The sequence below is a fragment of the Oceanospirillum sp. genome (assembly GCF_982874595.1).
This window is the reverse complement of the sequence record NZ_CEYNZH010000026.1, coordinates 1-43,434: the sequence shown is the minus strand read 5'-3', so window position 1 is coordinate 43,434 and position 43,434 is coordinate 1. Positions and strand designations below refer to the sequence as shown.

45 protein-coding genes are annotated in these 43,434 nt (G+C 49.8%); 26 read left to right on the top strand and 19 right to left on the bottom strand.

What is annotated here, in order from left to right:
- Positions 1 to 394, bottom strand: a 394-nt coding sequence (locus AC4GL5_RS11955) for a DUF3047 domain-containing protein (RefSeq protein WP_490383014.1), incomplete at its 3' end; no start/stop codon positions are given.
- 313 nt (positions 395 to 707) lie between these two features.
- Here AC4GL5_RS11955 and AC4GL5_RS11950 point away from each other — a divergent pair.
- Positions 708 to 1,190 carry a GAF domain-containing protein gene (locus tag AC4GL5_RS11950; RefSeq protein WP_490383013.1) on the top strand — a complete coding sequence of 161 codons (483 nt, stop codon included), beginning with the start codon at positions 708 to 710 and terminating at the stop codon, positions 1,188 to 1,190.
- A 58-nt stretch (positions 1,191 to 1,248) separates the two neighbouring features.
- Here AC4GL5_RS11950 and AC4GL5_RS11945 read toward each other — a convergent pair whose 3' ends face one another.
- A complete protein-coding gene (locus AC4GL5_RS11945; RefSeq protein ID WP_490383012.1) occupies positions 1,249 to 2,007 on the bottom strand; it encodes a phosphatase PAP2 family protein in 759 nt (252 codons plus the stop codon).
- A 259-nt stretch (positions 2,008 to 2,266) separates the two neighbouring features.
- Here AC4GL5_RS11945 and AC4GL5_RS11940 point away from each other — a divergent pair, with 259 nt between their 5' ends.
- From AC4GL5_RS11940 to AC4GL5_RS11915, 6 genes are all read left to right on the top strand, one after another.
- Positions 2,267 to 3,013 (top strand): MipA/OmpV family protein, encoded by a 747-nt coding sequence (locus AC4GL5_RS11940; RefSeq protein ID WP_490383011.1) that lies wholly within the window; start codon positions 2,267 to 2,269, stop codon positions 3,011 to 3,013.
- Between the two features lie 9 nt (positions 3,014 to 3,022).
- On the top strand, positions 3,023 to 4,804 hold the full coding sequence (locus AC4GL5_RS11935; RefSeq protein ID WP_490383010.1) for a serine hydrolase domain-containing protein: 1,782 nt from the start codon (positions 3,023 to 3,025) through the stop codon (positions 4,802 to 4,804).
- An 18-nt stretch (positions 4,805 to 4,822) separates the two neighbouring features.
- Positions 4,823 to 5,479, top strand: a complete 657-nt coding sequence (locus tag AC4GL5_RS11930) for a hypothetical protein (protein ID WP_490383009.1) — start codon at positions 4,823 to 4,825, stop codon at positions 5,477 to 5,479.
- Between the two features lie 2 nt (positions 5,480 to 5,481).
- On the top strand, positions 5,482 to 6,561 hold the full coding sequence (locus AC4GL5_RS11925) for a sensor histidine kinase (RefSeq protein WP_490383008.1): 1,080 nt from the start codon (positions 5,482 to 5,484) through the stop codon (positions 6,559 to 6,561).
- Positions 6,558 to 7,316 carry a LytR/AlgR family response regulator transcription factor gene (locus AC4GL5_RS11920; protein ID WP_490383007.1) on the top strand — a complete coding sequence of 253 codons (759 nt, stop codon included), beginning with the start codon at positions 6,558 to 6,560 and terminating at the stop codon, positions 7,314 to 7,316. The genes AC4GL5_RS11925 and AC4GL5_RS11920 overlap by 4 nt, the downstream gene beginning before the upstream one ends.
- A 255-nt stretch (positions 7,317 to 7,571) precedes the next feature.
- Entirely contained in the window at positions 7,572 to 7,991 is a 420-nt protein-coding gene (locus AC4GL5_RS11915; protein WP_490383006.1) for an acyl-CoA thioesterase, read from the top strand.
- A 69-nt stretch (positions 7,992 to 8,060) separates the two neighbouring features.
- Here AC4GL5_RS11915 and AC4GL5_RS11910 read toward each other — a convergent pair whose 3' ends face one another.
- Entirely contained in the window at positions 8,061 to 8,960 is a 900-nt protein-coding gene (locus tag AC4GL5_RS11910) for a LysR family transcriptional regulator (RefSeq protein WP_490383005.1), read from the bottom strand.
- A gap of 147 nt (positions 8,961 to 9,107) precedes the next feature.
- Between AC4GL5_RS11910 and AC4GL5_RS11905 the strand changes: the two genes are divergently transcribed.
- Both AC4GL5_RS11905 and AC4GL5_RS11900 read left to right on the top strand, forming a co-directional pair.
- Positions 9,108 to 10,103: an NADP-dependent oxidoreductase gene (locus tag AC4GL5_RS11905; protein ID WP_490383004.1), complete on the top strand. Its 996-nt coding sequence runs from the start codon at positions 9,108 to 9,110 to the stop codon at positions 10,101 to 10,103.
- 358 nt (positions 10,104 to 10,461) lie between these two features.
- A complete protein-coding gene (locus tag AC4GL5_RS11900) occupies positions 10,462 to 11,643 on the top strand; it encodes an amino acid permease (RefSeq protein ID WP_490383003.1) in 1,182 nt (393 codons plus the stop codon).
- Between the two features lie 146 nt (positions 11,644 to 11,789).
- Here the strand turns inward: AC4GL5_RS11900 and rnk are convergent, their stop codons facing one another.
- Positions 11,790 to 12,200, bottom strand: coding sequence for a nucleoside diphosphate kinase regulator (gene rnk / locus AC4GL5_RS11895; RefSeq protein ID WP_490383002.1), 411 nt, complete (start codon positions 12,198 to 12,200; stop codon positions 11,790 to 11,792).
- A gap of 327 nt (positions 12,201 to 12,527) precedes the next feature.
- On the opposite strand from rnk, the gene AC4GL5_RS11890 reads away from it, so the two are divergent.
- Positions 12,528 to 13,253 carry a thiaminase II/PqqC family protein gene (locus AC4GL5_RS11890; protein WP_490383001.1) on the top strand — a complete coding sequence of 242 codons (726 nt, stop codon included), beginning with the start codon at positions 12,528 to 12,530 and terminating at the stop codon, positions 13,251 to 13,253.
- 66 nt (positions 13,254 to 13,319) lie between these two features.
- On the opposite strand, the gene AC4GL5_RS11885 is transcribed toward AC4GL5_RS11890, so the two are convergent.
- Complete coding sequence (locus AC4GL5_RS11885) at positions 13,320 to 14,204, bottom strand: DMT family transporter (protein ID WP_490383000.1); 885 nt, start codon at positions 14,202 to 14,204, stop codon at positions 13,320 to 13,322.
- Positions 14,205 to 14,411: 207 nt separating this feature from the next.
- Between AC4GL5_RS11885 and AC4GL5_RS11880 the strand changes: the two genes are divergently transcribed.
- The 3 genes from AC4GL5_RS11880 to AC4GL5_RS11870 all read left to right on the top strand — a co-directional run bounded on the left by AC4GL5_RS11880 (position 14,412) and on the right by AC4GL5_RS11870 (position 17,238).
- Positions 14,412 to 14,993 carry a DUF4202 domain-containing protein gene (locus tag AC4GL5_RS11880; RefSeq protein WP_490382999.1) on the top strand — a complete coding sequence of 194 codons (582 nt, stop codon included), beginning with the start codon at positions 14,412 to 14,414 and terminating at the stop codon, positions 14,991 to 14,993.
- 492 nt (positions 14,994 to 15,485) lie between these two features.
- Positions 15,486 to 16,316: an NAD(+) synthase gene (nadE, locus tag AC4GL5_RS11875; RefSeq protein ID WP_490382998.1), complete on the top strand. Its 831-nt coding sequence runs from the start codon at positions 15,486 to 15,488 to the stop codon at positions 16,314 to 16,316.
- Between the two features lie 121 nt (positions 16,317 to 16,437).
- On the top strand, positions 16,438 to 17,238 hold the full coding sequence (locus AC4GL5_RS11870) for a substrate-binding periplasmic protein (protein WP_490382997.1): 801 nt from the start codon (positions 16,438 to 16,440) through the stop codon (positions 17,236 to 17,238).
- Between the two features lie 26 nt (positions 17,239 to 17,264).
- On the opposite strand, the gene AC4GL5_RS11865 is transcribed toward AC4GL5_RS11870, so the two are convergent.
- Together AC4GL5_RS11865 and AC4GL5_RS11860 are read right to left on the bottom strand one after the other, a co-directional pair.
- On the bottom strand, positions 17,265 to 18,665 hold the full coding sequence (locus AC4GL5_RS11865) for a PepSY-associated TM helix domain-containing protein (RefSeq protein WP_490382996.1): 1,401 nt from the start codon (positions 18,663 to 18,665) through the stop codon (positions 17,265 to 17,267).
- A gap of 229 nt (positions 18,666 to 18,894) precedes the next feature.
- Positions 18,895 to 19,776, bottom strand: coding sequence for a DMT family transporter (locus AC4GL5_RS11860; RefSeq protein WP_490382995.1), 882 nt, complete (start codon positions 19,774 to 19,776; stop codon positions 18,895 to 18,897).
- A 190-nt stretch (positions 19,777 to 19,966) separates the two neighbouring features.
- Here AC4GL5_RS11860 and AC4GL5_RS11855 point away from each other — a divergent pair, with 190 nt between their 5' ends.
- From AC4GL5_RS11855 to AC4GL5_RS11835, 5 genes are all read left to right on the top strand, one after another.
- On the top strand, positions 19,967 to 20,701 hold the full coding sequence (locus AC4GL5_RS11855; protein WP_490382994.1) for an EAL domain-containing protein: 735 nt from the start codon (positions 19,967 to 19,969) through the stop codon (positions 20,699 to 20,701).
- Between the two features lie 209 nt (positions 20,702 to 20,910).
- Positions 20,911 to 22,152: a mechanosensitive ion channel family protein gene (locus AC4GL5_RS11850; protein WP_490382993.1), complete on the top strand. Its 1,242-nt coding sequence runs from the start codon at positions 20,911 to 20,913 to the stop codon at positions 22,150 to 22,152.
- Positions 22,153 to 22,424: 272 nt separating this feature from the next.
- Positions 22,425 to 24,473, top strand: coding sequence for an ABC transporter substrate-binding protein (locus tag AC4GL5_RS11845; RefSeq protein WP_490382992.1), 2,049 nt, complete (start codon positions 22,425 to 22,427; stop codon positions 24,471 to 24,473).
- A 309-nt stretch (positions 24,474 to 24,782) separates the two neighbouring features.
- Positions 24,783 to 26,414, top strand: coding sequence for a methyl-accepting chemotaxis protein (locus AC4GL5_RS11840; RefSeq protein WP_490382991.1), 1,632 nt, complete (start codon positions 24,783 to 24,785; stop codon positions 26,412 to 26,414).
- Positions 26,415 to 26,600: 186 nt separating this feature from the next.
- On the top strand, positions 26,601 to 26,822 hold the full coding sequence (locus tag AC4GL5_RS11835; protein ID WP_490382990.1) for a hypothetical protein: 222 nt from the start codon (positions 26,601 to 26,603) through the stop codon (positions 26,820 to 26,822).
- Positions 26,823 to 26,934: 112 nt separating this feature from the next.
- Here AC4GL5_RS11835 and gcvA read toward each other — a convergent pair whose 3' ends face one another.
- A complete protein-coding gene (gcvA, locus tag AC4GL5_RS11830) occupies positions 26,935 to 27,822 on the bottom strand; it encodes a transcriptional regulator GcvA (RefSeq protein WP_490383015.1) in 888 nt (295 codons plus the stop codon).
- Between the two features lie 201 nt (positions 27,823 to 28,023).
- Here gcvA and AC4GL5_RS11825 point away from each other — a divergent pair, with 201 nt between their 5' ends.
- Complete coding sequence (locus AC4GL5_RS11825) at positions 28,024 to 28,209, top strand: RSP_7527 family protein (RefSeq protein WP_490382989.1); 186 nt, start codon at positions 28,024 to 28,026, stop codon at positions 28,207 to 28,209.
- Between the two features lie 250 nt (positions 28,210 to 28,459).
- Here the strand turns inward: AC4GL5_RS11825 and AC4GL5_RS11820 are convergent, their stop codons facing one another.
- The 3 genes from AC4GL5_RS11820 to AC4GL5_RS11810 all read right to left on the bottom strand — a co-directional run bounded on the left by AC4GL5_RS11820 (position 28,460) and on the right by AC4GL5_RS11810 (position 33,011).
- On the bottom strand, positions 28,460 to 28,894 hold the full coding sequence (locus AC4GL5_RS11820) for a YqaA family protein (RefSeq protein WP_490382988.1): 435 nt from the start codon (positions 28,892 to 28,894) through the stop codon (positions 28,460 to 28,462).
- On the bottom strand, positions 28,894 to 29,928 hold the full coding sequence (locus tag AC4GL5_RS11815) for a ribonuclease Z (RefSeq protein ID WP_490382987.1): 1,035 nt from the start codon (positions 29,926 to 29,928) through the stop codon (positions 28,894 to 28,896). Before AC4GL5_RS11815 ends, AC4GL5_RS11820 begins: the two co-directional genes overlap by 1 nt.
- Positions 29,929 to 30,032: 104 nt before the next feature.
- Complete coding sequence (locus AC4GL5_RS11810; RefSeq protein WP_490382986.1) at positions 30,033 to 33,011, bottom strand: EAL domain-containing protein; 2,979 nt, start codon at positions 33,009 to 33,011, stop codon at positions 30,033 to 30,035.
- Positions 33,012 to 33,241: 230 nt separating this feature from the next.
- On the opposite strand from AC4GL5_RS11810, the gene AC4GL5_RS11805 reads away from it, so the two are divergent.
- Complete coding sequence (locus AC4GL5_RS11805; protein WP_490382985.1) at positions 33,242 to 34,642, top strand: DEAD/DEAH box helicase; 1,401 nt, start codon at positions 33,242 to 33,244, stop codon at positions 34,640 to 34,642.
- A gap of 77 nt (positions 34,643 to 34,719) precedes the next feature.
- On the opposite strand, the gene AC4GL5_RS11800 is transcribed toward AC4GL5_RS11805, so the two are convergent.
- Entirely contained in the window at positions 34,720 to 35,379 is a 660-nt protein-coding gene (locus AC4GL5_RS11800; protein WP_490382984.1) for a DUF2959 domain-containing protein, read from the bottom strand.
- 161 nt (positions 35,380 to 35,540) lie between these two features.
- Here AC4GL5_RS11800 and AC4GL5_RS11795 point away from each other — a divergent pair, with 161 nt between their 5' ends.
- From AC4GL5_RS11795 to AC4GL5_RS11785, 3 genes are all read left to right on the top strand, one after another.
- Complete coding sequence (locus AC4GL5_RS11795; RefSeq protein WP_490382983.1) at positions 35,541 to 35,822, top strand: HlyU family transcriptional regulator; 282 nt, start codon at positions 35,541 to 35,543, stop codon at positions 35,820 to 35,822.
- Positions 35,823 to 36,025: 203 nt separating this feature from the next.
- The gene (locus AC4GL5_RS11790) at positions 36,026 to 36,307 is read left to right on the top strand and encodes a hypothetical protein (RefSeq protein ID WP_490382982.1); all 282 of its coding nucleotides are present in this window, start codon (positions 36,026 to 36,028) and stop codon (positions 36,305 to 36,307) included.
- A gap of 36 nt (positions 36,308 to 36,343) precedes the next feature.
- The gene (locus AC4GL5_RS11785; protein WP_490382981.1) at positions 36,344 to 37,876 is read left to right on the top strand and encodes an FTR1 family protein; all 1,533 of its coding nucleotides are present in this window, start codon (positions 36,344 to 36,346) and stop codon (positions 37,874 to 37,876) included.
- Positions 37,877 to 38,010: 134 nt separating this feature from the next.
- Here the strand turns inward: AC4GL5_RS11785 and AC4GL5_RS11780 are convergent, their stop codons facing one another.
- Positions 38,011 to 38,433 (bottom strand): YccF domain-containing protein, encoded by a 423-nt coding sequence (locus AC4GL5_RS11780; RefSeq protein WP_490382980.1) that lies wholly within the window; start codon positions 38,431 to 38,433, stop codon positions 38,011 to 38,013.
- Positions 38,434 to 38,615: 182 nt separating this feature from the next.
- Here AC4GL5_RS11780 and pyrC point away from each other — a divergent pair, with 182 nt between their 5' ends.
- Positions 38,616 to 39,650, top strand: coding sequence for a dihydroorotase (gene pyrC, locus AC4GL5_RS11775; RefSeq protein WP_490382979.1), 1,035 nt, complete (start codon positions 38,616 to 38,618; stop codon positions 39,648 to 39,650).
- A gap of 87 nt (positions 39,651 to 39,737) precedes the next feature.
- On the opposite strand, the gene AC4GL5_RS11770 is transcribed toward pyrC, so the two are convergent.
- From AC4GL5_RS11770 to AC4GL5_RS11750, 5 genes are all read right to left on the bottom strand, one after another.
- Positions 39,738 to 40,301, bottom strand: a complete 564-nt coding sequence (locus AC4GL5_RS11770; RefSeq protein ID WP_490382978.1) for a hypothetical protein — start codon at positions 40,299 to 40,301, stop codon at positions 39,738 to 39,740.
- Positions 40,298 to 40,708, bottom strand: coding sequence for a hypothetical protein (locus AC4GL5_RS11765; RefSeq protein ID WP_490382977.1), 411 nt, complete (start codon positions 40,706 to 40,708; stop codon positions 40,298 to 40,300). Before AC4GL5_RS11765 ends, AC4GL5_RS11770 begins: the two co-directional genes overlap by 4 nt.
- A 53-nt stretch (positions 40,709 to 40,761) precedes the next feature.
- Positions 40,762 to 41,283 (bottom strand): hypothetical protein, encoded by a 522-nt coding sequence (locus tag AC4GL5_RS11760; RefSeq protein ID WP_490382976.1) that lies wholly within the window; start codon positions 41,281 to 41,283, stop codon positions 40,762 to 40,764.
- A gap of 83 nt (positions 41,284 to 41,366) precedes the next feature.
- Positions 41,367 to 41,612, bottom strand: a complete 246-nt coding sequence (locus AC4GL5_RS11755) for a DUF2164 domain-containing protein (RefSeq protein ID WP_490382975.1) — start codon at positions 41,610 to 41,612, stop codon at positions 41,367 to 41,369.
- Between the two features lie 23 nt (positions 41,613 to 41,635).
- Positions 41,636 to 41,929, bottom strand: coding sequence for a HigA family addiction module antitoxin (locus tag AC4GL5_RS11750; RefSeq protein WP_490382974.1), 294 nt, complete (start codon positions 41,927 to 41,929; stop codon positions 41,636 to 41,638).
- A 173-nt stretch (positions 41,930 to 42,102) separates the two neighbouring features.
- Between AC4GL5_RS11750 and AC4GL5_RS11745 the strand changes: the two genes are divergently transcribed.
- Together AC4GL5_RS11745 and AC4GL5_RS11740 are read left to right on the top strand one after the other, a co-directional pair.
- On the top strand, positions 42,103 to 42,345 hold the full coding sequence (locus tag AC4GL5_RS11745; protein WP_490382973.1) for a type II toxin-antitoxin system ParD family antitoxin: 243 nt from the start codon (positions 42,103 to 42,105) through the stop codon (positions 42,343 to 42,345).
- Positions 42,342 to 42,641: a type II toxin-antitoxin system RelE/ParE family toxin gene (locus AC4GL5_RS11740; protein ID WP_490382972.1), complete on the top strand. Its 300-nt coding sequence runs from the start codon at positions 42,342 to 42,344 to the stop codon at positions 42,639 to 42,641. Before AC4GL5_RS11745 ends, AC4GL5_RS11740 begins: the two co-directional genes overlap by 4 nt.
- A gap of 69 nt (positions 42,642 to 42,710) precedes the next feature.
- Here AC4GL5_RS11740 and AC4GL5_RS11735 read toward each other — a convergent pair whose 3' ends face one another.
- Positions 42,711 to 43,310 carry a hypothetical protein gene (locus AC4GL5_RS11735; protein WP_490382971.1) on the bottom strand — a complete coding sequence of 200 codons (600 nt, stop codon included), beginning with the start codon at positions 43,308 to 43,310 and terminating at the stop codon, positions 42,711 to 42,713.
- Between the last annotated feature and the right edge of the window lie 124 nt (positions 43,311 to 43,434).

Below are 43,434 nucleotides of genomic sequence, written 5' to 3'. Positions count from 1 at the left end.
GAACAGAGACCATCATGGCGCTGCTGCCAGCAAAGGGATTTGGCCACTCGTCACCAGCTTGCGATTGTGACGACCACACGTAACTGATCGCTTTGGTACTGAGAAACGTCCAGCCATCATTCACCACGATATAAACCCGGGCAGCAAAATCATCCCCTTTTTTGATGCGCTCATCCTGCAGCTCCGGTAGTCCGGTTACTTTCCAGCGCCAGCTAAGATAAGGTGTTTTATTCAGGTCGATCTCGGTTTCATAAAAGAGGCCGGATGCCGTGCCCCTGCTACTCGCTTTAATGGCTGGCTGCCGGGCATCCCGGATCAGCCGATAATCGGTAAAACCTTCAAACTCCTTGGCTTCCCAACGGATGATCTGATCCGGGGTAAAACGTAATGTCATATCAGCCAAAGCACTTTGCGGCATCAGAAACGCTATTAAACAGCTGATAAAAGCCGCCGATATTCTACGAATCCAGGCGGTAGAACCGAATACTTTGCTTATAAAATAATGACTTATCAGTCGCATAGAAGTGCCTCATTCAACCTGTGATTCGCAGAAACCTACTTGTCGATATACGCAGCAAACACTATTCTGTATTCATTTTTATCTACGACTTTAATCTTAAGACCTTAGATTAACCACCTGAAGAGCCTGATCAGGGGTCACCATACCGGTCATGAGATAAACGACTTAATTAAGGATTCAGTCGCACATGTCAGAACAGATCACTGTAATTGAGGGCAACAAAGCCCAGAAATACCAAAGCCTGCTGCCGCAAATTGAAGCACTGGTCAGCACCGAAGATGACGTGATCGCCAATCTTGCCAACATCAGCGCCGCCCTTAGACAGGCGATGGGATTTTTCTGGGTTGGGTTCTATCGGGCAGAAACGCCGGATATGCTGGTTCTTGGTCCCTTTCAGGGACCGGTAGCCTGCACCCGCATCCCCAAGGGTAAAGGGGTTTGCGGTGCGGTCTTTGAGCAACGAAAAACCCTGATCGTACCGAATGTTGATGAGTTTCCCGGCCATATCGCCTGTGCCAGTGAATCCAAATCAGAAATTGTTCTGCCGATCTTTAAGCGCGGTGAAGTCGCCTGGGTACTGGATATTGATAGCGACCAATTAGGTGACTTCGATGAAACCGATCAGCACTGGCTGGAAAAGCTGACCTCCATGGTCGGTCTGATGCTTTAATATCTGCCCAACAGATAGCCTGTCTTAATCGGCATATCTGATGAGTCACTGGTCTACATCAGTGACTCTGATGCAACAACTGATGATTCTGCTCTTTAGGCAAAATCACTTTTGCCAGCACCCAGGCGGTGAAGTAACAGATATAGCCTGAGAAGATAATATCACTCAGAAAATGCCCACCCTGAATCACTCGTACTTCTCCGACTAATAAGCCAAGAATGACACCGACTAACAACCCCAACTGCCACTCCCAGACCCAGGCCAAAGCGATAAAAGCAAAGCCCATCGCGGCATGGCCACTGGTAAAAGAGCAGTTTGTATCGCATTGATCACTGATTATCCAAGCAGGTGAAAAATGTTGTTGACCACCAAATTCCACCACATTACGGGGCCTTGCTCTATCCCAGTTATTTTTAAAGCCTGCATGAACCAGTAATCCCGGGCCAATCAGTAAAAATAACAGTAAGAAAAGCAACTTGTGCCGCTTGGTACGTAACTTTTTCGGCGCAAGCCCCAACCATGAAATCACAGTAGCAATGATCAGTGTTGGCACCAGATATAACGGCATATCTTTGAAGACGACATAGATAAACCTGACCCAGCTTTCCTGATTAGCGGGAAAGCTTCGAGTTACAGAATCAAAAAAATGACCGCTGACCAACAGATCTAATTCCGGCCAAATGAAAAAGAGTACAACCAGAAAGACAAAGCTAAGCGGTACCCAGCCCACCCCTTTTATCATAACAGGCAGGTCGATTTTAATTATCCGTAATAAGGTCTGCATCAGGTTGGCTATAACGTTGTAACAGGCCGACATAGTAATACTCCGCGAAAGCAATCGGCACAGTTTCGTCCATAAAGCTTAAGACAAACTTAACCCCCTACCTGCCCGATCAGAATTTCCAGACCTTCGAAGAGCCGCAGCAACACAAGCCAACCCATTTATCCCTGATTTCTGCCACTTGTTCGTTTTTTTAACCAATTATCGGTTAAAGAAATTCATGCTCAGATGTCATGACAAAGTGTTCCCCATCGCAGCACCTGCTGCTCTCTGTAACCGTTGATGGGACACGATTATGAATCGCAAAACAATTGCACTCTTTTTCTCCACTGCGCTGTTGGCCGTAGAGACCGGAAATACCTTCGCTGCGGAATTCAACGCTAATGTGGGTATAGGAGCCGCTCACATTCAAAGCCATGTGAAAGGTGAAGATGACAGTAACCAGCTGTTTCCTTATGCCGAGTTGCAATACGGCATGTTGACTCTGAATCCGGACGGGCTGGGCATAACAACCGCCTTAACACCAACCAGTGCACTCAGTTTTGTATTAACTCTGCGTGAGTCGAGCTTTGATGCTACGGACAACAAAGAGCTGGCCGGGTTAACCAAGCGGGACGAAACCGGCGAGCTGATGATCAACTGGGTACAGATGACACCTTGGGCTGACTTCAGTGCCTCTATCAGCGCCGATCTGATGGATAAACACGCGGGTTATGAATTGGGGTTTGGTGTTTCCCGCCAGATCCAGATGCTGGGTGGCATCTTTATTCCTCAGGCAGGTCTCCAGTATCAGTCTGAAAAATTAGTGGACTACTATTACGGTGTCAGCAAGGCCGAGGCCAGCCCCACTATTGAGGCTTACAACGCTAAGGCCAGCATAACCTCAAATCTGTCTCTGACCCATATCTATAAGCTGTCCGGTGGATGGCATACTGCTACAGCAATGGCGTTCAACAGCTTAGGCGAAGGCATCAGTGACAGCAGTATTGTCGAGCGCGACAACTACTGGATGGGCTCTGTTTCTCTTTTCTACCAGTTTTGAGGAAACCCTATGAAAACCCTACTTTTGCTGGGAATGTTGGCCATACTGAGCGGCTGCTCTGTTGCACCAGAAAAACCACAACACCTGAATAAAGGCGATTTTAGTTATCTCAATGCTTATGTGGACTGGGCATTAGCAGAAAAGCGTCGTCAGCATGATATTGCTGCTGTGTCAGTGGTTGTTCTCGATAGCAATAAGATCATCGCTTCTCACCACAGCGGAATGGCTAACCGGGAAGAAGATACCCCCGCTTCAGATAATACGCTCTACCGGATCGGCTCAGTGACTAAACTATTCACCGCAGTCAGCATATTACAATTGGTTGACTCAGGAAAAATTGCTTTGGATGCTCCACTGCAACAATACCTGCCGCAATTGAATCTGCAGTCCGATTTCGATGCGGATTCAGTCACCGTGCGACAGGTACTTAGCCATCATTCCGGGCTGCCATCGGATATATGGAACGGTTTTGCCGACAGTGAGGCATTGGACCAGTTAATTCCATTGCTGAACGAGCAGTACCTCTCATATGCACCTGGGGAAGTATTCAGTTACTCCAATGTTGGCTACGCCTTGCTGGGCCTGGTGATCGAGGAGGTATCCGGGAAAACCTACCCGGACTATCTGAAAGAGAACATTTTCACTCCACTAGGGCTTAAACATGCCATCGTGGGTGTTGACGATAAAAACCTGGCACAGGCTTACCGCAAGCTGGATGCCCACAGCTATCCACAAATTCGCGACACAGCCGCCGGAGACATTGCCATGAGCGCCCGGGATTTAGCGACATTCGCTCAGGTTATGCTGCGGGACGGTGAATATCAGGATCAAAAAGGGCAAGTTCAACGCTTAGTCTCCCCCGGTGCGTTTAATCAGATGGTGACACCTCAGAACAGTCAGTCTCACCTCTACAAAGATATGCCCATGGGACTGGCCTGGTTTCTGTTTTACCCGCGCCCTGCACTGTCCGGAAAAACAGTCCGGTGGCACGGTGGAGCCACCCACTACTTCCACTCTTCTTTGATTACCCTGCCATCAGAGGATTTAGCCGTCGTGGTATTGGCCAACTCTGCCGAAGCCTATGAAAGCGTGACTGAAATAGCAGAACAAACAACCCGGCTGGCTTATGAGGCCAAAACAGGGCAACGATGGCCGACACCAAGCCAACCCGAAGCAGAGAGAATGACCCTGTCGCCACAAAAACAGCAATACTTAAGTGGCCGCTATATTTCTCCGGCACTGGGGGAGATTCAGGTAACGGTGCAAAACGGCCAGCTCATTGCATCGAATAAAGAGGGTGAAGTTGCTTTGATCCCCTATGCAGATGGCACTTTGGGCGTTGAGTACAAGGCACTGGGTATTTTTTCCTTCGACAATAGCTTCTTTGCTCAGTTTCGCCTGATACCTATGGAATATCAGGGACAAATAGTGATCAAGGAGCAAAATGGTGGTGTGGTGGCGCAGAAATATTCACTCTCAACCTTGCCGGAACAGTGGAAAAGGAAGCTGGGCAGCTATACGCACAACAACCCGGATAAGCTGTACAAGTTCAGCGAAATTAAGCTTGAAGAGAGCCACGGGATTCTGCAGCTGACCCTTTTTAATGAGATCAATGGTTATCAGCAAATCCTTTATTTTAACCCGACCTCTAAGGACCGGGCCGTCAACATCGGTCTGACCCGAAGCAGTGGCGACAGTTTACAGGTCATACAAGACAACACTGCATCCATCAACAATAAATCGGCCAGCCTACGCTATTTAGGCATGCAATTTCAGCAGCACCTTGAATAATCCCGTTAAAGGAAACTGATGATGAACTCTTATGTCCGTAACGGTGGTATCAGCGCCATTATCGCCGCACTTACCTTTCTGTTTGGTATGGCCTACTACCTTGTACTCATGACCGATATTCAGTATGGCAATCTCAGTACAAGTGTTGAGGAGCAACTGATCTATCTGAGCCAGCATCAGGCTATGATTTATCTATGGTACTTTGTAATTTATGTTGTTTTTGGCTTCGCTTTACTGGGTCTGCAGACCGGTTTAAACAGCCTTCTGCCTAAATCCCCGTTGTCTCAGGCCACTGCTACCGTGGCGTATATCTGGGTCGGTTTAGTTATCGCTGCCGGAATGATCGCTAATGTCGGTCATGCGATGAGTATTGAGCTACATACAACAGCCCCGGAAACGGCACATCATGCCTGGGTAAGCGTACAAATTCTGGTGAATGGTTTAGGTGGCGGTAATGAGATTGTTGGGGGTGTCTGGCTGATCCTGCTTTTCTTTGCCAGTGCTAAAAACAATTGCTTGCCCGGTTCTGCACGTCTGGGAGCCTTAGCCATCGGCCTTTGCGGCCTTGCCACTGCCATCCCGGCATTAACTGAACTGGGCGCAGCCTTTGGTTTAGGCTGTATACTCTGGTTCCTTTCAACCGGACTTTTTATGCTACTGAATAAGGACGACTAGCGATGGGTAACGCCTTTCTGAGTTTCTGGCGACGACATGAACTCTTGCGGGACAGCGTTCAGACCATCGCTATCTGCTATATCATCGCTCTGGTGATCTGGTTTACCGATGCAGGCGGCTTCTGGCTGACTCTGCAAGTATCGTTAGTCTTTGGCGTATCCTGTCTATGTGCCATTCGGGTCAGTCTTCACTATTTGCGGGATAAAACCTCAATACTGATCGCGACCGTTATTGGCTACTCAATTGGCGTTATCATTGGCACCCTTCACCTGCTGTATCAGATGTATGACTCCTTCGAGCAGGTGCGTAATGCTCCGGCATCGGATCTGATTCTTAAAATCCTCTTCAGCCTGCTGGTCACCTATATTTTTTATAATTCCCACAGGGTGACCCGTAAACAACGGGAGCTGCAGGCTCAAAGGGAGCAATCCCTCAGACAGGAAAAAGAGCTGGCCGAATCCAATTATCAGATCCTGCAGTCCCAAATTGAGCCCCATTTTCTCTTTAATACTTTGGCCAACATCCGGGTATTGATTGATGTTGAACCTCAGCAGGCCAAGAAAGTACTGGATAGCCTGACCAGTTTACTGAGGGTGTCGATGACCAAGGCAGAGCGGCAGGTCATTCCTCTGGAGGAAGAACTGCAGCTGGTCGAGTCCTATCTCGCGATTCAGCAGGTACGTATGGGCTCACGGTTAACCTTCGATATCAGGGTTCAAGGAGATACAAGCCTGGCCTCTTGCCCACCGTTTACCCTTCAGCCGCTGGTTGAAAATGCGGTTATCCATGGTATTGAACCCACACTGGAAGGTGGTGATGTCATCATAACGGTGACGGTTACTCAGGATCGGTGCCAGGTCATCATAAGCGACACCGGGCCTGGGCTGGCGCATAACTACCAGAGCCTGCCCCCGAAAGGACATGGCATTGCCGTGAAAAATATCCACCAACGACTGGCCCTGCTGTATCAGGAGCAAGCTCAACTGGAGCTGGTCAACCAGACAGACAGCAATGGCCAGATCACAGGATGCATCGCAACCCTATCATGGCCAGTTGCCCCACATCCGGAGATAAAGACATGAACGTGATGGTCGTTGATGATGAACCTTTATTGAGATTCCATCTGCAAAAAATGCTACAGGAGTTATGGGAAGATCTGGATCAGGTGATTCCCCTTGGTTCAGGGGTCGAGGCTGTCAACATGATTCATGAAGTGCCGGTTCACACGGTCTTTCTGGATATTAAAATGCCCGGTATCAGTGGCCTTGAAACCGCAAAGCTACTGAGAGAAAGCGGCTATGAGGGACATATCGTATTCGTCACAGCCTATGATGAACATGCCGTAACCGCATTTGAGCATGAAGCTGTCGATTATATTCTGAAGCCTATTGAGGAAGAACGCCTGTATCAGTGTATTAAACGCATCATAAAACGGGATCAACAGGATGTTCGTTATGAACTTAATGCCGATCAGTTGCAACGGCTAATATCCTCTGAAAGCGCTAAAACTGCGCCGCTACGCTGGATCAACGCCACCCGCGGCAATCAAATCCATATTGTTCAGCTGGATGAGATCCAATGCTTTATTGCCGAAGACAAATACACCACCGTTGTCACCAATCAAGGGGAGTATCTGATCCGGAAAACCATCAAGCAGTTAACCCAGGAGCTGGATAGTACCCTCTTTTGGCGGATCCACCGAGCCGTCATCGTTCAGGTCGCCAAAATCGCGATGGCGGAGCGGGATGATCAGGGCCATTATTCGGTAACACTGCAGGATTCTGGCCGGATACTCCCTGTCAGTCGTAATAACGCCCATCTGTTCAGACAGATGTAGTCTCTTCATCACGTCCAGCAGTTATATAGGGTAGCAATGCTTTAATTGCCATCTACAGGGTTAACTCTTGACTCTGTTGCCCCATGAGTTAAGACGAGGTGGAATAGACTGGAAAACGTTGATTTTTCTGAATACCCAACTGTCTTTATTCGGTTTTTCCTATTTTCCTGAGTTACAATCAACCGATTACAAGCAAGATGCGTCTACCCAGAGATATCAGGGTTAGGGCATAGATATTAGGTTGGGGAACCTTCTATGACACAAGAAACTAAAGGTCGCTTAACGACCCGCACCATGGCGATGCCAGCGGACACCAACCCTTCCGGTGATATTTTTGGCGGTTGGGTTCTGGCTCAGATGGATATTGCAGCCGGTATCTGCGCCAGTCAGCGTGCTCAGCAGCGTGTTGTTACCGTTGCGGTAGAGGGAATGAGTTTTATCCGCCCGGTTAAAGTGGGCGATATTCTGGGGGTTTATACCGATGTTGCCGAAGTTGGCAAAACGTCGATGAAAATTCACGTTGAAGCCTGGGTGCGCCGGGGTCAGATCGGCCTGCGGGAGAAAGTCACCGAGGCGATCTTTAAGTTTGTATCACTGGATCAGGACGGAAACCCAACTCCGGTTCCGGAAAAAGACCAGTTACCGGACTACGCCGTGGAAGAGTTTACGCTGTAACGCCTCGCTAAACCGATAAACGACTCCCTCTTCATCTTTCTGAAGAGGGAGTCGTTTTTTATCTTCGAATCAGGCAGACAAACGCGCCACCAGAAAGTCCACCGCGGCTTTAATCTTGGGCACCTGGTAGCGATTCTGAGCATAGAGCAAGTAGATGCCCAGCTTTTCACTTCGGGTTACACCCACCTCCGGTGACAAGTGGATCTCCAGTAATTCACCTCTGTCCAGAGCACCTTGCAGCGCCCAGCGGGGCAGCATCAGCAACCCCTCACCACGAATCCCTTTATCGATCAGCCAGCGCCCGGCATTACTGACAGCGACTTTTCGGGGTGATACATCCTGCCACTCGCCCCCGATCTGACTGATCCAGGGCAGCATGCCCACCGGTGTCCGATAAAACAGCCCGGCATGCTCTTTCAGCTCTTGCGCATCTCCCGGCATCCCTTCCCGTTCAAGGTAGATCGGGGCAGCGGCCAGAATAAAACGATTATCCCGCAGCTTAACCGCCACCACCCGCTCATCCGGCACATAGCCACCGCGAATAGCGATATCAACATCATCACGGCCTAAGGTGGACAGGGCATCACTTAGCTCAATATCCAGCACAATGTCGGGATAGCGGGCATTAAACGCCTCCATAACAGGCAGTAGCAGGGTTTCGCCAAAACCAACCGTTGCACTGATTTTAAGATGCCCCATCGGCTTACTCTGATAACTACCCACCAGCTCATCGGTGGCCTCCAATCGGGAGAGAATATCCCGTACCTGTTGCAGATACAGCCTGCCGATCTCGGTCAGGCGTACCACGCGGGTTGATCTTTTAAGCAGCACAGCTCCCAGATGGTTTTCCAGATCGGCGACACGGCGGGACAGAGATGATGCCGGCACATCAAAATGCTGAGCAGCTCGAGTAAAGCTGCCGGTCTCAGCCACTTTTACGAAGTACCGCATCGCCTTAAGTTGATCCATCCAACCTCTCCCAACCCCTCATTATTGCTTTTTTAACAAATATCATTTCTATTTTAGCGCCTATATCATAAATATTCAGCCGATATAATCACCTCATCGATCAAGCGGCAGCAAGCCTGCCGGACTCAAAACAAAGTGAGATGACACATGACACAGAACACTCAGATCAAACTGATTGCACGCCCTCAGGGCGCACCAACGGCTGAACTTTTTCAGATAGAACACAACGACATGCCACAAGCTGCTGAAGGCCAGATTCTGATCAGACAGAGCCACATGTCTCTGGACCCTGCGATGCTGGGCTGGATGTCGGATGACCGCGAAAGCTATATCCCACCGGTTGAACTGGGCGATGTGATGCGCGCCAGCGGTTATGCTGAAGTGATTGAATCTCAGCACCCGGATTTTGCTGTAGGTGATAAGGTCACCGGGATGTTTGGTTGGCAGGAATATGCTGTCAGCAATGGTCAGGGCGTTAACAAAGTAGACCCTAACCTGCCTGCCGATATGGTGCTCTCCGTTCTGTCACTGCCCGGTCTGACAGCCACCCAGGGACTACTACGTATCGGTCAGCCTAAATCCGGTCAGACACTGGTGGTTACCGGTGCCGCGGGTTCTGTTGGTTCTATCGTCGGTCAGCTGGCCAAAGCGGAGGGCTTGCGGGTTATCGGCGTGGTTGGCAGCGACGATAAAGCCGACTGGATTGTGAACACCCTGGGTTTTGATGGTGCCATTAACTATAAAACCGACAATCTGGCGGAACGGGTGGCAGAACTGACACCTGACGGCGTCGACCTTTTCTTTGAAAACACCGGTGGCCCGATTCAGCAGCATATCTATCAGCGCATGAACGCCCATGGCCAGATCATCGTCTGCGGTATGATCGCTGACTACACGGCAGCAACACCGGCACCCGGCCCAAACTGGATGAATATCATCAAAAAACGTCTGCACATTCAGGGCTTCACCATGCCGGATCACTTTCATGAAGTACCGCAACTGCTGGAGCTTCTGGTGCCTTACGTTCAGCAAGGCAAGATCCGGTACCGCAGTCATACCCTGAAAGGCTTAACCTCAGCGGTAGGTGGTCTGAATCTGCTGTTTACCGGTGGTAATCAGGGCAAACTGATTGTCGAGCTTTAAGGATCACCGCAGGCTTAACATTTAACAAAATGTCACTTCGTAAAATTTTCTTTACGATACAAAATCGGCAGCCATAATGGCTGCCAAGTATCGCTTTAAAACACCCTCTAACCGATCAATCCGGACTGCCAAGCATCCTCCTTCAGGCCTTTAATCATAGGGCTTTGCAGGACTTCCGACCTGAATCCACTTGCTGTGAAAACAGAAAAAACCAGATGATCACCCTACAGAAAACAAGCAGACAGCATAATCAACTGCAATATTGACATACAACAAAGTACTAGCCTGAAAATAACCTTTTCGCTAGTATCGCCACCTCTTCACAACTTCATAATAAAGACAACATTGGGAGAACAACGTGGTATCCACTCGTTTCTTAGGAAGCACACTGCTGGTGGCAGGGACTGCACTGGGTGCGGGCATGCTCGCAATTCCTATGGTTCTGGCTCCACTGGGCTTTGGTCTGGGTCTCGGTCTGCTGTTTTTTGTTTGGGCGTTTACGACTCTTGCCGCCCTGTTACTGCTGGAAGTGAATGTGAATCACCACCCCGGTGAAAACATGCACGCAATGTCCGGTAAATGGCTGGGGCGCTTCGGCCAACTGATCACTAACTCCAGTATGATTTTCCTGCTGGTATTCCTGCTGATGGCTTATATTCTTGGTGCCAGCGAACTGCTGCAGGTGGCCCTGAAATATATGAGGCTGGATGTCAGTCTGGGCTTCAGCCGCACCCTGTTTACCCTGCTTGCGGGTATCACCATTGTTCTGGGTACCGGTGCTGTAGACCGTCTGAATCGCCTGTTCTTTGCGATCATGCTGGTCGCTATGGTGATTGCCCTATACTCCCTTGCCTCTCTGGCTCCGGATACCGCCCATCAGACCAGCCTAACCGCGGCGCAGGCCGGCGATACTCAGGCTCAGATCATGGCGGCGCTGCCGGTTCTGTTTACCTCTTTCGGCTTTATGGTGGTGATTCCACCGCTGGTCAGCTACACCGAAGATGGTGAAGGCAAGCACTTCAGCAACGTGGTTATCTTAGGCAGCCTGATTCCTCTGGTGTGCTACATCGCCTGGTTCTGGGCTTGCATGAATGCGGTTGCACCTGAGCAACTGGCTGGTCTGAACGGTGTAGAACAACTGGTGACGGCACTGGGTGAAAGTGGCGCGGGTCTGGGTTCTGTCCTGAAACTGTTCGCAGCGATGGCTCTGCTGACCTCTTTCCTGGGTGTGGCACTGTCTTTGTTCGGCTTTATCCGTGAGATGTGTGATCAGAAGCCTGTGGTCGACGGCAAAGTACCTGCGATCATTCTGACACTGGTTCCTGCGCTGATTATGGCATCCAGTGCACCGGGTGAGTTCCTGAAAGCACTCAGCTATGCCGGTCTGGCACTTACCGTACTGGCGATCTTTATTCCGGTGGCTATGGTATGGCGCAGTCGTCAGGAGGGTGAAATGGCCTATGTGACGCCGGGGGGCCTGACAGCGCTAGTGAGCACGCTAATGTTCGGTTTCCTGCTGGTGGGAGCTCAGTTCTACTGATCATCAGAAGCGGCTCTTGATGGGCTGTAACAGCAAAAACGAAAAAGGCGGGAGCAGAGACTTAATCTGTTGCATCCCGCCTTTTTATTGGCACTGCTTTATTGCTGTAAGTGCCCAAATCGACTTGCAGAGAGCACCCGGATCAATCAGGCCTGGACACCATCACGTTCCGGCTGATAAATAACCTCTTCTATTTCAACCTGCATCACCCCACCGGCCGGTTTAGGCCAACTGATCTGCTGTCCAACCGACAAACCCAAAAGTGCAGAGCCCATAGGTGCCAGTACCGAAACGGTATTTTCCTGACCGGCATTTTTCGGGTACACCAGCGTCATGGTAAAGCTCTTATCCGAGTTCACATCGTTAAAACGTACTCTGGAATTCATGGTGACAACATCCGCCGGAATCTGAGATGACGGCACGATAGTCGCTCGGTCCAGCTCCTTCTCAAGATTATCTTTTCCCGGAAAATCCTTTTGAGAAACCTTTGCTAACAGCTCATCCAGCTTCTCTGCATCGGATTCAGAGATAATGATGTCAGGCTGCGTGTTTTGCATGTTCATTGTCCTTAACACTGGTTGGGATACGCCCATCACAGTGATTACACCAGTTTCAGTCAATTGTCGTCGTCCCGTACGGTCATTCCGACTAACGGGGAACACTACGAATAAAAAATCGAGCCAATAAAAAACACCTGACGCCGAAAGCATCAGGTGTTGGGTTCGGATCTCATTATACAGCAGGGATTTAATAAAGTTCGCAGGATTGTTGTAACTGCTTTTTACTTGCCAGTCACAGCTTCTGGGTTTTAGTCTGGTTTAATCGATAGAGATCAGCATAAAAACTGCTGGCAAATTCTGAACCAACAGGGAAGATGTAAAGCCATGACTCACCAAACTGCAAACATCCTGGGCAACTCCCCCCGGAGCCGACTGCCGGCAAATACCTTTAAACACAAACCTGTACTACAGCAAGGCACCACCAACGGCGAAACCCTTTACGACCAGATGTGGGCGGCAACCACTCAATATCAGCAGGCAGCCCTTGCATCTGACTTTGTTCAGGGCATTGCTCATTCCAACCTGAACCCCGACCAGTACGGTCAGTTCACCGTACTGGATGCAGCCTACTGCAGCTACTCTGCCGATGACTACAGTATTGTGATCCCCAAAGCCGATGATCCGGAAGTCAGGGCTTTCTGCATCGCCCGGCAAAAAGACTATCTGGACTATAACGCTGAGGTATTTGCCGGCTGGCATATCGGTGATCCGAAAGCAGTAAAGCTGACAGAATTGGCCCAGGCCTATGCTGACTATGAGCACAGCATTGCTGAAACCCTGGACCCACTCTACTTTGTGGTTGCCATGACCCCTTGTATCTCACTCTGGACCTATATCGGTCTGTCACTGGCTCCGGACGCAACCCCGGATAATCTTTATGCATCCTGGATTGAAGCGAATCAGGTGGCCGAAGCTCCGAAGGATATGGCCGATTTTATTAACGCACACGCAGATCAGCTGGACCACCAGAAAGCGATTGAAATCTTCACTCAATGCATGCGGTTTGAGTGCAATATGTTCCGCAGCGCCTGCGGCCAGCCACCCATTTAATAACAGACGGGTGCAACAGTATGCGGCCCGTTAAGCCTGGGCTTAACGGGCATCCTTTTGCAGGTACTAACGCCCGGCTATCACCAGCAGGATACCACCCAGAATCATCAGAGACGCAACCATCAGGGTAAACGTGACAGGCTCTGCCACAAAGATCACCCCGCCTAGTGCTGCAATAACGGGCACCGAAAGCTGCAATACAGCAGCCTGAGTAGCCGTATAATAAGGTAATGTTGCATACCAGATCACATAGCCAAGACCAGACGTGATCGCTCCGGAAGCCAGCGCCAGAATGACGCCCTGCGCCTGCCAGTTGCCCCCTTGCAGAAATAACCAAAGTGTCAGTACAAGCAACCAGGGCCAGGTAAAGAGAAAGTTTCGGGCAGTATCCAGAGCCGGTGTCGCCGAGCCACGCCCAAGCAACGTGTAACAACCCCAGGCGATCCCCGCCGCAGTCATCAGCACAAAACCGGTAAAACTTGGGGTGCTGAAACCCGGTAGCACCAGATACACAAAACCGGCAAACGCCATCAGAACACCAGACCATTCGATCAGATGCAAACGCTGTCCCTGCAGCCAACCAATCAGAATCATGGTCAGCTGAACAGCACCAAACAGAATCAAAGCACCGGTACCGGTTTCCAGATCCAGATAAGCCACCGAAAATGCAATGGCATAAGCAAACAGCATAAAACCTGCTTTATAGCTGCCTCCCGATACGGGCTTTGCCAGGGACGATCGTGATCGGCTAAGTGTCAGCAGAAACATCACCAGCCAGAGCATGCCAATACCGGAAACCAATCTTAACAGGGTGAAACTCACCGGATCGATGGTTGCCACTTCAAGGCCCGTACTAACCACATCCGAAGGTGACAAGGCTAACCGACAAAGAACCGAGTTGGCCGCCAGAGCCATCAGTGAGAGCAACGTCAGAAGAATTGGCCTTATCATTAAATATTCCTTCACCTGTGATTTGAACCTGCCCTTTAAAGTAGCAGTAAAGACCCACGGACAAACCCATCCGGAAGTCCTGTTTTATCATCTTTACCTTGCACGAACGTCTATAAAAATCGGCAGGAATGGTACACTTTAACAAATATGGCGATGACTGCCTCAACGACCTTTCTCACCGTTGAGCCGCAAAATAAGGAACAAGATATGAGTGCCAAGCTTAAAGCCGTGCTGCAACTGATCGATCAGGCTAATAACGAAGATCCGAATCAGGAAGAGTGGCAGGGCCGGATTGTCGCCAAAGAGTGGCTTTACGGTCAACGCATGACCCAGTGTCTGTCTGAGTTTACACCCGATGCCTCTGAACTGCTGCAGATTGCGGCCCGTGGCCAGCATATTCAACGCTGGAGCATTCCCCGCTCCGACTATCCGGAAGGGCGCGTGGGTTACAAACACTGGCGTACTGAGCTGGGCAAGTTTCATGGCGAAAAAACCGCTGAGCTGATGCTGCAGGCCGGTTACAGTGATGAGGATGCAGATCGTGTAAAAGCATTACTGCAGAAAAAACGTCTGAAACAGGATGCCGAAGTACAGGCTCTGGAAGATGTGATCTGTTTAGTCTTTCTGGAACACTACCTGGCACCTTTCGTTGAAAAGCACAGCGAAGCCAAACTGATTACCATTATTCAGAAAACCTGGGGCAAAATGTCCGAGAAAGGTCACGCGGCCGCACTGAAAATCAACTTCGCGCCCGGGCATCTGGCGCTGATACAAAAAGCCCTGGCCTGAAATCAGCTCACACAAATAAAGGGGGCATTTCATTCTATGCCCAAAACAGAAAGGAAAACCTGAAAATGACTGCAACGTTGAAGCGCTCTGTTACTACTGGTTTCAGGTTACTGAATAAACAATTCTCCATAACGGCACTGATTTTGCTGATATGCACCTATAGTCTTTCCATTACGGGCTGCACTTATACATCAGCAACACAGGAGCTGAGCGAGCAGAGCCAAGAAACACTTCGGGAAAACCCAGCAAAACCCAGAGCTGTCATCCCCGAGGAAAAGCCTGTCAGAGTCCCTATGACGACCGAATAAAGGTACAATGACAAATCAGGCCATTCTGAAATAAAGACTGTATAATCAAACAATTAACGTCAAAACCATCTTTTTTTGACGCACTAAAACAGCGCATAAAGACAGCCCTGATTCATTTCAGGGCATATGAAGAGTTACTGAACTGTCTACCGACAAAACTTCTGCTAAAAAAGTGGTGCCAGAAATGGAAGAGATCATCCGTAAAGAGATGCGGGTTTTACCCGAAATTGATCCGGATTTTGAGATTCGCCGTCGTACAGATTTCATTAAAAACAGCCTGCTGAACGCCCATTGCAAGACACTGGTACTGGGTATCAGTGGTGGTGTCGATTCCACCACCTGCGGCCGACTTGCACAACTGGCCGTCAATGAACTGAATGCAGAACACCCTGAGTCGGGCTATCAGTTTATTGCCGTTCGACTGCCCTTTGGCACCCAAAAAGATGAAGACGAAGCTCAGTTAGCTCTGTCCTTTATTCAGCCAAGCCACTCCGTCAGCGTTAATATCAAAAGCGGTGTTGAAGGCATCCATGCCAGCACACTGGAAGCACTGGATGGCACCGGCCTGATTCCTGAAGATCCAGCCAAGCTGGATTTCGTGAAAGGCAATGTCAAAGCCCGTGCACGCATGGTGGCTCAATATGAAATTGCAGGACTAACGGGTGGACTGGTACTGGGAACGGATCACTCTGCAGAGAATATCACCGGTTTCTACACCAAATACGGTGACGGAGCCTGCGATCTGGCCCCACTGTTTGGCCTGAGCAAACGTCAGGTTCGTCAGGTTGCTGCCACTCTCGGAGCTCCAGAGCTACTGGTTAGGAAGGTTCCTACTGCAGATCTGGAAGAACTGGCTCCTCAGAAAGCAGATGAAGACGCTCTGGCACTCAGTTATGAGCAGATCGATGACTTTCTGGAAGGTAAAGCGGTGCCTGCAGAAGTCAGCGAGCGACTGGTCAGTATCTACAAAGCAACGCAGCATAAACGCCAGCCAATTCCAACCATCTACGACTGATCACCCGATAACATCACCAGCGGGATAACCTGCTGGTGATCTTCTTGCTGAACAGACATATCTCACTTATAACTAGAAGAAGAGAACACAATCGCATGTTTGCGAGTAAGGAAGGGCGTTTATGTTAAGAACCTCTGCTTGTATTTTATCCGCGCTCTTCTTCATGATGCCATTGGTGGCCGCGGCCTCTCCTGCGACAGAATCTTCAGCCTCTGCGCAAACCGGCATCGCCTCCCCTATTCTCTTCTGTGGCGATCAGGCGGGCTGGCCACCCTATACCTATGAAATTGGCAAAACCGTGAAAGGTTATGACCTGGATGTTCTGGCCCGTATTTTCGAGCCTACCGGACAAAACTATCAGGTTCATATGCTGCCCTGGCGGCGCTGTCTGGAGATGGTAAAAGACGGCCAGATAGATGTGGCTTTGAGCGCCTCAGGAACAAAAGAGCGGGCTAAAATTTACCGGATGTCAGAGCCCTACTACCTGGTAACCCCCAGCTATATCTATCTGAAATCACGTTTCCCCAATGGGCTAAATGAGCCACCATCCACAGTGGCCCAAAAATATAAAGTGTGCGGTCTCAGAGGCTATAGCTATCACAACTTTGGCCTGGCACCGGAAGATGTCGAAACCACAAGCCGCACCTTCAGCCAACTGTTCAGTAAGACAGCTGCCGGTCGCTGTGATCTGCTTCTGGGGCGCTACGAAGTACTACAGGGATTCGCTCTGACGGGTCAAAAGCTGATGAGCGACGTTTGGCATCACACACCCGTTCCCGGTATCAAACCAGACGATTTCACTATGCTGGTAAGTCGGGACATCAACAACAGCGAAGCACTTTACCAGCTTCTCAATCAGCGCATAAAAGAGATGAAAGATTCCGGACAACTGGATCAGTTACTGCAACCCTACCTGCAGTAACTGATCAGCCCGTTGTTTTTCAATATCTAAGAAGCCGAAGCGCTTTTGTTCACCAGGGTCAGCAACCAGAAAGCCAGTAAGGTGACTCCTAACAGCGGCACAAATAGCCCGCAGATAATAGGGATCAGCACCAACGCTCCGCGCTTCTTACCGGATGAAGGAGCCCCCAGGCGAAACTTGCTGTTTGCTGGCTTACGCAGCCACCACATCAAAACACCCGCAACACTGACAAAGATAATACCGAGGCACAGCAAAACATTGATTACCAGATTACTCTTACCCCACAACCCCATATGCAGAGGGATACCAATAGCCATCGCCTTGGAAAACAGACTGTAATCCTCGTAGCCCACATCACCCAGCACCTTACCGGTATATTGATCGATATGCAGAGCTCTGTCGGCGTATGGGTCCGTAATATCACCGCTCATCGTTGCAGCAATCGCGGTATAACCCCCCTCAGGGGTCGTTGGCAGATTCAGACGAAAACGTGTCATGCCATTGTCCTGAGCATATCGGATAACACTATCAGCATTCACAGGGGTATCCTGAGGAATACCCGGTTTTCCGGCCATCGAACCTGATGCGGGCATAAGCGTCTGCTCAAGGTTCCAGGGAACCTGCTCTTCAACACCGGGATTCAGTGACGCATGGCGCTGATCCGACAACGGAATACCGGAGAAAACACCATCAGGAAAACTGTTCCAGGCCTGAACCATTTTAGCCCCCCAGATACCGGTCCAGGAGAGACCCGATACAACAAACAGCCCCAGAACAATCGTCAGATAAAAACCCGATAACGTATGCCATTCACGCAGCGACATACGCCCTTTAAGCGTTGAATTCGGTTTAAGCAAATAACCGGGCTGGCGCTTTCGGCGTGCCCACCACATCATCGATCCCGTTGCCAACAAAATAAGAGTCAGTGCCGCTGCAAGCTCTATCAGTCCATCCCCAAATGCTCCCAACAACAGCGTACCGTGGATATCATCTGCCAGCGCATAAAGCGTTGCGTCCTTATTAACAGAGCCCAGTATCTCGCCGCGGTAGGGATCAACAAAGACCTGCTGGTTTTCACCGGATAACTTAACCAGAATACGGACGGAATCAGTCGCATCGACAGGTAACAACAGCTGCTTTACCACACCATCCGGATAAGCCTGTTGCACCAGATCCAGCTGTTGTTGCCAGCTGATCCTGGCCTGATTTTCGGTGGGCGATACCCTGATCAGGTCTGAGTAAAACAAGGGTTCAATAACGGGCTTGTAGAGCATCATGATAATGCCCGTGAGACTCAGGACCAGCATAAAGGGGACGACATACAAACCCGCTAACAGGTGCCAGCGCCAAAGACGATTATAGGAGGATTTTGACTGAGCAACACCGGTATTCGCATCCGGTTCCGGTATTCTGGAAAGGGTATTCATCTGATCTTCCACATCAAATTAAAGGATGCGGAGAATTTATCAGAGAGCTACGCCAGGCATGCGCGGTCAAATGTCGCATTCGGAGTATTATCCGCGCGGCAAAAAGACGCAGATAACTTACTAATTTAAAAGAATAAAATATAATATTTAACAATAACAACTACAAAAATGGCTCCGGAAGGAGCCATTTTTTCTTAAGAGCTGACCGCGAAAAAAACCGCCGATCAAATCAGGCCTTCACCGCCTTATCATCAAAGTGAAACCACTTGTTCCAATGAGCGTTAACCCACAGCGAAAGCGCAATAATAACGCCACCAATCGCCAGACGAGTCAGGTCAACATCACGATTCCAGATCAGAATATTTACCACCAAACCGGCAGGCACCAACGCATTATTCATAATCCCCAGAGTACCCGCATCGACAAGACAGGCCCCTTTATTCCAGAGGTAGAAACCCAGCCCGGAAGCAGCCAGACCTAACCAAACCAGTACCCCCCACTGCAGCGGAGTTGAAGGTAGTTTTTCCGGGTTACCCAACACCAGGAATGAGGGCAGCGCCACCAGCAAAGCCCCCAGGAAGAAGTAACCGAAAAAGCGCCACGCCGGCAGATCAATCGTATGCCGCTTAATCAGGTTTGCGTAGCCCACCTGCCCCGCAGCAAAGGCGATATTCGCCACCTGAAGCAGTAAAAAGCCGGTAATAAAGTCATCACTCAGATCCTGATAACGGATCACAGCTGCACCGACTACCGCAATAGCGGTCGCTACCAAAGGTGCCAGTGTAAAGCGCTTGTTCAGCACATCATCAATCAAAGTGACATACAGCGGTGTAAAGATGGTAAACAGCAGAACCTCAGGCACCGAAAGGTAAAGGAATGACTGATACAGGCAGACGTAGGTGATCCCAAACTGCAGACTACCAACCAGCACAATACCGCCTTTCAGAGAGCCCGGCAGGCCTTTCCAGCGCGTAAACGGCAGGAAGATCAGACCTGCCAAAACGATGCGGGTCAGTACCGCAAAATAACTGTCGACCTGCCCCGCCAGATAGACACCGATCAGACTGAAGGACACAGCCCAAAGCAAGGTAACAAAAACAAGATAGCGCACAGCTTTACCCTTTTTGTGAAGTTAATTCAGACCCTTGAGAGTCAAAGCCGCATTCTACTCAATACGCCCCGGTCAACCAAGAAAAACAAACATAGTTTACAGGGATTAATGAGAATCAGTATCAATAATTGACATCACCAGGTCCCTCTACAATAATGAGAATAGTTATCATAAATAGAGTAACCAACTAATGTTTAAAGAGATTTTTTCCGGAATTGACAACTTCACTCTGTACGACATCATCCAGAATCGTCGCTTTGGTGTCGAATATCAGCCGATCATTGATCTTAAATCCGGTGAAATTATGGCTTGGGAGGGGCTGGCACGCTTTTATAATCAGGATGGTGATGCGATCCGGCCTGATCTGATTTTTGAGGCACTGCACGCCGATGAGCTAAGCCTGTTTAACGTGGAATACCAGATGAAATGGCTGCAACTCACCTCAGCGCCTGACAGTAGCAATCTATTTCTGAATATCGATCCCCATGCTTTCGCGCTGTTTGGCAACGATGATCGCAATCCTCTGCTGGAATTACTCAGAGGAAAAAGTCATCTGGTGGTCGAGATCATCGAAAACACCGATGCTAACGATGCCGTCTACAGTAGCGGCATGGGTAAGGCCTATCGGGATCACGGTCTCAAAATCGCACTGGATGACATTGGTGCGCCAAACAGCATGCTCTCGTTCGATATCTTGTTGGAGGTCGATTACCTGAAGCTGGATCGCTCCTGGATTAAAAATCAGAAAAAACAGCATTATGAGCAGTTACTGCATGCGCTTTGCCATTTTGCCCGTGCCAGTGGAAAGAAGCTTGTCCTCGAAGGTGTTGAAAGTGAAAACGATCTGATGTTTGCGCAATACCTTGGGGTCGATTACGTGCAGGGCTTTCACTATCGACCGCTTTTCCGGACAGAAAAGCACTAATTCCTCATTAAGACACTCATGCCTCAAAGAACACGAACCTCTCTAAAGACACTAACCCATCTGGAGATCTGGCGACTAAATCACCAGCCTCCCCGCTTCTGACTTTACCCCCCACCAAGGCTGTGTTTTTATTAGCGCCCTGAGCCCGAGAGTTGATCTTCTCGGGCCGGAATCACTGTAACAGCACTTACATACTCTTAGGTCAGACCATGAATCAGGATGCGATACCCCAACAGGATTTCCTTGAAACCGAATTGATCAACCAGGCTAGCCAGGTTCTTAATGCAGAAACCTGGGTGATCCAGATCTTTGTAGTGCTTTTATTGACAGGTCTGGTCAATATTGTGCAGATCCGGTTACTCAAAAAACTGCACGAAGTTGCGAACAAAACCCGCACCCCCTGGGATGAGGCCTTTATATACGCCATTCAACGGCCTCTGACCCTGATTCTCTGGATACTGGGGGTCAGCTTCAGCTGCCGGATCATCGGAGAGGAAACAGGAAGCACAATCTTTGATGCCGTTCCGGCTATCCGGGATGTTCTCGTTATCGCCATGATCGCCATGGCACTGACCCGTCTGATTAAACGGGCAGAACATAACCTGATTGAAGCGAAAGCCCGTCAAGGCAAGCCTTACGACAGGACTACACTGGATGCTGTTGCCAAGCTGCTTCGGCTCACCGTGTTTATTACCTCTGCCCTAGTGGCTCTGCAAACACTCGGGTTCAGTGTCTCCGGGGTGCTTGCCTTTGGGGGGATCGGTGGCATGGCGGTCGGTTTTGCGGCCAAAGATATGCTGGCTAATTTCTTTGGCGGACTGACCATTTATATGGATCGCCCCTTCTCTGAGGGTGATTGGATTCGATCGCCCGACCGAAGTATTGAAGGTGTGGTAGAACGAATCGGCTGGCGCCAGACAGTAATCCGAACCTTTGATAAGCGCCCACTTTATGTACCCAACGCCAGTTTTTCTTCTATCGCTGTCGAGAACCCATCCCGGATGCACAATCGTCGAATCTATGAAACCATTGGCATCCGCTACGACGATGCGGACAAAATGCGTGAAATTACAGAAGAAGTCCGCTATATGCTGCGCTCACACCCGGAGATCGACCAGGATCAAACCCTGATCGTTAATTTTAACCAGTTTGCCAGCTCATCACTGGACTTCTTTATCTACTGCTTTACCAAAACAACAGACTGGATCGCCTATCATCAGATCAAAGAAGACGTGATGCTGAAAGTCTTAGATGTCGTATTGTCTAAGGGTGCAGAATGCGCCTTCCCGACGTCTACCATACATATGGCTCAGGGCCACTCGGATATGCCCCCGCTCAATCAGCAGACACTATCCGGTGAAAAATCACACTCCGGCGAAAAATTGCAGCAGCCTCAATCGGATCAGCCTAAAGTGGCGGCCTCTTCACCGATAGAAAGCGATTCCCAGTAAGCCGCTACATCAGATGCCGACCCCATAGCGCTCGGCATCTGATTATCTTTTCTTTTTTAAGACCTCTTCAGATCAATGGTCTCCTCCACACTGCAAGCTGTGGGTCATTTCTGAACGATTTGGCGTTCACCCGATCGACCAGCATCAATAGAGTGTCAATACCGCACCCAGAGGTTATATCTGGTGTTTTTTATCTGCTATATTGCTAAGCAATATGCCTCTGCTTCAAAACCTGATTCTGATCATCAGGTTCGTTAAAGGATTTATAACGCATGTATCGTGCTGTTGGATCGTTCAGTCTCTCTCTGTTCTTTTGTCTGGTTTCTGTTTTCGCTCCGGTAGTCACCGGTCACGCACAAGCTTTAGCCGCTGAAAAAGTTGTCTTACAGCTACCCTGGACTCATCAATTTGAATTTGCGGGTTTCTATGCCGCTAAAGAAAAAGGTTTTTACGCACATGAGGGGCTCGAGGTTGAAATTCGTCCCGGCAGTCCCACTGAAACGTCACTGAAAGAGGTCCTGAATGGCAACGCTGATTTCGGAGTAACAGGTTCGGAATTACTGCTGGCCCGAACCAGCGGACAACCCGTTGTGGCTATGGGGGTCATTTTTCAGCATTCAGCCTCAGGCATGGTCACTCTTAGCGATAACGGAATTTACACCCCTCAGGACTTTATTGGCCGTCGGCTTGAAATGGGCAACCTGACAAATGACGCAGAAACCCACGCGATGCTTCAGGCTGAAGGCATCACCCCGAGACAGTACGAACAGGTACCTTCAACCTTTTCGATGCAAAAGCTACTGAACAAAGACGTCAGTGCCGTTTCTGTATTTGTCACGAATCAGCCTTTCTATCTGGAACAACAGAATATCCCTTATCGCCTTATCCTGCCGCGCTCTTACGGCATAGACTTCTACGGGGATACCCTCTTCTCCCATGAAAAAGTCCTGGAGGAGAAACCGGAACTGGCTAAGGCGTTTTATCGGGCCACACTCAGAGGCTGGCGCTACGCCTTTGACCGGCCCAGTGAAGTCATCGATATTATCCTGGAAAAGTACAGTGACTTTCCCTTTGCCCACAGCCGCAAACATCTGGAATTTGAGCACAACAGGATGCAAAAGCTGATTCTGCCAGACCTTGTAGAGCTGGGGCATATGAATATCAGCCGCTGGCGCCATATGGCCAACACCTTTGTCTCTCTGGGCCTGCTGCAACCGGATTACAGCCTGGAAGGTTTCATATGGACGCCCGAAGAAAACAAACCCTACCTTGAAAATGCCCGACTTCAGATTATTAGCGTAATCATTTTGTGTGCACTGGTCATGGCCTTGCTACTGTTTGCCTTTAATCGTCGCCTGCAGGATCAGGTTCGGCAAAACCAGAAACTGACTGACGAGAAAGAAGAACTGCATCAAAAAGAAGCCCTGACACTTTGGGGTGGCGATCTGGGCTACTGGCGCTGGAACCGGACGCTTAACGCCCTCTATCTTGATGAACAAAGTGCCATTTTTCTGGGCGGTGAACACGAATCCCGTCTGTTCAGACTTCAGGAAGTTCAGGCCGATGAATCCTTGCTCTCGGTTCGGCACTTCTTTTCCTGCTTTAGTGATGATATCCGCAAGCAAAAAGGGCGTTTCGAGTTAGAAGCTGAGCTGGTCGATAATGAAAGCCAGACCCGCCTGATTCGCTGCCGGGGAGAAGTCCTGGAATTTATGAGCGATGGCACCGTCAATCTCAGTCATGGCGTTCTTCAGGACATCACAGAAAACCAGAAAATACGCCGTCAGGTTGAACAGCTCACCATTACAGATGCTATGACAGGCGTACTAAACCGTCGTTACTTTATGAGCCGACTCAGCGCTTTTATGCAACGGGTAAAATTTGGCGAAGGCGACTTCTGTGTCGCCTTGATCGATATCGACCGAATGGAAGTCATCAACACTGAATACGGCGAACATACCGGTGATTACGTCATCGAAACCCTATCCGATATTATTCAGCAACAGGTCAGGCCGATGGATCTGGTGGCCCGCTATGCCGGTAAGAATTTTGCGGTTCTCCTGCCTAATACCAGCCTGGAAGACGCTCAGGTTTCCTGTGACCGAATCCGGAACCATATCGCCCACCACAGATTTGATACAGGTAACCACAGTTTCTTTGCCACCGTGACCATAGGTGTCGTGGAAACAAAAGAGTTCTCTACAGCTGAATTGAACAGTAAGCAGCTTCTGCATGTGGTTGAAGACCGGGTTAAGACCGGCAAAGAAAAGGGCCGCAATGTCCTCATCACCCGGTTGAATCAAACTTCGACCCGCATCTGATTTAATCAGAAAAATCAAAGAGATCCACCCCATCAGGAAGAGCAAAAAGCAGAACGCGTTTCTGCTCTTCTTCGTCTTTGCCGGTTTTGCCCGCCCGAAATAGCCCTTAATTACTCAAGCACCCTATGATGCTTAATTAATAGACACAACCTATCTTAAAGATAGCTTCTGACTACTTCTAATCGCTTTTGACATGAATCAAAATAGGCTCCGGAATACACGACTTAGGTATAAGTCTATCCCTGCATCACCTTTTTTAACTCTCCGGACCTTTTTTGTGCTCGCCCGGATCATATTGGAAGCTGGCTCATGTTAAATAACACCTCGATACCCCGCGCCCTCCAGCTGGTTTTTGGAGCTGCAATAACCGCCATTATTGCGCTCAGTATCCACCTGCTACTGACAATCAACGGAATACAAAATCAGTTTGTGACCGTGGTTGACCGCAACGTCAGCCTGCTAAGTACCGTATCCGACCTGCGTTACTACACCGTCACCTATCGCCGTTTTGCACTTGATTACGGCCTGACCAATGACAGCGCAGAACATCAGAAAATTCTTGAAACTATCCGCTACAACGATGAAAAAGTGGCTGTCGCGATGGAAAACATGGAGCGTCTGGCAGATACCCCTCAAATCAAGGCGGATATTGCTGACTACCAGCAACGCATCGCCGGGTATCGTCAAATGCAGGAAAACTATATCAGCCTGATTGATCATGGCCGTATCGACATGGCTCGCAAAGAGATGCTGGGTCCCATGTTAGCGCCATTCAACGCCATTGTTGACCTGCTGAGCGACCTCCAAAAAGATCTGGAAGAAGAAGCGATTGCCATTAAATTAGCAGAAGCTGAAAAGATCACGGGACTGATCCAGTTGACAGCTGTCGTAGTGGCCCTCATCACTCTGTTTCTGATCATCATGAGTATTATGATTTCCCGGAAGATGACTCGTCCGTTGGATCATCTGATTGATCAGATGCAGGCTGTTGGCCAGGGCAACCTGAGTCAACGTTTGGATATGTCGCATTTCCATAACGATGAGTTAGGCACAGCCGCCCGCTATTTTGACCAGATGCAAACCGGCCTGACCACCCTGGCAACCGAGATCAACGATAGCGTCAAAACTCTGGAAGCAACCAGCCATACTCTGCGAGATCGCGTTAACGAGACCACTCAGAACCTGGATACCCAACGTAGCGAGATCTCTCAGATTGCCGCAGCGACAGAGCAGATGCAGGCCGGATTCAGCGAAGTTGTACAACATACACTGGATGCCTCAGAGCAAAGTAATCAGGCAAAATCTGAAGCAGAAGAGAGTCAGGACAATATCCAATTGTCTGTCGATCAGAGCGAAGCACTGGCTGCCGCACTCAGTCAAACAGCAGACGTTGTCCTGCGTTTACAGAAAGACAGTCACAGTATTAGCGTCATCTCTGAAGTCATTGGCAACATCACAGAACAAACCAATCTGCTGGCCCTCAACGCGGCTATTGAAGCAGCCCGCGCCGGAGAAGCAGGCCGTGGATTTGCCGTCGTCGCTGACGAGGTGCGCCAGCTGGCACAAAAAACGCAGACCTCTCTGGGTGAGATCAGCGAAATCATAGGTTCCCTGCAGAAGCATGCCAGCGAAGCCGCAGAGATGATGGCTAACAGTGAAGACCAGATGCAGACAGGCCTTGAGCGTATTCGGAATGCCGGTGAATCATTCGGACATATCTTAACCGCATCCGAACAGATTGCGGCCATGAGCACTCAGATCGCTACGGCAACAGAAGAGCAAACGGCTGTAGCCCGTGATCTGAGCGAAAGCGTCAGCGCTATCCATCAGGCTTCAGATCGTATTGCAGAGGGGGCACTGGAAACCCAGTCCGCCTCAGATGATCTGAGCCAGGAAAGCGAGCATCTCAAAGCATTGGCAAGCCGCTTCAAACTCCGTTAAGTCTTTGCGGGTGGCACTATCGCCCGCATCGGCTGGCAATACGCTTAAACGACAGAATTATCTTTTAACGGAAAAAGATCATCCTTTGCTATCCTGATAATTTGCGTTAGAGTGCCCTGCCTGCTGGCAGAGGCACCTTAATTGACGCGCCAGCCTTAAAAAAACCGACAACCAATCAGGAGTGCTATGAGCATTCAGGAAATTGCTGTTTCTAACAGCCAGAAGAAAAAGATTCAGAAAGCGATCAACGACGACAGTGTTTTAATCGTTGATGACAATGGTGACCTGGCCGTACAGGCGATCACCTATGAAGTATTTAAACAAAAAACCCGCACGACACCGCTTGAAGATATTCTGGGAGAAGATGCACTCGATGCTGACGCAGAATATTACGTCATGAGCTGCTAAACCCTCTGTCGGCGATACAAAGCCCCTGATAGCCATTACCCGGCTTATTCAGGGGCTTTTTACTTTGTAGCGCGCATAAATTGAGCGCCCCTTAATCAGCTGCCAGGCGGCACTAATCATCCTGCATCTCTTCAATCATCCAGTCTTTGAACACCTTCATGCCATAAGACAGCGGTCTTTGTTTCTGATAGACCAGATAAAAAGATTTATGGGTATCCAGCTTGATATCAAAAGGCATGATCAGTTTGCCCTCTCTGATCTCACGGGAGGTCAAAGTGCTGTCCGCCAGCGCAACGCCAAGCCCTTCCTGAGCCGCCCCCGTTGCCAGTTGACTGCTGGACAGCTGAAGGCCACGACTAAACCCCTTGTATTCGACGCCCGCTAACTGAAGCCACTCTGGCCATTCATGCACCCGCTTACCGACATGGATCAGGGTGTGGTGGCGCAGATCAGCCGGTTCATTCAGTGCGTGCCGCCCTTCCAGCAGCGATGGGCTACACACAGGTACCAAAAGCACATTACGCAAAAAATGCACTTCAATATCGTGCCAATCACCATGACCGTAGTACACAGCCATATCCGTGTTTTGTTTATTAAAATCGATCAAACCCGAGGAGGCACTAATCTGTAACTCCACATCAGGAAACAGTGCCTGAAAACGGTTCATTCTCGGCATCAGCCATCGGATCAGAAAGTTAGGTGCCACACTGATGGTCACCACATCCCGTTCAGGGTTCGATGTGAGACGATAAGTGGCCGCCTCAATTTCGTCCAAAGCTCCCCGAACCGACTGCAGGTACTGAGCCCCAGCAGCCGTCAGCTCTACCTTTCGCTTATTTCGGCGAAACAGGCTAAGCCCAAGATAGCTTTCCAGACTTTTAATCTGATGGCTTACGGCAGAGGCCGTAATAAATAATTCTTCGGCAGCCTGAGCAAAACTCTCATTACGGGCAGCGGCTTCAAACACGCGCAAAGCATTCATTGGAGGTAAGCGTCTGATAAATCACCTCTTTTTCCGGCAGAATAAAATGCTGACAATTGATTAGATTTTCTCATCAGTCAGATTAAAAAAGGTCGTTTGTGGAGTTTATACCAAAGTCTTAAGATACACCCACTTTAGTGAAACAGGGTAAGCGCAGTTCTAGTCTCGCTTCCATTATTGCTAAAGCTCTTCAATTATCTGACTGACAGGACTTTACTCATGGACAACCACTTCAAAAAAGACGCATTCGGCAATGTTGACATCGAATTCTACGTTGCAAAAGCAAAAGAAGAGCGTGATGAATACATCGCAGAATTTTTCACCAATCTGAAAGCAACTATCGCTTCTAAGCTAAGCGTTAAGCTGCCAAAAATCGGCCTGCACTTCGGTCGTCACGCTCACTGATTCTATTTCAATGCTCACTGCTTTCTATGGCAGAAAGTGAGCAAACAGAATTAAAGCATGTTTGGCAAAACCCTCTTCTCAGACAGCCTGTTAAGCCGCTGCAGCATGCCGCCTTAAAGGCCGGAAAATGTCTGAAAAGAAAAAGACGCCGTACCAAAACTCATAAGCTTTTCCCCTAACGGGGGCCTCCCCTTATTTGAGGTAGCGCTTGAATGAAGGTACTGCGGTTCGTGAATGTGCGTTGAGATGTTTACGTCATCGATTGCGTAAACCAGCCTGCCAGGTAAACCACTGCCAGATAGCGCAGAGTTTTGCCCGTAGCGACCAAGGCTAAAAAAGGCAAAAAACGCACTTTCATTATTCCCGCGATAAGCGTCAGAACATCCCCCACGATGGGCAGCCATGCCATCAGAAGACTCCAGACACCATAACGTTGGAATTTCACCTGCATTCGCTCAATCTGCTCCGCTTTAAAATAGAACCAGCGCTTATGCTGATATTTAAGCAGATACTTCCCCAGATACCAGTTCACAACCGCCCCCAACGTATTCCCCAGAGAAGCAACGGCCACCAGCAAAACCGGATCACGCCCCTGCTGCAGCAAAATAAACAGCCAGGCCTCTGAGTAAAACGGAAAGATGGTCGCTGCCATAAAGGCAGACAGAAAAAGAAATGCGACCTCCATTATTCAGCATCTCTTTTCTTATGATCACGACGTTTACTCTGGTGTTTATGATGATCCCGTTTCAGATTCTGCTGGTAATGCAGCAGTCCTTTTCGGTCCAGCGTATAGGTTTCAAAGTCATCCGCCAGAAACAAACGGCCGGTGAAGTGCAGCCGAGCCTCATGGCGGATCTCTTCAATGCTGCGATCCCGCTTTTTACGGGCTTCTTTCAGATAGCGGGGGCTGAAATGGGTCAGCACCAGGTTTTTCAAACCCACTTTGGTGGCAAAACGGGACACCATTTCAGACGATGAGTGCTGGGGTTCCGGCCCGACATGGTCCAGCACTTCCTGAGTGTAAGTCGATTCATGCACCAGAAGATCGGCATCGTGGCAGGCCTGCATTAAAAGATCCGGCGTATCGTTATCTCCGGCGATAACCGCTGAACGCGCTGGCCAGGAATCGAAGGTGTAGTCGCCACTTTTCAGTTCAGTACCATCCGGCAGAGTCACATCCTCTCCCGCCTGCAAACGGCCATAATGATCACCGGATGGGATTCCCTCAGTCTGCAAACGCTCAAGATTGAGCTTCTTCGGCACAGAGACCTCATCAAAGCGATACGCCCAGCTGGGAACACGATGACTCAACGGATGCGCCGTGATCCGAAAGCCTGCCAGAGTCAGGTCCAGAGCCTCTGTCACCGGAATAAACTCCAGAGGAAAGGTTATATAAAGATCGGTCAGCTCTATCACCGCCTGCAGATAACGCCAGACCGGCTCCGGAGCCACCAGTGTCAGAGGCTCTGTCCGACCGTTCAGCTGACAGGAAGCCAACAGCCCCGGCAAACCGTAGCAATGGTCACCATGCTTATGGGTGATCAGTACGACAGCAAGTTTTTGCGGTGATAACGGCGTGTACAACAGCTGATGCTGAGTGGCTTCGCCACAATCCACCAAAGCCCATTGTTTGCTTTTTTCCGGATGAATGGCAGTAGCACTGACATTTCGATGACGGGAAGGTGCACCGGATGAGGTGCCTAAAAAGGTAATCTGCACGGGTTGCTCAATAAAATCTGGTGACAATTAAAAAGGTAACGATCAGAGCGCGGTTCAGAGCCAAAATCAGGATAAAACGGCGCGACAATCAAAAAGAAGCCAGTCTAACCTGAGGTTTTATCCTGCACCAGATAATCACGATCCAGCATGGCACTAATATCGGAAAAGCTTTCCGCCTTGCTGTACAACCAGCCCTGCAGCAGATCACACTGGCAATCCATCAGAATCTGCTCCTGCTCGGCGGTTTCAACCCCTTCGGCAACCACAATCATGCCTAACTCATGAGCCATGGCGATCGTCGCGGCCACCAGCTTGCGGTCTGAGGCTTCGGTTGGCAGATCCGTGATAAATTCACGATCAATTTTAATCGTATCGAATTTATAGGTGCGCAGGTAACTCATGGAGGAGTAACCGGTGCCAAAATCATCCATCGCCAGAAGCGATCCCATCTCCTCAATCTGCCGCAGTTTCTCTTTAACCGACTCGGTATCCGAGAGTAAGACCCCTTCGGTTATCTCAAACTCGATCAGATGGGGCGGCAGGGATTTCTCGGCAACCAGATGCTTAATCAGAGGGATAAGTTCATCATTTAGGAACTGCACCGGCGACAGGTTCACCGCCATAATAAAATCGACACCGTAACGCTGATGCCACTGAGCCAGCGCCGTTAACGATTGTTCCAGCACAAAACGGCCGATGGGCAGTATCAGGCCATTCTTTTCGACCAGCGGAATAAACTCTGCGGGAGACACAGCCCCCAGTACGGGGTTGTTCCAACGGATCAGCGCTTCAAAACTGACGATTTTGCGATTTCTGGCATCCAGTTTCGGCTGATAGAATACCTCAAGCTCGTTATTCGCCAGCGCGGAATGGATATAGCGCTCCAGTTCCAGCTTGCGGGAGATCTCCCGATCGATCCTACCGGCAAAAAAGGCATAACGGCTCTGCTGATCTTTTTTGATATAGCGGGATGCTGAATCAGCGTATTTGAGCAACGAATCGGCACTGTCACTGTCATTGGGATACAGCGCGATGCCCATACTGATGGATAAGGCGATATTCAGATTCTTAATGGCCAGTGGTTCTTCACTCAGGCTTACCAGCTGCTCTGCCAGAAATGCGATATCGGAATCATCGGTAAACTGGCTGTACACCACCAGAAACTGATTTCCTCCGATACGCCCGAGCGTATGGTTCGTATCAAGCGCTGACTGCAGCCGTCCGGCGTATGTTTTAAGCACTTCATCTCCGGTCTGGTAGCCATAAACCTCATTGATCCGTTTAAAGTCATCAATATCGATGGAGATAATGGCAACCTTATCTGAGCCATTGCGGGCAAGATTCAGTTGCTGCTTCAACCGGTCCAGCACCAGAAAGCGGTTCGGCAAACCGGTGAGAAGATCATAGTTCGAGGTGTAATTTAGTTCGGCGGTGCGCTGTCGTACTTTGCGTTTCAGGGTGATATTCCAAGTCAGTACAATCATCACGACCACGGAGAACAGACCCACAATCAGAGCCAGCAGGGTGTAATCCATCTGCGGCTCGTACTTCAGTGTCAACCACTTCTCAGAAATTTTCTTACGTTGGCGCGGGCCGATAGAGTCCAGGCCCTTCTGCAGAATAGAGGTCAGCTCCGGCCAGTCTTTGCGCACGGCAAAATGCAGGCTGTTCACTTCCGTAGAAATCGGGGCGGCAATTTTCAGATTGGTCAGATTCAGCTTACGAATCCAATAGGTTATGGCGGCGACATTACCCACCATCGCATCAACCTCACCACCGGAAACCGCCATCAGCGACTTTTTCAGGCTCGGATACAGCACTGGCTGAACCACGGTATTTTCCAGCAGAAAACCGTGGTGCGAACTGTTTTGCTGCACCCCGATCGAATAGTCCTCAAGATCTGACAAACCGGCAATAAAAGAGGCTTTATTGCGCATCACAATCACACGATGAAAGCTCAGGTACTCGTCGGTATAACTGAGATAGCGCTGACGCTCAACCGTCACCCCCACCGCTGGCAAAACGTCAATTTCACGTTTTTTCGCTTTCTCGATCACCTCCCTCCACGTCAGGTCGGGAACCAGTGTCATATTAAGCCCCAAACGCTGATTCAACAGCCGGATATAATCTGAGGTGATCCCCTGATACTCGCCTTTGTCCATAAACTCAAAGGGGGCAAACTCAGGATCAATCCCCAAACGAATTTCAGGGTGCCGTTCTATCCAGGCCCGCTCCGCATCGGTCAGATTGATCTCAACCAGTTCATCGATATGATCCATCGGCAGCCATTTTTCCCTCAGTTTCTGAAGCCGCGACTCAGGTATGGTCTTCAGTGCTTTATCAAGTATGGCGGCCAGCTCCGGCCAGTCCTTACGGACGCCGAAACTTTCAAAAGAGCTGTTTTTATCATACACCGAGGCGTACTTAAGGTTGGTCAGTAAATATTTGTTGCGGTAATAGTGCCCGGCACTGAGAAAGGTAATGGTGGCATCGGCTTTACCCGTTGAGACTGCATTAAGGGCGTCTAGGATCGTATCAACATAAAGCGGTTTGATTGAGGGATAATCGTTAAGCGCCTGAGTGGCATACTGATAGCTCTTCACCATAGCGACCGTTTTACCCCTGATATCTGCCCGGCGGTTGATGCGGGTATCATCGGAACGGGTAATCACCACAAGGGATTTAAAAATATAGGGGTTAGAGAAATCGAACCACTGCTTGCGCTCTTCACGTTCAACCAGGGTGGCGATCATGTCGACATCTTTGTCCTGAGCCGCCTGATAAAGCGCTTTCCAACCGTGCTGAGGATGAATGTTAAAGCGAATACCGGTTTTCTGGCTGATCAGGCGTATGAGGTCGATTGAAAATCCCTCGAGTTCACCATCATCATTGATAAAACTGTAGGGAGGAAAAAAACCATCGTAGGCGATGGTCACTTCCGGATGCGCCGCCAACCACTGCTGCTCATCATTGGTCAGAACCATGGAGCGATTATTGTCCACCAACTGTGCTGCCCTGACAGTGTTCAATACCAACAGCATGCACAGCAACGGCAAGATAAACCGAAAGAGCAGCGTTCTCATCGCATTTCCTTTTGGTGATCGCTGTTTAGATTTCTGCTCAAAGAGTACCGAACCGATAAAAAATAGTCATCAAGTATCAATAGGAGATGACCGAGTATCGAATTGCTCCTATCATCTGAAGGCTGCGCCAGAAAATATCGCTTTAAAGCAGAATTTGCTATAATTCGCCTTCTGAAAATACGCCCTTAAAATCTGCCGGGCCGCCCCTTCTTTATCTATCTGAGATCACCATGCCGTTTGCCAAACTAGAATTAAACGAATCACTTGTTAAAGCGATTAGCCAACTGGGTTACACCACCCCAACCCCGATTCAGCAGCAGGCGATTCCTCAGGTTATAGCAGGAAAAGATCTGATCGCCGCAGCGCAAACCGGCACCGGTAAAACCGCAGCCTTTGTCCTGCCGATTCTGCAACAGATCGATCCGGATAAATCCGTGCGCGCCAAACGTATTCAGGCGCTGATTCTGGTGCCGACACGGGAACTGGCGGTTCAGGTTGAAGCCAGTATTCAGCAGTACGCAAAGCATCTGGATGTTCGCTCAATGGCGATGTTCGGTGGCAGCAAAATTGCCGATCAGAAACAGGCACTGATCGAGGGTGTCGATATTCTGGTAGCCACCCCCGGCCGTCTGATCGATATGCTCTATCAACGCGCCCTGCAGCTGGATGAGCTGGATTATTTTGTGCTGGATGAAGCGGATCGTATGCTGGATATGGGCTTTATCGGCGATATCAACAAGGTGATCGAACGCCTGCCGGAGCGCCGCCAGAATCTGTTGTTCTCCGCGACCCTGTCTGATGATGTGCGCCAGCTGGCACGAACCGCACTGCACAATCCCGTTGAGATCCGGATCGAAAATAGCGCTGATGCACAGCCAAAAATCGAACAGTGGATTATCACCGTTGATAAAGACACCAAATCCGCGCTGTTAAGCCACCTGATCACCGAAAACAACTGGGATCAGGCGCTGATCTTTATCCGTACCAAACACGGTGCCGCGAAACTGGCTGGCCAGCTGGAAAAGCGCGGTATTCCTGCCGACACCATCCACAGTGGCCGCAGCCAGAATGAACGTACCCGGGTGCTGAATGCCTTCAAATCCGGCGAACTGAAATATCTGGTCACCACGGATGTGACCGCCCGTGGTATCGACATCGACCAGCTCAGCCGTGTGGTCAACTACGATCTGCCACAGGAATCTCAGGATTATGTGCACCGTATTGGTCGTACCGGTCGTGCCGGGGCCGCCGGTGAGGCGATCTCTCTGGTCTCGAAAGATGATTTCAAAAACCTGATCGCCATTGAAAGCCGCATCAACCAGCTGCTGGAACGCCGGGTGGTGGAAGGCTTTGAACCACGCAAAGAAGTGCCGATCACCAAGCTCAACTTTGTACCGAAAAGCGGTAAGGTGGTGGCCGGTAGCGATGAAGCCGATCGCCCGCGATTTAAACGCAAAGCACCGGAAGATGGCAAACCCGCCCAAACCGGCAGCTACCGTAAACCAGACTCACGAAAGCCAAAACCCGGCGGCAATGCCAAGCAGGGTCAGGCACCACAACGCCACCGCGATGGTGAAGTTCGGAGTTCCGGCAACCAACCGGTTGATCCGTGGGCTAAATTCAGAAAGTAGTTCAGGCAATGCATAGCCAGGACCAAAAAGGCAGCCTTAACTGGCTGCCTTTTTTGGGTTCATCACTCTTAAGCCAATCAGCCCTGTTTCATATCAGCAATAAAGCGATCTGACTCCTGAATCGCAGTGGTCATCTCTTTGATCATCAGATCCACATCCTGACGGATACCCTCCAGCTCACCCTTGAGTGCGCCAATCGCCCGGGCATTCAGATTGTGTTTCAGAAACAACACATTATCCTGCAATGCAGACAGCACCGGCTGCATGCGGGCTTCGGCGCGCTTCATCGCCCGGATCAGGCTTTTGTAACGGCTTCTGGTCTGATTCAGCTGACGCTCACTCTGACGACGCAAGCTGGTACTAGTGTAAAGATTCAGCTCTTCTTCCCACTCCGCGAACAGAGCTTCAGCTACATCTTCAACCTTCTCAATACGGCCACTAACCTCTTCTGCCGCCGCTTCACTATCCTCATATTCAGCGTTTAAACGATTATAAAGCTCTTCCAGCTCGCCACCGTTAAAGCTGACGACGGCCCGATACTGTTCCAGTGCCGATGCAAACTGCTCCTGAGCCTCCTGCTGAGACTCTTTCGCGTTATCTACCCGATCTACCAGAATATCCCGCTTATGCACGCCCACTTGCTCCATGGCAGAGTAATAAGTACTTTGGCAGGCAGAAAGCAGAGGTAAAGCCCCGGCCAGTAATATGACGTTAAGCGCAGTTCGGATACGTTTCATGGCAATTCTCTATTCAGTTGCAATCTTGCTATTTTGTCAGCCAGGAAGCCCTTTGTTAAGCAAAAGGCTTCTGAATCAGTATGTTATTTCACTTGTGAGTGATGACTGGGATACACTCTCCGGTAATTCAACTTGATTTGCTTAACTCGAAAAGGTCACTTATGAGTCTTTTTTCCTCTTTGAAGTCCCTGTTTTCCACGGGTGAGAAACAACCTGAAACACCTAAGGAGCAACCCTCTGAAACCTATGGTGATTACGTTATCACTCCGGCCTCCGTCCATGAAGAGCATGGCTTCCGCATCAATGGCACCATCCGCAAAGGTGAACAGGTGCACACCTTTATCCGCGCGGATACCCTGCCATCAGCTGACGAATGTGCTAAAGAGATGATTCGCAAGGCTAAACAGATGATCGACCAGCAAGGTGATCGAATTTTTGACTAAAACCTCATCCAATCGGAACACTTTCCCACAGCAAGGATGCTGTATTTATTCAGACCTGCCCCCCCTTCCGTTCACCTTGATTTAACGATTCAAATTCAAACCGTTTTTAATTTAAGAGCATCGATAACCTCTTTTTTTAGAAGGGCTTTTGTTACAATATAAGAATCAAATCAATAATGATTCTCATATAACTGAGGAAAACAATGAAGACGTGGCTGCTTCCCCTCCTTTTCACGCTTACCGTTACTCATAATGCGGTTGCATCAGACAAGCTGATTCAGCTGGTTGAATATATTGGCGCGGACTATAGTGCCGCTGTTGATCAGGGCCGGATTATCAGTGCGGATGAGTATGCGGAGATGAGCGAATTCTCCGAACTTATTATCACTGAGGCAAAACGCTATGATAATGAAGCTCTCAACCAACAAAGCCAGCAACTGGCCAATCAGGTGGAAGCCAAAGCTGATCCGCAACAGATTCGTTAAACGACAGCAGCCTTACGCCAGCGCATCTTCCAACTGATGCCACAGGTTGAACTGCCCGCTTCACCACCCTCGTTAAACCATGGTCGCCAGCTTTATCGTGAAAACTGTACTCAGTGTCATGGCGCTCAGGGCTTTGGTGATGGCGAGCTGGCCAAAAATCTGACACCCGTGCCAACGAACTTTCATGACAGCGAACGCTACCAGTCCCGCAGCCTGTTTGGTCTGTTTAACACCATCAGCCACGGTGTTGATGCCACAGGTATGCAAAGCTACGGCCAACTCCCCTTGCAGGACCGCTGGGATCTTGCGTTTTACGTAGGATCACTCGCGACCCAGCCGGTGAACAATAGCTTCTCGGATGAACTGCTGCAGCCCCACCAGATCAAACGCCTGATCACATCAACCCCGCAAGATCTGCAAAACAGCATGGGTACACTGGGCAGCAATTGGATGATGTTTTTCCGCCAACATCCCGATGCGATTTTTTCCGCCCGCGCATCGTCTCCCTTGGATATCGCACAGAACTACCTGACCAGTGTCACCCGTCATCTTGATGACAGAACCACAGCCCATACTCTGGCTGTATCTGCCTACCTGGAAGGTTTTGAACTGGTCGAACAACAGCTGGATACCGTGGATAAGCCACTACGCCTTGAGATTGAGAAACAGATGATCAGCCTGCGCAGCCAACTGAAAGGCGATACGTCTGATGCTGAGATTCGCACTCAGGTAGACAGCCTAAACACCTTGATTGATCAGGCCAAAGGTATTCTGAGCAGTACTCAGCTATCACCCGCTGCCGTCTTTACCCTCAGTTTACTGATTATTCTGCGGGAAGGCCTTGAGGCTCTATTGGTCGTTGCTGCCATCATGGCCGTTGCCAACAAGACCGGTCAAAAAGGTCTGCGCCGGGCCGTTCATGGCGGCTGGATCGGCGCGCTGGTTCTGGGAGGCGTCACCTGGTTTATCGCCAGTTCGATGATCGATATATCAGGGGCCAGCCGGGAGGTCACAGAAGGCAGCACCGCACTTATCGCGGCAGGGATTCTCTTCTATATGGGCTTCTGGATGCACAGTAAAACCAATGCGAATCAGTGGCAGAAGTTTATCGAAGCGAAAGTGGGCAAAGCCTTGTCCGGATCAACCCGTTGGGCTCTGGTGTCACTGGTCTTTCTGGCAGTGTATCGTGAAGTGTTCGAGACGATACTCTTCTATCAATCCCTCTGGTTACAGGGTGGCAGCCTCGCATCCCTACACTTCGGCTCAGGGCTCGCTGCCGGTATCATCATTTTAATGGTGGCAGGTTTTGCCCTGCTGAAGCTCAGTGCCCGCCTGCCACTGAAATGGTTCTTTGGTGGCACCGCTATCTTTATGCTGGTGCTGGCTATCGTTATGGCAGGTAAAGGCATGGCTGCCCTGCATGAAGCCGGCATCTTCCATTCCGGTGTTCTGGCACTGCCCGAAGTCGACCTGCTGGGTATCTATCCGATCTGGCAAAGCCTGCTGCTTCAGGCAGTTTTAGCGGGCATCGCAGCTTTTTACCTGTTTAAGCCAAAAAATAACGGCTAGCCCAAAACAACTGGCCATTGGTACAAAAGCCCGATGGGTAAATGCTCCATCGGGCTTTTTCGCAAAAACATTCAGGGTTCAGAATTGCCGGGCGGGCAGATTACAAGCTCACGCGATTGGATAGCGGCTTATCTCTAACGGCGAAATGCGGCTTCAGCCACCTGATTGCTCACCACCGTCTGTCCAACAGGCGCAAAGGAAACCACAGCCAGCTTCAGATGTTGAATCGCAAAGGGAATCCCGATAATAGTGATGGCGCAGGCCACAGCAGAGATCAGATGACCAATCGCCAGCCAGATGCCAGCGAACAGAATCCAGATGAGATTCCCCATCAACCCCAGAGAACCGGTGCCGATATCTTGGCGTCCGGTGAGTAACCTGCGACTGATCGTCTGTTTTCCAAAGGGCCAGAACGAGAACTGCCCCAATACAAAACAGGAACGCCCCCAGGGAATCCCCACCAACGTCAGAAAAGCCAGTACACCATAGGCCCACCATGCCACGCCCATGGCAAATCCACCCATCAAAAACCAGATAATATTCCCGATCAGACGCATAAAAACCCACCGTTTCAACTGGAGAAAATGCCACCAAGGCGATCAGCCACTTGTGACCTGATAAGCTCTAGAGCCGCATCGACAAGGGAAGTTCAACCGCCTGTAAATATCAATCAACGAACAGGTGTTATATCATAACGCCCATCCTATTCATCCTCTCAAGACCGAGTTGATAGACGCTTATGACTACTCTGACGATCCAAACCCCGGACGACTGGCACCTGCACCTGCGTGATGGCGATATGCTGCCGGAAACCGTACCCGCCACCGCCCGCTGCTTTAAGCGCGCTATTGTGATGCCGAATCTGGTGCCACCTGTAACCAATACCGAGATGGCACTGGCCTATCGTCAGCGTATCCTGGATGCCCGCCCGGCAGGCAATGCGTTTGAACCTCTGGTGACACTGTTCCTCACCAACAACACTTCAGCGCAGGATATTATCGACGCGAAAGCTGCTGGCATTGTTGCTGCCAAGCTGTATCCGGCTGGTGCAACCACTAACTCAGCTGCTGCAGTAAAACAGCTGGAAGCCATGTACCCGATCTTCGAAGTGATGCAGGAACAGGGCATGTTGCTGCTGGTTCACGGCGAAGTCACCGATCACCACATTGATATCTTTGATCGTGAAAAAGAGTTTATCGATCAGAAGATGGTGCACATCGTTAAGCACTTCCCGAACCTTAAAGTGGTATTTGAGCACATCACCACAGGTGACGCGGCTCAGTTTGTTCAGGATGCCGGTGACAATATCGCTGCTACTATCACTCCTCAGCACCTGCTGCTGAACCGTAACGATCTGCTGGTGGGCGGTGTGCGTCCGCACAACTTCTGTCTGCCGGTGCTGAAGCGCAACACCCATCAGGAAGCCCTGCGTGCCGTGGTTAAAACCGGTTCGCCGAAATTTTTCCTGGGTACGGACTCTGCGCCACACGCCAAAGAAGCGAAAGAAAACGCCTGTGGTTGCGCCGGTTGCTACAGCGCTTGGAGCGCCATTGAACTGTACGCCCATGTGTTCGAAGATCTGGGCGCGCTGGACAAGCTGGAAGGTTTCGCCAGCCACCACGGCCCGGATTTCTACGAACTGCCGCGTAACGAAGGCACCATCACTCTGGTGCGTGAAGACTGGACCATTCCGGATGAGATCGAACTGCCAAACGGCAAGCCGATTGTACCTTTCTTCGCAGGCCAACAGGTACACTGGAAACTGCAGGGTTAATCGGCTCTGAGGTTCCTTAGAATCCCTGATCATCACTTAATGGTCAGGGATTTTTTTTACCAACGTGTTATCCCACAAACAATCCGATTAACTCAGATCAACAACGATTCGGTCCATCGTCACTTTTTCGATTCTCTGCTCACGATTGTTCCAGAAAGCCAGTACATCATCTTTCGTGAACCCGTTTTCATCGGCCAGTGCCAAGCGCAGCGCCCATGCCAGCAGATGATTTGGGTTGAGCCAGAAATCATACAGATGGTACATGTGGTGATCGCATAAACGGACCTCACAACCGTTTTGCTGCGTCATCACAAACCAGTCACCCGCAGGATCAGTACCCAGTGAGAAAAAAGTGTCCTCTGACTCAAAATCATCCAGCTCAGCTTTAAAATCAAAGCCGATCATGTTCTGCCTGAAAGGCCAGATAAAAGGAAAAGCACCAACACGGTTCAGATTAATATAGTTTTCGAACCAAGCGTGCCAGTCCGCAGGCAGTACCTGTTTATAGTCAAATAAGGATTCCGGCTCAGACGTTAGCGCATCCACACATTCCAGCTCTTTCAGGCTTTGACACTCCAGAAGAAACTGACCGGGGAAATAATCATCACTAACCGGGTCGGTAATGAGCGTTAGCAACTCAGTTATGTTCATCGTGTTTTTCCATGTAAATAATGAAAGGACAGGGCGACAGAGATCCCCAGAGTCAACGCTACAATGCCCAGATAGGGCCAGGAAGGATAAGCAAACAGCGCCCCCGGCAAAGCGCCAATCAAAAAAGCAGACAGATAGTTATTCAGCCGAAACAGGCTCAAAAGTTTATATAGCAGCAAACCGTAAGTAGCCGCGATAACAAAGCAGACGATACTGGTGTAGGCCGTTATAACTACGGTCGACCGGATCAGTTCGTAAATATCCTCCCCCTTATCCGCCCCCTGCCATTGGAAATCGGTCAGGAAAATCACCAGATACAGCACCGGAGAAATAAGAAAACTGCAACCGAACACCGACTTCAACAAACATTCCAGCGTGCTCCTTGCCGGAGGTTCTTTCCCTGTCATGATTGATCCCTGTGACAAGTGATGGGTTGTATTGCAAAAGGTCTAGAAGGGTTTTAAGACAATTTTGCCAGTTCAGCATCCAGAAAGGAGCGTACAGGATTTCTACGGGTCATATTTTCGAAGAAAAGGGCTTCCACTTCTTTGGGCGCAAGGTGCTGGTCAAATACCTCGGCTACCGAAGACGCACCGGCTTCAACAGACACGGATGTTTTGCCGGGTTTACCGCTTTTGAGCGCCGCAAAGCCCGTGAAGGTGACAACCTGCTCAAGGGGATAAGCCGCCACCCGAACCGGATAGAAGAGCGTACCGTCAAGCTTCACCTTTTGCCCCAAAGAAAAACCAAAATGTTCCGCCATCAGTTTCCAGGCTTCAATCAGGTTCGGGCGAATAACAAAATTCAGCTCACGCAACCAGGTATGCAGAACCTCCAGATCCGGCGGATTATCGTAACCCGCCTCTGTCATATTCAGATAACACCCGGCAAAATGCGACACCAGCAGATCATACGAGTACTCTGCCCGCCCCAACGGTAACATCCGCCCCCGAGCCTCATTAAAAAGTGTCGTGTCTTTCATCGTCATAATCCTTGTTGTTATGTCACGGCTTAACCACTCCGCAAAGTGGTGGCCTGTCGCTATTCCCTATAGAAAAGCCGACATTAGGTCGTCGGCTTTTCCAGCTCGTGAATCTGATAGGTCAGTTCTTCGGCTTTTTCATTAAAAAGAGTCTGGGCGTCAGACAGCCCCTGATTGTAAAAGTGCGGCCCGATCTCCTTCGCGAAGAAATCGATCAGGAACTCGGCTTCAAAACCGCCAATATCCTGATCCAGTTCATCAGCAAAGTAATCTTTGATTTTGGCGACGATACGGGCGGTATCGTCTTTGGAGAGTTTTATATCGGTCATAAAGTTTGCTTGGTTTTGTCTGCTTAAGCAGACAGGAATTTCAGCGGTTGCAGCTCGGAAAGGTTGATTCGCTGTTCAGCCTGCCAGATTTCGTAGTTATCCTGCATCGCCAGCCAGCTTTGCGGGGTACGCCCCAACACCTTAGAGAGTCTCAGCGCCATTTCAGGAGAAACCGCGCTCTTACCCTTGATCACCCTGTTCAGGGTGGAAGCAGCAACACCCAGCTGCTCCGCCAGATAACGGCAACTGATGCCGTGGGGGTCCATGTAAATGGACTCGATAAACTCGCCTGGATGCGGTGGATTGTGCATAGACATCAATGATAATCCTCATAGTTAAGGATGTACGCATTGCCATCCCGAAACCTGCCAGTTTTCACTGACCGATGAAATGATAAAGGTTAGTTTAGGATGAAGCCATTATCATGCATTGCTCTAAGAGAAAGCTAATACCATAATTAGGTATATATAGGTATTTCGGAGCAAACAGCATGGCTAAAAACACCAGTATAACCTTGGGCGACCACTTCGAGGGGTTTATCTCTGAACAGGTTCAGAGTGGTCGGTATGGCTCGGCCAGTGAAGTGATCCGCTCTGCCCTACGCCTGCTGGAAAATCAGGAAGCCAAGATGGAAACCCTGCGACAGCTGCTGCAACAGGGCGAACAAAGCGGCGATGCAAATTATGACCTTGATAGCTTTATCAAAGAGCTGGATAGCGAAGAGCTTCGATGAAACCCTTCACGCTGACGGCCGCAGCAAAAACGGACTTACGGGAAATCGCCCTGTTTACCCAGCGCCGCTGGGGCAAAGAGCAACGGAATGCCTACCTGAAGCAGTTTGATGATTCATTCTGGTTGTTAGCGGAAAACCCGGATATTGGTAGAACCTGTGATGAGATCCGAGCGGGATATCGGAAATTCCCGCAGGGAAGTCATGTGATTTTTTACCAACAAACGGGCAGTCAACAGATCAGAGTTATCCGTATTCTTCATAAGAGTATGGATGTTAGCATGCAGGTAAGAACATAACGCCGCGCTCTGCGGCAAATTTTGGGCGTAGCGTAAAATTTGTCCGACAGCAGCGCCTTGTTAGAGCAATCACATTGGACTCTTAAACCGCGAGTGTGCATTTCTATATCTTGGCTCTTCTTGTTTAGGACTATAGGCTCTGGCTTCTTTGTCTTCAGCTACTCGACTACCTAAAATATCTCTGGCCTCACCAAGAGACCAAATCGTGGATAAATCTTGAGTAAGATTTCTGTAGACTGCACGGAACCCCCTGGGCTGCCGTAGATTATAAAAGAACTCAGGGACCTTAACTTTAAAGTTATATCCTGGGACTTTAGGAAGACTGTTCAGCGCCGCATATGTGTTGTATACATGCACTAGTTTAGTTACGGGAACACCTTGCCGAGTCTGGAGGCCATACTTGATACGTATATCATTAGAGGCTTTTCCGATGTCTTGAATGATGCCCGACACAGCCCTATTTGCATCTGCAATATCCTGTTCGTCAAATAGCCGACGCACTTCTCTCATTTTTTCTCGCGCTTCAACGAACTCTGGGTTGTTTCGAATGCTGTAAGCTGCCTGAACAATTTGAGCTGGATCACCAGTTTGCTTTGCTAGCCAAGCTGAAAAGACGGGAAGCTCAGTTGAGGTTGAAGTAGTCAATCCTCCATTATGTACATCTATCAAGTCTGTACTCAGCGAAGTGGAGAAATGTTCTACTATGTGTTTCGCATAATCAAAACCATAGTGGCAAGTCGGTAGTGTTCAAAATTCTGTGTCACCCCTATAGTTTACCCTCTACAGGGAGTGA

Bases quoted from the DNA above. Each gene is read 5' to 3' on its own strand.
- AC4GL5_RS11750 (WP_490382974.1), bottom strand. From the start codon at position 41,929: ATGTCTATGCACAATCCACCGCATCCAGGCGAGTTTATCGAGTCCATT.
- nadE (WP_490382998.1), top strand. From the start codon at position 15,486: ATGGAAGAGATCATCCGTAAAGAGATGCGGGTTTTACCCGAAATTGAT.
- AC4GL5_RS11820 (WP_490382988.1), bottom strand. From the start codon at position 28,894: ATGGAGGTCGCATTTCTTTTTCTGTCTGCCTTTATGGCAGCGACCATC.
- AC4GL5_RS11910 (WP_490383005.1), bottom strand. From the start codon at position 8,960: ATGGATCAACTTAAGGCGATGCGGTACTTCGTAAAAGTGGCTGAGACC.
- AC4GL5_RS11795 (WP_490382983.1), top strand. From the start codon at position 35,541: ATGAGTCTTTTTTCCTCTTTGAAGTCCCTGTTTTCCACGGGTGAGAAA.
- AC4GL5_RS11770 (WP_490382978.1), bottom strand. From the start codon at position 40,301: ATGAACATAACTGAGTTGCTAACGCTCATTACCGACCCGGTTAGTGAT.
- AC4GL5_RS11855 (WP_490382994.1), top strand. From the start codon at position 19,967: ATGTTTAAAGAGATTTTTTCCGGAATTGACAACTTCACTCTGTACGAC.
- AC4GL5_RS11765 (WP_490382977.1), bottom strand. From the start codon at position 40,708: ATGACAGGGAAAGAACCTCCGGCAAGGAGCACGCTGGAATGTTTGTTG.
- AC4GL5_RS11885 (WP_490383000.1), bottom strand. From the start codon at position 14,204: ATGATAAGGCCAATTCTTCTGACGTTGCTCTCACTGATGGCTCTGGCG.
- AC4GL5_RS11950 (WP_490383013.1), top strand. From the start codon at position 708: ATGTCAGAACAGATCACTGTAATTGAGGGCAACAAAGCCCAGAAATAC.
- AC4GL5_RS11870 (WP_490382997.1), top strand. From the start codon at position 16,438: ATGTTAAGAACCTCTGCTTGTATTTTATCCGCGCTCTTCTTCATGATG.
- AC4GL5_RS11840 (WP_490382991.1), top strand. From the start codon at position 24,783: ATGTTAAATAACACCTCGATACCCCGCGCCCTCCAGCTGGTTTTTGGA.
- AC4GL5_RS11755 (WP_490382975.1), bottom strand. From the start codon at position 41,612: ATGACCGATATAAAACTCTCCAAAGACGATACCGCCCGTATCGTCGCC.
- AC4GL5_RS11805 (WP_490382985.1), top strand. From the start codon at position 33,242: ATGCCGTTTGCCAAACTAGAATTAAACGAATCACTTGTTAAAGCGATT.
- AC4GL5_RS11790 (WP_490382982.1), top strand. From the start codon at position 36,026: ATGAAGACGTGGCTGCTTCCCCTCCTTTTCACGCTTACCGTTACTCAT.
- AC4GL5_RS11905 (WP_490383004.1), top strand. From the start codon at position 9,108: ATGACACAGAACACTCAGATCAAACTGATTGCACGCCCTCAGGGCGCA.
- AC4GL5_RS11865 (WP_490382996.1), bottom strand. From the start codon at position 18,665: ATGAATACCCTTTCCAGAATACCGGAACCGGATGCGAATACCGGTGTT.
- AC4GL5_RS11850 (WP_490382993.1), top strand. From the start codon at position 20,911: ATGAATCAGGATGCGATACCCCAACAGGATTTCCTTGAAACCGAATTG.
- rnk (WP_490383002.1), bottom strand. From the start codon at position 12,200: ATGCAAAACACGCAGCCTGACATCATTATCTCTGAATCCGATGCAGAG.
- AC4GL5_RS11935 (WP_490383010.1), top strand. From the start codon at position 3,023: ATGAAAACCCTACTTTTGCTGGGAATGTTGGCCATACTGAGCGGCTGC.
- AC4GL5_RS11845 (WP_490382992.1), top strand. From the start codon at position 22,425: ATGTATCGTGCTGTTGGATCGTTCAGTCTCTCTCTGTTCTTTTGTCTG.
- AC4GL5_RS11740 (WP_490382972.1), top strand. From the start codon at position 42,342: ATGAAACCCTTCACGCTGACGGCCGCAGCAAAAACGGACTTACGGGAA.
- AC4GL5_RS11780 (WP_490382980.1), bottom strand. From the start codon at position 38,433: ATGCGTCTGATCGGGAATATTATCTGGTTTTTGATGGGTGGATTTGCC.
- AC4GL5_RS11810 (WP_490382986.1), bottom strand. From the start codon at position 33,011: ATGAGAACGCTGCTCTTTCGGTTTATCTTGCCGTTGCTGTGCATGCTG.
- AC4GL5_RS11930 (WP_490383009.1), top strand. From the start codon at position 4,823: ATGATGAACTCTTATGTCCGTAACGGTGGTATCAGCGCCATTATCGCC.
- AC4GL5_RS11940 (WP_490383011.1), top strand. From the start codon at position 2,267: ATGAATCGCAAAACAATTGCACTCTTTTTCTCCACTGCGCTGTTGGCC.
- AC4GL5_RS11760 (WP_490382976.1), bottom strand. From the start codon at position 41,283: ATGAAAGACACGACACTTTTTAATGAGGCTCGGGGGCGGATGTTACCG.
- AC4GL5_RS11945 (WP_490383012.1), bottom strand. From the start codon at position 2,007: ATGTCGGCCTGTTACAACGTTATAGCCAACCTGATGCAGACCTTATTA.
- AC4GL5_RS11800 (WP_490382984.1), bottom strand. From the start codon at position 35,379: ATGAAACGTATCCGAACTGCGCTTAACGTCATATTACTGGCCGGGGCT.
- AC4GL5_RS11915 (WP_490383006.1), top strand. From the start codon at position 7,572: ATGACACAAGAAACTAAAGGTCGCTTAACGACCCGCACCATGGCGATG.
- AC4GL5_RS11920 (WP_490383007.1), top strand. From the start codon at position 6,558: ATGAACGTGATGGTCGTTGATGATGAACCTTTATTGAGATTCCATCTG.
- AC4GL5_RS11785 (WP_490382981.1), top strand. From the start codon at position 36,344: ATGCCACAGGTTGAACTGCCCGCTTCACCACCCTCGTTAAACCATGGT.
- pyrC (WP_490382979.1), top strand. From the start codon at position 38,616: ATGACTACTCTGACGATCCAAACCCCGGACGACTGGCACCTGCACCTG.
- AC4GL5_RS11925 (WP_490383008.1), top strand. From the start codon at position 5,482: ATGGGTAACGCCTTTCTGAGTTTCTGGCGACGACATGAACTCTTGCGG.
- AC4GL5_RS11835 (WP_490382990.1), top strand. From the start codon at position 26,601: ATGAGCATTCAGGAAATTGCTGTTTCTAACAGCCAGAAGAAAAAGATT.
- AC4GL5_RS11890 (WP_490383001.1), top strand. From the start codon at position 12,528: ATGACTCACCAAACTGCAAACATCCTGGGCAACTCCCCCCGGAGCCGA.
- AC4GL5_RS11880 (WP_490382999.1), top strand. From the start codon at position 14,412: ATGAGTGCCAAGCTTAAAGCCGTGCTGCAACTGATCGATCAGGCTAAT.
- AC4GL5_RS11825 (WP_490382989.1), top strand. From the start codon at position 28,024: ATGGACAACCACTTCAAAAAAGACGCATTCGGCAATGTTGACATCGAA.
- AC4GL5_RS11745 (WP_490382973.1), top strand. From the start codon at position 42,103: ATGGCTAAAAACACCAGTATAACCTTGGGCGACCACTTCGAGGGGTTT.